Raw genomic sequence first — 55015 nt, forward strand, 5'->3', positions numbered from 1 at the left:
GCTGAAGGACAAACCCCACGGAAAGGGAAGTGGGCAGCCGGAGTGATTCCATAATAGCTACTAGAGGAAGCGTAAATCTGAGCATGTAGTGATAAGGACTGAGCGAATTTTGCTCAGTTTTTCTTATAGTTATAAAATTAGCCCATGTAGATATAAGCGTGTTGGGTCGGCGTCTAGTTACAGCGCCCAGAAACGAGGCGACTTCACGAATCGCCCTATGCTAAGTCAACATTGGCTCGCAAGCTCACCATGATTGCTTGCTCCAGTCGTACATTTCTATTTGAACCCACTCATGAGGACAACAATGTCTACTGGTCATTAATTATAATTGTTTTATCCTACCATATAACTAGCAGCAATACCCCACTTCAAGCAATAAAGAGAAACCAATATGGATAAGTCGGGGATCGATTGGCAGTAAATGTCCGATTGATTCAAAGACCTTTAGGTCATACTCTTGTGGTACCGTGGGGAACAAAATTCTCAGTAGATAGAAGTTTCACATGATCTGTAAGGTATTATTTTTTCTTTTTTACGGTGATTTTTAGAGTAATACCCAGAAACTAAACAGGTGTTATGACATATAAATTGCATTATTTTTCCAATTTATTGTATTTTTTTGCGTCTAATTTAGGAATATATTGGTAATACATTAATTTTATAGAACCTTTAGCCTGTATTTTCAGAATATTTTTTGGGTATAAAGACGTCTGTCTTTATACATATGCATGAGCTATGCTAAGTAGGGATTCTTACTTATTACATAAATCAGGAGGTAAAATTGTATGTTGAAGAAGGTGAAATCACTACTATTTATTTTTATATTTAGCCTTATATTCATAGTCGGATGTGGTGCTAAGGACAGTAGTGATAGTGAAAAAGTTGCCAAAGCTAGTGAAGAACCAAAAGCAGAAGCTACTATTCCAGAAGATGATACCTTAAAGGCAGTTCTAGAAGAAAATATTCAAACAATGATGGATAAGGATTTACAAGGCCATATGAAAACCATTCATCCTGAGTCCCCTGGTTATGATACAACAAAGGAGCTAATAAATAGCCTACAAGCATATACATTAGATATTACATTAACGGATGTACATGTAGAAGAAAAGTCAGCAGCTGAAGCAAGGTTAGCTTATACGCAGACGAATATGAAAGTGGAAGGCCCTGATTACCAAAACAATCAAACAACAGGTGTTCATATATTGAAGCCGGATAATGGGGAATGGAAAATCTATAGCAGTGAAATCGGCGAAACGGTTAATTTGGACGAGAATGGAGAAGTAATTGAGGCTGGGGAAGCAGAGCCTGTGATGGAAGGTAACTATGTAGAAGAAATTAGAAGTTTAGAGATGCCATTTAGTGAAGATAAATGGGAGCTTGGAAACTATGCAGAGGAATCAGGGGAGGCTATTGTTGAATTTTTAGTTTCTGGAGAAACCTTTGAGAATTATACTGAATTACTGACGCTTCATTATTATGAAGATGGAAAAGATTTGATCGGAGTTAAAAACTTCATTACAAACATGGAAGGTAACTTGAGTGATATGATTGATGGAGAGCTTCAATTTGAGCAAATGGATGTAACAAACGAAGAAGGGTTCTATGAATTTGCTATTACTAATGACTCACTGCAATATGATCAAGAGGAACTTGCCCGCGTGTTTGTGAAGGATTCCGATATGTTTGTTATCCGCTATACAACGATGGAACAAAAAATAAAACAAAAAGAAGCTTGGTTGGAGAAGTTAAAGGCGGTTAAATAAAAGCACCCATGAAAAAAGAAGGAAAGCAGCATAATACACTGCTATTCCTTCTTTTTATGTTTAAGGCGAAAATGTAAGGACATTAAACGAATACTAACGCCTATTTCAAGTGTAGCAAATATTGCTAATATAATTGTGGTCACATTCCAGATGGTATCATCTGCACTCAGAATGGCAATGTACGTAAAGAATACTCCCATAATAAAATAAATAATCGCCATGGTCTTCGGTGAAATCTTCATTTATAAAGCCTCCATAATAAATCCTTACTCAACATTTCGTATTAATGTAGCATGAAAATGGTTTGTAGTTCTTCTAACTGTCTTTCTAATTCCTCTGGGTCAATGTTATATTGTATAAGTACGACTAATGAGTTCATAGCCATATGAACAATAATTGGTACAATAATACGCTTTGTCTTTACATAAAGATACGCAAACACTAAGCCCATCGAACCGTATACAAGTATATGCTCAGGCTCACCATGAATAACCGCGAAAATGAGCGCGGATAAAAGTGCTGCAATGAAGAAGTTTGTCCGTAAATACAGTCGTCCGAAAATAATTTTACGGAAGATGATTTCTTCCAGGATTGGAGCGGCAAACATAGGAATTATCATAAACAGTGGTGACATACGAGTCACATCCATAATTGCCTGTGTGTTTTCCGAATCTTGTCCAATACCTAACAGCTTCACTTCAATTGATCCGGCGATTCCCTGTGCGAAATATGCCATGAATACACCGAGAATAGACCAAAGAATCACATTTCCAGTAGAAGCAGCATCTCGTTGATTTACTCCTTGTTTCATGTCTGGTTTCATTAATTGTAAGACAATAATTACTCCTGCTATAAAGCTAATCAGCGACCAGTAAACAAACGCGTCTATCTGATTAATCGGTAACATTGCATATAGAAGTGGGATAAAAATAACTCCTGAGAATTGTACAAGTACATATGTTATGATGACCCACCAATATCGTTTTGGCAAAATACAACGACTCCTTTATCTCTAAGTTAAGAATGTATCCATTTTTGTTTCTTCCAATTAGTTTATGTTTGCTGAAATAAATCTATTAACGATAAAATACATATACGTGATTTTTTAGACATCATGTAAAAGTGAGGTATCAGCAACATAAAAAGGTGTGTTAAGGTGATTCTATGTAAGCTATAGAACCGTATTTATTTATACTTCTCTTATTTTATCATAAAATGAAAAGCTACTTACAATAGAATGAATCATTGGCTTGGTATGACAAATTCATTATCTGTATGTTAATAAGGAAATAAAGTTGTTCTTTTTCGCCATAAGCATTGAAAGTGGGGGATCGACTGTCAGTAAACCCGATTGGCTCAAATGCTTTAGGTCATACCCTTGTGGTACTAACAAAGCGTGGGGGGTAATCAAAACTCCCATGAATTGAAGTTTCACTTTATTGTGTTCAAGGTAAAACATTATCAATGATAATACTTTTCTGTGCAGGCAGTAGACTCATTGAAGTAATTCTTTATGTTATAACAAAGGTTTTGGATATGTTGTGAAGGTAAAGACATACGAATTGATTCGAGTAAGAAAATTTTATAAAAAAATCTATTCTTCATACTTGCATTTTTAACAGGAATTATTTATCATATTAATTGGAATTAGCACTCGGTGATATAGAGTGCTAATAAATAAAATGACATGGAATTAAGGAGGCTTTCTTCATGATTAAACCACTAGGAGAACGCGTTGTTATCGAGCTTGTTGAACAAGAAGAGAAAACTGCAAGCGGTATCGTACTTCCAGACTCTGCAAAAGAAAAACCACAAGAAGGAAATGTGGTAGCTGTTGGTTCTGGAAAAATCGTAAATGGTGAAAAAGTTGCTCTAGAAGTTTCTGAAGGTGACCGCATTATCTTTTCAAAATTTGCTGGTACAGAAGTTAAATACGAAGGCAAAGAGTACTTAATTCTTCGTGAAGATGACATCTTAGCTGTCATAGGCTAATCTTAGATATACAGATACTTAATTAAAGAATTTAAGGAGGGCTTTATCAATGGCTAAAGAAATTAAATTCAGTGAAGACGCACGTCGCGCAATGCTTCGTGGTGTAGATACATTAGCAGACGCAGTTAAAGTAACATTAGGACCAAAAGGCCGTAATGTCGTTTTAGATAAAAAATTTGGTTCCCCATTAATTACAAATGATGGTGTAACCATTGCAAAAGAAATTGAACTAGAAGATCATTTCGAAAACATGGGTGCACAGCTTGTATCAGAAGTTGCATCTAAGACAAATGATGTTGCTGGTGACGGTACAACAACTGCAACTGTATTAGCTCAATCAATGATTCGTGAGGGACTTAAGAACGTTGCTTCAGGTGCTAACCCAGTTGGCGTTCGTCGTGGGATTGAGAAAGCAGTAGAGGTAGCAGTGAATGAACTTAAAACTATTTCAAATCCAATTGAAAGTAAAGAATCTATTGCCCAAGTAGCAGCCGTTTCATCTGGTGACAGTGAAGTTGGAAGCTTGATTTCTGAAGCAATGGAACGCGTTGGAAACGACGGTGTAATCACGATTGAAGAATCTAAAGGCTTTAACACGGAATTAGAAGTTGTTGAAGGTATGCAATTTGATCGTGGATATGCTTCTCCATACATGGTTACTGACCAAGATAAAATGGAAGCAATTCTTGAAGATCCATACATTCTTATTACAGATAAAAAGATTGGTAATATCCAAGAAGTACTACCTGTACTTGAGCAAGTTGTTCAGCAAAGCAAGCCACTATTAATGATCGCTGAAGATGTAGAGGGCGAAGCTCTTGCAACTTTAGTAGTTAACAAGCTTCGTGGTACGTTCAACGCTGTAGCTGTAAAAGCTCCTGGATTCGGTGATCGTCGTAAAGCAATGCTTGAAGATATTGCTACTCTAACAGGTGCAGAAGTAATTACAGAAGATCTTGGCTTAGATCTTAAGAGTGCAACAATTGAGCAATTAGGTCGTGCATCTAAAGTTGTTGTTACAAAAGAAAACACAACGATCGTAGAAGGATCTGGAAATCCTGAAGCAATTTCTTCTCGTGTAGCACAAATTCGTGCACAAGCTGAAGAAACTACTTCTGATTTCGATAAAGAAAAATTACAAGAACGCTTAGCTAAGCTAGCTGGCGGTGTAGCAGTAATTAAAGTCGGTGCTGCAACAGAAACAGAATTAAAAGAACGCAAGCTACGTATTGAAGATGCATTGAACTCTACACGTGCAGCAGTTGAAGAAGGTATTGTTGCTGGTGGAGGTACTGCACTAGTAAATATTTATAACAAAGTAAGCGAACTTAATCTTGAAGGTGACGAAGCAACTGGTGCAAACATTGTACGTCGTGCTATGGAAGAACCAGTACGTCAAATCGCACACAATGCAGGTCTAGAAGGCTCTATCATTGTAGAACGTCTAAAAGGTGAAAAAGTTGGCGTTGGTTACAATGCAGCAACTGGCGAATGGGTAAACATGGTTGAAGCAGGAATTGTTGACCCAACAAAAGTTACTCGTTCTGCACTACAAAACGCAGCATCTGTAGCAGCTATGTTCCTAACTACAGAAGCAGTAGTCGCTGACAAACCAGAAGAAGATGGCGGCGCTGCAGGCGGCGGAATGCCTGACATGGGCGGCATGGGTGGAATGGGCGGCATGATGTAGATCGCCTCCCATAAACGCTGATATAACAGGTTTTTGAAGTGTTTGCTTTGTGATATATGAAGAAAATCTCACAAAAACCTCACATGATTTTTAAAAATTAATTTTTTCAAGGATGTTTCCGTATAAATTTGAAATTTGTTCGGAAGCATCCTTTTTCATTTTATTTGTGACGTGTGTATAAATTCGCATCGTTGTTTCTATGTCCTCATGACCAACTTTTTTCATAACAGTAGCAATATCGATTTTCGCTTCAGCAGCCATACTAATATAGGTGTGTCTAAAAATATGTGGTGTAGCGTGTTTTTTGATTGATGTTTTATCTAAAATGCGATTCATACGGATAAGAATTGTTTTGGTCACAAAAGGATAACCATTCCCGCGACTAAAAACAAAGTCTTTATCGTGAAAATCCTCTATTAACGTTCGATACTGCATTTTGTGTTCATCATTTTCCCTAACAACCTTTTTCAACATATCCATTATAGGTTGTTCCATTTCTATGTCACGAATAGATCCATCTGTTTTTGGTGGTGTTAGTTCATATTCCTTCATATTATTTTTTTCGTTGTAAAGTGTTTTCGTGATCGAGATTATATTATCTTCAAAATTAAGGTCTGATTTTTGTAAAGCGCACAATTCACCTGATCGCATGCCCGAAAAGGCTAGTGTGTAGAATCGTTCTTTATCATATCTAAGCCCATAGTCGAGTACAGCAGCTAGAAATTTTTCTAATTCATCATGTTCAAGATACTTTTCTTCTATATTACTTTCTTTGATCTGTTCAACTGTTTTACGCTCTTTTGGAATAACAACATCAGTTGCAGGGTTATCTTTAATGAGGTTATTCCTTTTTGCGTATTTGAATATCATATTGCCAGTTGTATTAATCCCTTGCACCGTAGTTCTAGCCCGATCTTTAGAAATTACTCTAATCACTTCTTGATATACCGCGTGAGTAATTTTTTCAATAGGCATTTTTGCAATTTGTTCATTTAATACAGATACTTCCTGCTTTCTAATCCGCATTGTATTTTTCTTTTTACCAGTAAGTTCATATACTTCTAACCATTTTGTTGCAACTTCATCAAATGTCATTTTTCTAGTGTATTTTTTATCTACTTGCGTTTCCTCTAAAGAGCGGATCTCTTGAAGAACCTTGTTTTTTGCTTCTTTTTGCGTTTTTCCGCGTCTTGTAATCTGATTTCTCTTTCCGGTAGCTGGATTTCTTGGACCATCTGCAACACATTCCCATCTAGTTTGGCCAGATTTTAAAGTTACCTTTTTTAGTTTCATCATTTACCCCTCCTAGTTTTGTTTATTAATTCTTTTGGCATATCTACATATTCAATGACATTTCCAGTTAATTCACCTTTTTCATCCTTCCATATGCCCTCATATACAGGTATACTTAATATTTCCTCAGCCTTCTTTTGTCTCCTCTTAGCTTCCAACGATATAATGTTCATGATATCCCTCCATAAAATAAAATTTACTACGATACATTTCTAATCTTCTGCAAGCAAAGTCATATTCGACGTTAAATAGCCTCATCACATCATATACTGTATAGTTGTATAGCTTGTCTAACATAAAAGTAGGTACGCATAAATGATAGCTGAAATTATTTGCTTGCCACTCTTGTAATTGCATAAATGGTAATGGTAGATTTTCTTGCCTTCCAGCATGCCAAAAAATATGACATAACTCATGTGTGAAATCTTGCCATTGTTGTTCCTTTGTATCGGTTTCATTTAAAAAAACAATGTACTTTCCTCTATAATGATTAGATTCACTTCCATATTCCCAATAGTGAACTGGAATGTTAATAGCTTTAGAAATAGTATTAACCGTTAGTTCGTATGGGTTGTTAATTTGATGTAACAACAATAACTTTTTTATATATTCTTCTGTATGTGAGTAAACCAGCATTGGATCTCCCCTTTTATAGAACGTACGTTCTATAAATTATAAAAGAATAATTGGAATTTGTACATAGAAATAGAATGTTTGTTCTGATATAATAGATCTATAGAAAAAATATTAGTATTGATGCTCTAGTAAATACGCTGTACAATATCAATAATAAACATTAAAGTAGAAGGGCTGGTGCCTATTATGAAGAAAACGATTTTTCTTGCTATTGGATGGATTCTAGTAGTTTTATTTGTTCTAATAATTGTGATTCAGAATCCAACACCGTTTTTTGTTAATGGCACCATAATATTAGGATGGCTACTTTTTATGCTTCAACTAACTTGGACTCATTCAGAGTATTTCTATATGGTAATAAAAAAGGTTTGGTTTACAATAAAAAATCCCGATTGTATTTGGAAAATGCAAGTAGAATACAGTGGAGACTTTGAAGAAGACATTGTGGAGAAAGTTGACAAAGTTTTCAATATGCAAAACCAAGAGTTAAAGCAGATAAATTTAAGTAGTTCAAGGAGATTATATAAAGTAGGTACTTTATCGTTTGAACTTGTTGTTGAAAATAATAAAAAAATAAGGTTACAACTGGAAGATTTGGAAATTTCTTATCGTAGATCCAAAAAGATTATTGATGAAGAGCTAAGCGTATTACTTGAGCAACTTTCTAGGTCTATAAAAGAAGATCATTGTGAATATTACTTCAATATAAACTTTAAAGAATTTAATCCATATTATGGCTTTTTTATTAGAAGGTTAAATTCAAAAGATATTAACACCTTTAGTATAAAGTTTAATATTGAAAATGATAAAGTCACCATAAATAAAAAGTCAATTGATGTACACACTACAAGTCTTCAAAAACTTAATTCATTTTCCAAGACTTATCTATCTTTATCCCCACGATAACTATACGTGGGGATTAATAAATTTATCATAAATTTCGTAAACTATATCAATTTCTTCTTCAATAGTCGGAAAAGTTTCATATAAAACTATAGACCCTTTTTTAGAAATCGTTACGAAGTGTTCTTCTTTCGTTTTCTGACTAATGTATTTCATTTGTATAGAAGATACGTCTCCCTCTGAAGCTGCCTCTATATACTCTTCACTTTTATGTACATTTGGTCCAAAGAAGCCAGCTGTCTTTAGATGAGCACGTTTTAAATCAGCAATCCAAGCTCCTGCAACTTCAGTAATATGAGGTATCATTTTCCTAAAATCGATATTAACTGGTCCCATTTCATAATTCTTGGTTAAATTTAGTTTGTGAATAAAATCTAAAGATATTTCAGTCTTTGCTTGAATAAAAGCTAAATTAATATTTTCATTATAATAAGTATAAAAATCGATAGGCTCGAAGTAATGAGTGAATGATTTATTAAACACTCTTCCAGATTTATTATGAACAAAGTCATGGTGACACCTATATTGATCAAATTCCATATGATAATCTCTATTAATTAACTTAATAGTAATTTCAGATTCTCCTTCAAAATCTTCATTCTGCTCAAACAAATCTTTTTGAATTGGTATCATGTAATCTCTTTTGTTAAATCTTGTAACATCACACATTAAAAATGATTTAGCCCCCATTTTAAATCCCCCTAATGAAAAAAAGCAGCACGAAATAAACAATTCATGCTGTTACTCTTATAGTTGTAATTGGTTAAATTATTAGTCTTCTTTGTCTTTAAATGCTTCCCAAATCTTTTTTAACCGTTTAAGATCTTCCTCTTTATTTTTTGGAAGTTCTCTATACCATCTTTCTAATGACGGATTGTTGCGGAAAGCTTCGAATGCTTCTTCTTCAGTCATATGCGGTTGGTCGCTATGACCTAATAAGTAGTCTGTGGTGACATTGTATAGTTTAGCTAGATTTCTTATTATATCTGGGTCTGGATTTCTAGTACCGTTTTCATAGCCAGATAATGTATTACTTCTGACACCTATTTTATCTGCAACGAATTTTTGAAGATATCCGTTCTTTTCTCTTAACTCTTTAAGTCTCTTAGCAAGAATCTTATCATTCATATACAACAACCTTTCTTGCATGCATTATATCGCAAATCATGAATTATTAATTAAAAAATCGCAAAAAGTGATAAAAAAAGTTGACTATCTCATTTTGCGATGTTATATTAGGATTAATACATCACGAAATGCGATTTTTTGAAGGGGGTGAATCTCTTGAAAGACACCGAGATCATTACTAGAAACTTAAAAAAAATGAGAGAAAAAAGGGGGCTTAAACAAAAATTTATTGCGGAACAACTAGGTATATCACCTAATTATTACTCTCAAATTGAAAACGGTCATCGCCAACTGCAGATTGAACACATTTTAAAATTGCGCTCTATTTTTGATGTTAGTTTAGATGAAATTTTTTTTAATAATGAAATCGCGATTTGCGAAAATAAACAAAAACAAGCCATATAGGAGGTAATCAAATGAATCAACTTACAAAAATGTTCGAAGGTCAACAATTAAGAATTATTGAGCAAAATAACGAACCTTGGTTTGTTGCAAAAGATGTATGCAACATTTTAGAAATTAAAAACCCTACTGATGCATTAAAAAGACTAGACGAAGATGAGCGGTCTAGATTCAATCTAGGTCGTCAAGGGTACGCAAATGCAGTCAATGAGTTCGGGCTTTATAGCTTGGTTTTAGGAAGTCGCAAAGAAGAAGCAAAGCAATTCAAGCGTTGGATAACACATGAAGTTATTCCTTCCATCAGAAAACATGGTGCATATGCAACACCTCAAACAATCGAAAATATTATAAGTGATCCAGAATTCGGTATTCAACTTCTAACTAATTTGAAAGAAGAACAAGAAAAGCGAATTGCTGCAGAAGAAACTATTCAAAAACAGAAACCACTTGTCACTTTTGCCGAAACATGTATGACATCTGAGAAAAGCTTGTTAGTTAGAGAACTAGCAAAATTGTGTACCAAACAAGGAATTGCAACCGGTGAAAAGAGACTTTGGCAAACACTTAGAGATTGGAAACTAGTTTTCAAAAATAAAAATGAACCTTATCAAGAATATGTTGACCGTGGTTATTTTGAGATTTCTCAAGGTGTAAAAGAAACTCAAAAAGGAGCTTTTACTTGGTTAACAATGCGAGTGAAACCAAAAGGGCAAGCATACATTATCAACCGTTTAAAAAAAGAAAGCGGAGAGATTGAGAATGCGGTAAATGGCTAGCAGAGAGTTTATAACAAGAAAGCTTAACCACTTAATAAAGAACTATGACAGCTTGAATGAACAAGAACAATCTCAGGCAATGCAGTTCGTCCTAAAGCTGAACAATCAATATTTTCGAGAATATTGCGAAATGATAGACCGCATGAATGATATTTGTGACAAGTTGACAGATCGAAACAATCGTTTAACCGAAGATGTAGAGTTCTACCAATCTTTTATCAACGACAACAACCTCAATAGTAGATATGCATTTTACTGCAAACAAAAAGGAGTGATCTAAATGCCAGTAACAACATTTTCAGATGAAGAAATTCAATCATTCGTAAATGAAATCAAAAAGCAATTAGTTCCCATTTTATTGCAAGAATTAGAGCAAAAACAATTACCTCCGTTGCTCACTAGAAAACAATTCATGGAAATCGTAGATATAGGATCTACTAAGTGTAATGAGTTGTTTAATAGAGAGGATTTCCCAGTCAATAGAGAGTTAGGTCACCCGAGGGTAGTGACAAAGTTGTTCTTTGACTGGGTGAATGAAACTACTAATGCAGCGGAGGTTGGTCTTAAATATCCTTACAAAATCATTTAAACAATACCGAGTGGGGGTCGGTAATTACATCATAACGTATTTATTGAAGCATTACTGTGCAACCCCTGCAATTGTGCGAATCCTGCACATTGAAGGAGGTGAAAATGATGGAATATGGAGCGCGATTTCGGAAGATGAGAAAGCGAGCTGGTTTGTCGCAAGAAGATTTGTCGGAAGCAATGCACATGTCTAGGAGCAATGTATCAAGGCTAGAAAGTAATAAGCTTAAGATTTCATTCGATGATGCAATCAAATGGGCGCAAGCAACGAACTCTCAGGACATGCTTATTGCATTGGTTTGCAACATAGATATAGCGAGCGCCGCCCAAATGATAGCTGATACTTTCCAAACGGCAGGAACGATTCTGTTAGGAGGTCTTATATGAAGGAAGCAAAGGATTGTTATGTAGCTATATACGGATTAATCATATTGTTCTTTATCATTATTCATTATTTTTAGGGAGGGGTTCTATGAATCTAGAAAAACACTTTCTGCCAGATGATATTAAACGAGCAAGTGAGGAGTACTGGTGCGTCATGGATTTGCTAAGCATGATTATGAAATTAACTAATGAAGGAAATATCGCAAAAGCCAAGCATCTTTCTACTGATCTAACTAAGTCGTTGCATGCATTAGAGCGCATGAGTAGCAAGAAATATAACCAAGAAAAATTTAGTGAATTGCTATTAGAATTATCGCAACGAGGCGTTGACGTAGAAATAGTTAGGATGCATTTAAATGAGCGATAAACAAATAGATTGGTTTTATAACTGTCTAGGAATCGTGATGTTAATTGTTTGGTTTTTCTTACTTATCAACTATTAGGAGGTAAAACATGCGAGCAATAATAAGTTTTGAAGGTAAGCAATGTCCAGTGAAAGGTATCCGGTGGAATGAAGATGGAAGCATTGCACATTTAAGCTTTTATGATAAAAATGGAGAATTCCGGACTATTTTTAAAGAGGATTACGATCTTAAAAACATGGTCACGTGGGAGGAAGTAGAGTGAATCACCCAGCTGTCGAAAGAACATTGCGTACAGGCTATCCAGCAATGAACTATCGCACAAATGAATATTGCGTGGACATGCTTGGCAAAACAGTATGTACTGGCGACGACATTCTAGTCTATGAAGATTCATTTTTCTTAGTTGAAGCACTGACTGAACAATCAAAAGAAATACTTGAATTACTAGGTGCAACTTATGAAGAAGCGCAATAAAAAAGAACCCATTGCAGTGGGCTCAATAAAAAATGATCGGTGAAAATCATTAAATTATGACTTTATTATACTTCACCGATCCAATTAGGACAAGGGAGGAATAAATAATGGCTAAGAACACAATAGAAATGAGCCATCAGGAATGGCTTCAAGAAAGAACAAAGGGGATTGGTGGAAGCGATGCTTCTATCATTCTTGGATTAAACAAATACCGCACACCATTTGAATTATGGCTAGAGAAAACTGGTCAAACCAATATAGAAGATACCGCTGGAGAAGCTGCTTATTTCGGAAATCTACTAGAAGATATGGTCGCAAAAGAATTTGAAGTTAGATCAGGCAAAAAGGTACGCAGAAATAACTTTATGCTACAGCATCCACAACACTCTTTCATCATGGCAAACATTGATAGAAAGGTAGTTGGTGAAAATGCGCTACTGGAGTGTAAAACAGCAAGCATGTTCCTTGCTAAAGATTGGGATAGTGAAGAAATTCCAGAAGCTTACTTGGTACAAGTTCAACATTATTTAGGGGTTACTGGTTATGAAAAAGCGTATATTGCTGTATTAATCGGTGGTCAAAAGTTCGTCTGGAAAGAAATTGAACGTGACGATGAATTAATTCAAATGATCTTCGATGCAGAGGTTCACTTCTGGAATCATCATGTGTTAGGTAATAATCCACCAGCGTTAGACGGTTCTAGCGCAGCAGAAAGGTTTTTGAAAGAACGATACGCTGAATCGGATCCAGACAAGGTTATTGATCTTTCATTTAGCTATAAAGAAAAGCTGGACAACTTACTGGAATTAAAACAGAACATTAAACAACTTCAGGAACTAGCTAAACAAACCGAGAACCAAATTAAAAATGAGCTCCAGGATGCAGAGACGGGATTCGTTAAAAACTATCAAGTGAATTGGAAGCCTGTGAAGCAAAACAGGGTCGATAGCAAGCTTTTAAAGAGTAAATATCCTGATGTATATAACTCGGTTTTAAAGACCACTACAAACCGCAGACTTAATGTAAAGGAGATTGGTTAATATGCCAAATTGGGCAGAGGGAGTATTAAAAATAAGAGGTACAAGAAAAGATATAAGAAGCTTTTTAACAGGAGCATTAGAACCGATTCCTGATGTTAGTCAACAAATCGCTTCGTTTATGGGAAGGAAGTTCGAACAACCTGAAGTTGAAATCCATGAAGATGAATGGGACTTTAACATGAAGTCACCAAATGGACTTTATATCAAGGGAACTAGAAGGGCGTTTATTGAAAGTGATATTGTTTGGGATTTTGGTGATAGACATGAGGAGATATTGATAATCGATTCGTTCAAACAAGCATGGGGAGTAGATACTGAACCTTTTGCTATATTATCCAAACAATATGGAATAGATATAAAGATTTATGTATTTGAAAGAGGGATGGAATTTAATCAAGATATTGAGATTCGTAAAGGTAAAATCCTCAAGGATAACGAAATTAAGTTCGGCGATTATGAATGGGAATGTTTAATGCCTAACTTAGGCGGATGAACCTAGCTCTATCCAATAGATTAAATTTATAGGAGGAAATGAACAATGGCTACAAATTCAAGTGTTAAGAATCAAATTGCTAATAAAAATCAAGGGAACAACTCGGTAAATCCTAATAGTTTAGGGCTTAAACAGCTACTAGCTACACCAACTATGAAAAAGAAATTTGAAGATGTACTAGACTCAAAAGCTCCACAGTTTATGTCATCACTATTAAACCTATATTCAAACGATTCTTATTTGCAAAAAGCAGAACCAATGTCCGTTGTTACAAGTGCGCTAGTTGCAGCAACATTAGACCTTCCAATTGATAAAAACCTAGGTTATGCGTGGGTCGTTCCATACAGTGGTAAAGCGCAGTTCCAAATGGGATATAAAGGTTTCATTCAATTAGCTCTCAGAACAGGGCAGTATCGCAATATTAATGTCATTGAAGTGTATGAAGGGGAATTACAATCCTTTAATCGACTAACAGAAGAAATAGAATTGGATTTTGAAAAGAAACTATCAGATAAGGTCATTGGTTATACAGGTTTTTTTGAACTACTAAATGGATTCCGTAAAACAGTCTACTGGTCAAAAGAAGACATCGAAAAGCACAAAAAACGGTTCAGCAAATCAGACTTCGGCTGGAAAAAAGATTGGGATGCTATGGCTAAGAAAACAGTCATCCGTAACTTATTAAACAAATGGGGTATTTTGTCCATCGACATGCAAAAGGGTATGTCTGCTGATGGAAGAGATGCTAAAGAAATCAATGTTTCAGAGGATGGAGAAATTATTGATATTGAAGTAAATGAAGTTGATGATCAGAACGAAACAGAAATCAATTTTGATGAAAATGCACAATAAATCCAATGTACGTCTCCCAGAACATCTCTGGGAGACTGCACAAGACCAAGAAGAATTAAAACAACTGATATTGCAGTATATGGAGCGTTATGAGGGTTATACCGTTTTAAAAGTTAAAGGCAGATTCGCTATTTGTCAGATTAATAGGTAAGTAGGGAGAGATTCATTAATGAGTGATGTGAAGTGGATAAAGCTAAGTACAAATATGTTTGAGGACGAAAAGATCAGGCTTATTGAACAGATGCCAGAAGCTGACACCATCCTCATTATTTGGGTCAAGCTTCTATCACAAGCAGGAAAAACAAATGCAAGTGGTTATATCTATTTAAACGAGAATATACCATACACAGATGAAATGCTTGCAACGATATTTAATAGGCCGATTGGAACTGTAAGACTTGCTCTAGAAACTTTTAAGAGTTTCGGGATGATTGAAATTGACGAAAATTCATTTATTAGCATTTCAAACTGGGAGAAACATCAAAATATAGCTGGTATGGAAAGAGTTAAAAAACTTAATGCAGAGCGTAATAGAAGGTATAGAGAACGGAAAAAACAACAGAAATTAGAGCACCAAAATAATGATGACGTTAGCGTGACGTCACGTGACGGTACAGAAGAAGATAGAGAAGAAGAATTAGAAAGAGATATAGATAAAGAAAGAGAAAAAGAACAACAACAAGAAAAAGAAGTAGCTGCCATATCCCAGTTTTGGGATGATAACGGATTTGGTTTCAATAACATGCAAGGGAAAAAACAGTTGTTGTCGTGGTTAGATGATTCTTCTTTCAAAAATCCTAGTGTAATGATACTGAAAGCTCTAGAAATAGCTTGCTCTGTTAATAAACGGAGATTGAATTACGTGGAAGGTATATTAAGAAACTGGCAGAACGAATCATTGTTAACGGTTGAAGAAGTAGAGCAAAGAGATAAAAGTCGTAACAATAAACAACCTGTGCTTGCAGGTTACGATCCAAACAAAGACCGATTCTAGGAGGTAATCATGGAATCTATTAAAAGCTTTATGAAAACCATAGAAGAAGTTGGAGAGGAAGAATGCCAAGATTGCGGTAATGTTTATAAGTTATATCAGACACCAAGAGGTATAACAGGTGCTTGTAAACCATGTGAAGATGCAAAGTTTAAAAAGGAAATGAATCTTCCTACTGTTGAAGAATATCGAACTAGCAAAGAGATTAATTTTATTCATAGCTTTGAACGAGTAACGAGTGATTTAAGAAAAGCAACGGTTAATTCATACAAACCAAACCAAGACGAAACGACACAGAAAATCGCTAAACAAACTGCAATTGATTTTATTACTGGTTTTGATGGATTGAAGTCATTAGTTTTTAGTGGCTCCCCAGGATTAGGGAAAAGCCATCTAGCTTATGCAATTGCTAAAGCAATTAGAAATAAGGGTTATAAGGTTTTATATATCAAGTCAACGGATCTATTAGAGCGCATTCGAGGAACGTATAGCGAACACTCCAATGTAACCGAAGAACGGATATTCAAAATGATCAATGATCTGGATTTATTGGTTTTAGATGACATTGGATCGGAATATGTGAAATCAAACGAATTTGGTTACGAATCATGGGCATCCGATGTGCTGTATAAAGTCTTTGATATGAGATTAGAGAAAGCAACAGTATGTACTACTAACTACTCAGAGAGCGAACTGGAAGCCAAGTATGGAAATAACGGTCCTAGAATTATTGATCGAATGATGGATTTGGCAGCTCCAATCAGATTAGAAGGCGAAAGCTACAGAAGAAAGGAGCGTTTCTAGTGCAACACACAGAATGCGCCACTTGTGGCAGAAAGCTAAAGGATAAAAAGAGCATTGAGCGTGGCTATGGCCCTGTCTGTTATGAAAAGCACCTGAAGGCTGTTGCGGATAAATATAAAAAGAATCAATTGACGATATATGATTTTTTAGAGGAGGAAGCTGTGTGAAAATCTTGAAAGAGCAAACTATATACCAATGCGAGTACTGCGGTAAACGGCTGTTAAGCAAGAACGGAGCAAAGATTCATGAGGAACAATATTGCAACGATTCTCCAATAGTTAAGGCAGAACGCATTAAAATAGTTAAATCTTGTAATCATGAAATGGAAACAGCTTGGGATTATATACTCGGAGAAGCTGTAATGGAACCTGATTACGATTATTGCATTAAGTGTGGTGTAACTGAGATAGAAATAAGAGAAATAGAAGGTGAATCCCATGTGTAAAACCTGCAACAACACAGGAGGAATCGCATATCGGACAAGCTGGGGCATTGAATTTAAACCCTGCCCAGATAGTCACTGTGACTTCGTTAGCGATGATAGCGGTATAGAAAAACTTCAAGCTTGGCTGGATAGCTTGGATAGGAGTAAGACGGCATGAACACCGCAAGCGAATCAAATATTCCTCTACTTCCTAAGGGTGTGAAATATAAATTTATCTTGGAAGATTTGGAACTAGCTTTTTCCGAAAAACAATTAAAAAACATCGTGAGCCAATGGGAATACGGTAGAAGCATTGAAGATATTGCAGAAATCAACTCCAGGAATCCACATGAAATATTCTTAGCTCTGTATGATCAAGCACGAAAAGAAAATATAAAACGTCCGTTTGCTTATCGGATTGGGAGGTCTAGGGATGGATAACAGAAAGCTGGATCGGTTGATTGCAGTAAACAAAATCATTCATGAAATTGCTAATCGAGGACGTAGATTCTTTTATGACCAACGTAGAAATAGATACGCCCAAATGGTAATTGAAAAGCATAAAGTGTTTTTCATTGATGACTACACAGGAGAAAGAGTCTACGCTTATAACACAGGATTAAATGATCATAGAGGTTTCTCTCATGGAGGAACTATGTGGGGATTGATCAATGATTTTAGAGAATTTATAGTAACTGGTAATCAAACGAACGGAAACAATGGCTACGGTGGCTTGTATTGTCCTCATTGGGGTTATCCAGAGGAAGACATGAAATCTATAAGGGCAGTTGCTAAAGAGGTCGGATTTTTGAAAGGAGTAGAGGAATGATACAAGTCACGAAAGCTGTTGACATCTATACTTGCCAGTCTTGTTACAAGAATAAAAAAGACAACAATGTTGATGTATATATGATCTCTATTGGTTTGGATGAAAAGTCAACTACAAGTTTCAAACTATGTAAATCTTGTTTTGACGATGCAGGCAGAAAAGTAAGGGCAATCGATGTCCAAGATAAATCACCTCATGCTGGGTGGTTTTGATTAAAAAAAGAGACTTCTGAGCGAGTCTCTAATAAAATAGAACAAACGTTCCTTTCTTAAGCATATTATCACACTGAGAGGGGAAAAGAAATGACACTAAAAATGAACACACTTTATAACAGTGACTGCATTAAAGGAATGAAGAAGATCGAGGATAGTTCGATTGATATGATCTTGTGTGATCTTCCCTATGGTACAACAAACTGTAGATGGGATGAAATCATTCCATTTGATCAACTGTGGAAGCAGTACAAACGAATTATTAAAGATAACGGAGCAATCGTATTAACTGCTAGTCAACCTTTTACTACTAAACTAATTTCGAGTAATATGAGCTGGTTTAGATATGAATGGATCTGGAAGAAGGGAAGACACACGACTGGTTTTCAGAATGCTAAACGTATGCCATTGAAAAATCACGAGAACATTTGTGTGTTTTATAGAAAGCTTCCTACTTATCATCCGCAAGGGATTATACCTTTAGTGAAGGTAAGAAAATCAAAAAGGAAAAGAACTGGCGGCATATTTAGGGAAAATGATAAAAGTTTGATGAAAGAATATACCACCACTCATACAAATTATCCAAGATCAATTTTAGATTATTCTCGTGATAGTAAAACATTCCACCCAACACAGAAGCCATTAACCTTGTTTGAGTACCTAATTAAGACCTACACGAATAAAGGAGATCTAGTATTAGATAACTGTATGGGTTCTTGTACTACAGCATTAGCTGCAGATAATACAGGGCGTAACTGGATTGGATTCGAACTAGACAAAGATTACTGTAATAAAGGAATAGAGCGAATTAATGTGAATAGAGAACAATTAGGTTTACCGCAAACTTTAATGCATGTAATAAATGATTATTAGAAGGAGGGTATGAGAATGATTCAACTAACCATACCAGGTAAGCCGGTACCAGCTGTAAGGATGACACAAAAGAGTATGTACAAGAACAAATATGCACAGCGTTATCTGGCTTATAAAAAACAGGTTGGATGGATTGCTAAGCAGCACATGAAGGATAAGCCCATTGAAGGGCATGTAGGCGTTAAATTAACTCATTATATACATGGCAATAGAGCTGATATAGATAATCTGTTCAAAGGCGTTACTGATGCTCTCAATAAGATCGTATACAAGGATGATCGGCAAGTTAAACAGATGGAATCAAGAATCATTCCATGTGAAAAGGAAGAACAACGGACCGAGATTGTAATTTATGCATTAGATCGGCTGGGGAATATAGCAAATTAAAACAAATCTGCCGACCTTGAGCGTTTCTATATTAGATTAGTAGTTTTATAGTTACGAATGAAAGAAACGCTCAGATTGGCTCTAAATTAATAATATCGAGTGGGGGCGAAACATATGAGATTAAAGAATATTCCATTCAAAGAAGGAAAGCTCAATGTCGATATAGAAAATGAGAGTAAGCCTTTTGTTGTCGTATATTGTCAAGGAGAGGCGAAAATAACGTATTTACCTGACCATGGTGAGACAAAGGTTATTACGCATCAAGGGAGGGTTAAAAGGGTTAAATTTGATGAGGGGGAAGAGTTTTGAATGATAAATTAAATTTTATAATAGATAACTATCAAAATTTCTATGAAAATCAAAAAAACGGAGAAGACAAGAGTTTAGATAAAGAGATGAAAGAAATTATTAAGTATAAATTACCAAATGATATAGTTAATTTAATGAATCTAGATAAGTTTTCATATATGGTGGAAGGTTCCTACGGTATGGGAAACTATACTGAAACTCCTTGGGTCTCAATTTTTCATAGATCTATAACTGAAACAGCACAAAAAGGATTTTATATTGTTATTATATTTAGAAAAGATATGTCAGGTTTTTATGTATCTTTGAATCAAGGTACTACTTATTTAACTAAAAGATTTAAAGGGAATCCGAGGGACAAGATGAGAGAGGTGGCTAGCAAGTTACGAGAAGAATTAGACATTCCTCATAATGAATTAACAGCTATAGACATAGATTTAATTTCAAAAACAACTAATGCAAAGAATTATGAAGCAGCAAATATTTGCGCTAAATACTTTAGTTATAAAAATATGAATGACAGTAAATTAATAACCACTTTATCCATATTAATGGATTTATTAAATAATATAAAAGAATTGGTAGGTAGAAATAGTATAGATGATTTTGTGGATGAATTATTAATAAAGGAAGAGATTGATGATTTAAAATATCAAGAAGATATTTTATTATCAAAGGCGGCTAATACAAGTGAGAGTCCACAAAAGAGACCTAATCTTAAATCTTACAGCAGAGAATCTTGGAATAGGGATTCGTCAATCGCAAAAGAGGCTATTATAAATGCAAAATTTCTATGTGAAGTTGATAAAACACATCACACTTTTAAATCTTTATTATCCAAAGAAAATTACGTGGAAGCTCATCATTTAATACCAATTAATAAACAGAAAGATTTTAAATACAGTGTTGATGTTCCAGGAAACATAATTGCACTTTGCCCAAATTGTCATAGAGCTATTCATTATGCTGAAAAGACATTCAGAAATAAACTATTGAAAAGTTTATATAGTCAAAGAAAGGAAACTTTAAAGAAGTTTGGTTTAGATATTACCTTAGAAGAACTAATTAATTATTACTAATTTTGGGAGAAAATAAGTAAAAAGGTAGTTGGTATTAGTTATAGTTTGGCTACAATTTTTCATTAAATATGTGTATAGTTTTTAATTTAAACAAGAATAAAATTAAAAGATTAGGTGAAATCTTATATGAATAAAAAAATGGTAATTATTTTATTGATAATATACTCTCTTTTGTTAACTTTATACCTAACTAGTTACAATGAATTTATTTTAGAATTTATCGGGTTTTTAACCGTATTAATTTTTTTTACAATACTTCTAGTCTTGGGGTTAAAATATAATGATAAAGATATGAAAAATGAAAAACCAACTAAAAATCGAACACTATATGGATGGACGGATAACTTAGAGGGGGCACATAATTTAGCTAATTATCTTCTGAAAGATATAAAAACTAGTAGTATCATAGAAAATTTAGAAGTTATTAAGAAAAAATTAGAAAATTATTGTGGTAATGATTTAGAAAAAATAAGGCTTTTAAAAGCTTATTTTGATGCGGCTGCTACCAATAATTATAAATCATTATACTATAAGACGATATTAACTATATTTATAGGTATAGTTATTACTTCTTTACGAATGTTAGGTAATACCAATATAGAATGGATACCTGTTATCTTTGAATTAAACCCAGTTTTACTATTCGTTATTGTTTTATATTCAATACTATTACTTATTGAATATATGAATATGGGTAAAAATAGGAATAACTTAATTTGTAATATACTAGAACAATTAATAGATGAAAAAGAAAATTCTATGACTAATGTTAAAAAAGTAAATGAATATAGGTAGCTTACCAGTTAACTGGGGACACTGAATTACAGCAATATGTTGCAGTTTGTTTTTCCTTTTTGTAATTACTGAGTAGAAGAATTTAAAATTAAATGTCGATATAGAAAATGAGAGTAAGCCTTTTGTTGTCGTATATTGTCAAGGAGAGGCGAAAATAACGTATTTACCTGACCATGGTGAGACAAAGGTTATTACGCATCAAGGGAGGTTTAAAGGGGAGATAGTTTTGAATAATAAGAGATATATGTATCTTTTCGCAAATATATATATGATATTAATAACAGTGCCATATATATTAGAAATGTATTTAGAAGATAAAAGGATAATAAATATTATTTTATTTACGGTATTATGTGTAGTTTCAATTAATTTATTAGTCTTTTTATCCTATTATTTATTAGAAAAAGCCTTCAATAAGTTAGAAAAAAGATCAAAAGAAAAGTATAATTTATATGATTGGTTGGGAAACCCTAAATCGCCTATTAATTTATATGGAAAGTTTTCAAAATGGAAAGGCTTTGACTCGAAGAATTTCAAAGAAAATTGTACTTATTTAAAAGACGAGATTAAAAAGCAAACAAAAACAGTTGAGGGATTAAAAGATTATAAAAAATATTTGGAAATAAAAAATAGTAGCCCTAGACTAACGACTTTGTTGAACTCTTCTCAAACTATTATTATAGCGGTCATCACTTCTTCCTTAATAACATTTTTGAACTTTACAGATAAAAAAACAAGCTCATTATTTTTAAGTTATTTTACGTTTATAATTTTTCTAATTGGCCTAGGTATAGTAATTAACTTTATGAGCAATGAAATAGAAAGAAATAAGTTGTTACTTGTTTTGGTAAATGAATGTATTAGTGAAGAGGAACGAAACAATAATTTAAAAGAGAGAGTTCAAAATGATGAATTGTTTGTAGTTTCACCTAATGATAATAATTAAGCTGATATTCCATATTTTGATATAGTTCTACCAGCTAAACTGGAGGACACTGAATTACAGCAATAAGCTGCCGTTCGGTGTTCTTTTTATTTTTTATAAGATAATAATTCATGAGGGGGGCTCGGATATGAATAAACAAGAAATTAAAAATGCATTAAAGGACTATAGTTGGATGGTCAAAGAAATAAAAAGACAACGAAAAATATTAGAAGATGCAGGGACAAGCTTAGTAGCCCAATCTGGTATTGAGTCTGCTATGCCTAAACCAGAGGGGAACACAAGTGATCCTGTTGCTCGTGAGGTTATTCGTAGGGATAAAAAATATACCTGGATTAATCGACTGGAAAAGAAGGTCTCATTCATTCAAGAAAGGATACCAGTAATTACCGATGAGAGAGAACTAGCGGTATTAGAGTGCTTATTAGATGGAATGAGTGTAAGAGCAATAAGTAATCATATGGGATTAACTACAAGACATATACAGCGAATTAGGAATAGTATTGTGTCGCGAATGTCTCAAATGTCCGATATGTCCGACTTGTTGCCAGAACAAAAACGCTGTGTGTAAACTGGAAGGGAGGTCGGTGAGGCAACAATCTCCCGTTCTAACACTATATATAGTCCGTTCAGGTTAGGTCATAATTACATGACATGAAATAATAATCCTGTCGGATTATACGCTTATTGATTTCCTGGGATCAGTGAGTGATCGGTTACGATATATTGTACTAGGATATGTAAATGGTTTGGGCATCCAAGTTTTGCGAGGGCTTGGGTGCTGTTTTTTCGTTGGAAGATTATTGTATAGACTTTTTTATTATAGATAATAATAATGTTTGAGCTTGTATTAAGGAGGGATTTAAATGTCAGATACTTGGCCAATACTTAAAGAATTACCATATAAGAAACTCTTAATTACAGGTAGTGGAGGTCCAGATAATAACCTTAGTGTATTTGGGAATATGTCCTTTGAATTAATGCTTTCAACAAAACAGGTAGTTCATGTTGAGCTTGAAAAAGATGATACTAATGCAGAAATATGCTTAATAGTTTATGATGAAAATTCTGATAAGATTATAGAGAAAGGGAACTATGTCACTCGAGATATGAAAGGGTTTGATATTGAAAATCCTACAGATGAATATAAATTTTATTATTTTACTTTTTGGAGTAAACCAGGATTTAGTGGTGGAACTCAATGGAAACAAGATAACTTAATTGTAAAACAAAATAAAATTTATACACTTCTATGCTCTGAAAATAGTTATTGGCAAGAAGAAGATTACAATGACTTAAAAGTAAGAATTTATTAATTAAAAATCTTTATCTTAAGGCATCTCACAGAGGTGTCTTTTATATAGGAGGTGAGGTCATTGGCGAGAGGTAAATACCAAGATTGGTTAACAGAAGAAGGATTATTAAAAATTGAAGGTTGGGCGCGTGATGGCCTCACTGATGAACAAATAGCAAAAAACATGGGCATAACACCAAAAACGTTATATAGATGGAGAGATAAATATAGTCAGATTTGTCAGTCCTTAAAAAAAGGAAAAGAAGTAATTGATATTCAAGTCGAGAACGCACTATTGAAACGGGCATTGGGCTATAAATATGATGAGGTTACTTATGAAGAAGGAGTCGAAGTTAAGCGTGTCACTAAAGAAGTACAACCAGACACCACAGCTCAAATATTTTGGCTTAAAAACAGAAAGCCAACTACATGGCGTGACAAACAAGATATTGAACATAGTGGCTCTATAAGCCTATCTGAAAAAGCAAAGGAAATTGATGATTATTTAAACGGTGATATGTCGTGACACCGAAGCAAAAGCAATATTTAAACTTGATAAAAACAGAGCCTGTAAAATTTGGGCACTGGACAGGATTTGAAGACTTAATTGACATTCATAACGAATGGATTAAGTCTTTTTTGTTTGTGAATGAAGACCAGACTTTATTGGCACATAGAGGTAGTTACAAAACAACCTGTTTGGCCATTGCAATAGCCTTTTTAATTGTTCTATTTCCAAATAAGAATATCATCTTTTTCCGCAAGACGGACTCAGATGTGATAGAGATCGTGCTGCAGGTGAAGAAGCTATTGCTTAGCGACTACTTTCAAAAGCTTGTTTTAGTTCTTTATGAAACAGAAATTCAGCTTCATAAAGAATCTAGCTTTGAGATTGATACCAATTTAAAAACTTCATCCCGAGGAACGTCACAACTACTAGGCAGTGGGATTAAAGCATCGATTACTGGTAAGCACGCAGATATCATTATCACAGACGATATTGTTAACGTTAAGGACCGTGTCAGTAAGGCCGAACGGGAATTTATCAAGCTGCAGTATCAGGAGCTCCAGAATATTAAAAACCGTGGTGGACGCTTTATTAATACGGGTACACCTTGGCATAAAGAAGATGCTATTTCCTCGATGCCTAATGTCACTCGATACGATTGCTTTAAGACAGGACTTATTGACAAATCGCAAATGCAGCATTTAAGGGATAGCATGTCACCATCACTATTTGCTGCTAACTATGAGTTAAAGCATATAGCAGATCAAGATGCTATGTTTACTAATCCGAAATATACGAGTGATACAGAGTTAATCTACAATGGGGTGGCTCATATTGATGCTGGGTATGGTGGTGGAGATGGTACAGCATTTACCATTATCAAGGCTCACGGTGATAGATTGATAGGGTTTGGTAAGCGATGGGATAAACATGTAGATGATTGTTTGAATAGCATTGTTGCTTATCATAAAGAGTTTAGAGCTGGAACGATTCATGTGGAGAAAAATGCTGATAAGGGGTACTTGGCCAAAGAATTAAATAAGCGTAAAGCCTTTGCCCAGGAGTATCATGAAAGCCAGAATAAGTTTATTAAAATTACCACTTATCTCCGTAAATATTGGTCTAGTATTGAATGGTTAGAGGATACAGATCCAGATTATATCAACGAAATACTAGATTACACGGAGAACGCAGAGCATGATGATTCTCCAGATAGCGCTGCAAGTTTACTAAGAAAAATAAAAGGCCAATCTGATTGGCTTGTTTAGAGAGGGGTGAACCTATGGACAGTAAATATTTATTAAGCGATAACCCAAATGTAGTTGCTAGAGCTCTATCGAAGGCTATTCAGGATGATAAGCATTCACAAGCTAAAAATAAAGCCAGAGAAGGACAAGACTATTATGATTACAAGCATGATATCTTGAATAACCGCATTTTTTACTTGGATGATAATGATGTGCTGCAGGAAGATACCTTTGCTTCTAACATCAAGATTCCTCATCCATTTTTTACAGAGTTGGTTGATCAGAAGGTACAGTATCTATTATCTAATCCTGTGGAAATTGAAGTAGAAGATGAAAAGTTTCAAGAGCATTTAAACGAATACTATGACGATGATTTGCAGTTGTTTCTACAAGAAGCACTGGAAGGGACATCCGTGAAAGGATTCGAATATGCTTATGCTAGAACAAATAGTCAAGATATTCTCTGTTTCCAAGTCTCTGATAGTCTCCAGACTTTTGAGGTGTATGATAATCAAGGAGAAAGAAAAGCAGTGGTACGTTACTACAACAAAGACATTACAAGAGATGGTAAAAATACCTCTGTAGAGCATGCAGAAATATGGGACGAAGAGAAGGTAACGTTCTTTGTGAAAGATAAGAATGGCCGTTTTGTGTTAGATAGCAAGCGTGAAGAAAATCCACGTGCCCATGTTGTAGCTGTTTCAGAAGATGGGAAAGCATTAGAACGTTCCTATGGTACCATTCCATTTTACAAGCTTGGAAATAATAAGAAAGAGCAACCAGATTTAGCCCCTATCAAAGCGTTAATTGATGATTACGATTTAATGGCATGTTTTATATCCAATAACTTACAAGACTTCACAGAAGCTATCTATGTAGTTAAGGGTTATCCAGGAGATGATCTTAATAAGCTTCGTAAAAATATTAAGGCTAAAAAAACGGTTGGAGTGAGTGAAACAGGTGGATTGGATATTAAGACTTTCAATATCCCTGTTGATGCTAGAAAGACGAAACTAGAAATTAATAAAGATGCAATTTATAAGTTTGGCATGGGCTTTGACAGTACTCAAATTGGTGATGGCAATATAACTAATATTGTTATTAAATCTAGATACGCCTTACTAGACATGAAAGCCAATAAAGCTGAAATAAGACTTCGATCGTTGCTTCAGTGGATGAATGAGTTAATCGTTCAGGACATCAATCGACGACATGGCACTGCATACCAGGCACAAGATATTAAGGTGACAATCACAAGGGAAACAATGGTTAATGAAACGGACCTTGTCACCAATGAGAAAACAAAAGAGGAAACAAGACAAATTATCATTCAATCTATCCTTTCTGTTGCTCCTAGGTTAGATGATGAGACAGTCCTCAGGATGATCTGTGAACAATTTGAATTGGATTGGGAAGAAGTACAAGATCTCTTGGAAGCCCAGGACTATGAACCAGACTTTGAAGCTAATACGGATCCTGTAGAAGAGGGTGATCCGGATGAACCAGATGGACAAGTGGCAGAAGGAGATTAATCAGCTTTCCCAGTTTTCCGAGAATGCAACAAACAAAAAGCTGTTTAAGTATTATCGTGAAGCTTTGATTGATATAAAAAAAGAAATGAAGGTATTCATGGATGATTATGAGAATCTTTCTTTTTCTAAGAAGTTGGAAGCTGAACGCAGGATGGAAGTTGTTAAACAGATCGATGGCATACTTAGAGATACTTACGATAAGGCTAACGGTTCTATATCAGATCATGTGAAAGGTGAAGTAGAACGTGGTTATTATGGTACTTGGTACGCTATGGAGGGTGCCAAAAATATCGAATTAGATATGTCTATGCTACCTGAGAAATATATTAAACAGCTTGTCCATCGTCCTGTTAAAGGACAGGTATTTTCTAAGAGACTGTATAAGCATCGAAATAAACTAGCTAAGCAAGTAAACGCTGCTTTATTAGATGCAGCTGTCAGAGGGAAAGGTTATGCCGTTGCAGCTAAAAATGTTTCTGAATTGACAGAGGCATCTTATAAGCGTGCTTTTCGTATTGCTCGTACGGAAGGTGGCCGGGTGCAATCTACTGCTAAGCAAAAGAGTTATAAGGAAGCTGCTAAAAAGGGCGTTAAACTAAAAAAGAAATGGCTGTCTACGCTTGATGGTAATGCTCGGGATACGCATCAGGATCTGGATGGTCAAACCGTTGAAGTTAACGAACAATTTACCACGAGTGAGGGGAATAGCGCAGATGGTCCACGTTTGTTTGGAGTGGCCGAGGAAGATATTAATTGCAGATGCACGACGATTACAGAGGTTAACGGTATATCTCCAGAATTACGGCGTGATAATGAAGATAAAGAAACTTTTCCTTATAGAGATTTTGATGAGTGGTACACAGCTAAAACTAATGCAAACAGCAAGTCGATAGAGTATAATTATATTGACAGAAAGGCTTACGAAAAAATATTATCGGAAGGCTTTAAATTAACTGATCGGGATAAAGAAAAACTTTATGATTTTGATACAGGGTATATCCAAACAATAAACAGCTTTAGGATCAATAGCATTTTGCGGGAGGGCAAATTTTCTGATTTAGATGTTGATTCTAAACAAACGGTGAAACTTTTGGATAAGAAGATGAAGGAATACGCGTTGAAAGATAATGTTATTGCAAGACGTTATGAAGGAAGCGCAATGCTAGATAATATCTTCGATCAGAATCAATTAGCGGTAAGTAAGTTAAGGAGTAAAGAGTTACTTGATTTATTGAATAGCGGTAGTCTGAAGTATCAAAATAAAGGGTATACTTCAATAAGTATGATACCCGATGACAATGTGATGAAAGATAGGCCTATAGAAGTTTCCATTGGGCTTCCGGTGGGACAGAATGTACTTGTAACAGATAACGTAGTTAAAAGCGAGTTTATATTACCACGAGGGATGGAATTTAAAATAATAAACTTTGAAATCGTTAAGGGTAAAGCCAAATTAGTAATGGAGGTGGTAAATAATGAAAAGTAAAACGTTTCTTAAGTCAATTGGCGTAGAACCTGAACCAGATCTTAACCCCAAAAAAATGACGGACGAAGAAATAGCACGGTTAAGGTTTACATCAGTTTCTGAGGAAGAAGAAAAAGCTATTCTGAAAGAAATAAGAAATAAGAAATAGAAAACATTAAGCACGTAATCATAATAAATGGTTAGGTGCTATTTTTATTGTCTTTTTAAGGGAGGTGAGAGTTAATGAGGCAATCAATTGAAAATAATTTTACCTACCATAAACCAAAAGAAGGGCAACCTGAGAAATATACAGCTATCCGAGAAAAGGCAAAAGAGCTTGCATATTTAATGGATCAAGAATGTCCTAATAATCGTGAAAAATCACTCGCTATAACGAAATTAGAAGAATCAGTAATGTGGGCGAATGCTTCTATTGCTAGAAATTAGGCAATAGGGCTTTTTATTTTGTCCTGAACATGACATAAAACTGTTTGTACTGAGCTGGCAGTATACCCAGTAATCCTAAGCGGAACCGACCGCTATATAAATGGTATAGGAGGAAATGGACAATGGAATGGATTAAAGCAATTATTGAAAAGCATAAAAATGAGGACGGTACTGTTAACATTGATGAAGCTTTGAAGGAGATTAATCAAGAGTTTCCCAAAAATGCGGTGCCTAAAGATCAATATAACAACGTCTCCAACCAACTGAAAGATACTAATAAAACATTAAAAGACCTGCAGGATAAAACAAAAGATAATCCGGATATCCAAAAGCAACTACAGGACGCAGAAGAAGCACGAGAACAGGCAGAAAAGGATCTGCAAAAGCTCCAAACAGATGTGCAATTAAAAGAGAAATTGCGTGATGCTGGTGCGAAAGATGTTGATTATATGATCTTTAAATTGGGTGAGGTAGAACTTAATAAAGATGGTTCTATCAAAGATTTGGATAATAGAATCAAATCTTTAAAAGAGTCAAGCCCCTCTCATTTTGAATCAAAACAGAATGATGAAAAGGACAATAAGTCTAGCAAAGGTTATGAGGTTAAAGATAATAAGCTGGATGAGGGTAAACCAACAAAGACATATACGCAAGAACAGCTAAAAGATCTAACCCCTCAAGAAATTAATGATAATTGGGACGCTGTATCGGCTGCCCTGGAACAAGGAGGAAATGAATAATGGCATTACCAAATTCGAAATTTAAAAATTTTATTCCAACGATTTGGAGCGCAAGACTATTAAATAACTTAGATAAATCCTTAGTAGCTTTACAGTTTGTAAATCGTGACTATGAAGGAGAAATTCAATCGTACGGTGATACGGTTAAAATTAATCAGTTAGGAAACATCACCATAAAAGACTATGATGGGTCAGACATTGATGATCCAGAAGAAATTGATTCAACGCAGCAGTCATTGGTTATTGATCAAGCGAAATATTTCAACTTTGCTGTAAAAGATGTAGACAAAGCTCAATCTAATGTGAATTTACTTGATGGCTCTATGAAGCGTGCAGCATACAACTTGGCTGATGTGATCGACCAAGATGTATTCAATGTCGCATCAACAGGTGCAGGAGTAAAACAAGGTTCTGCATCCAATCCGATTGAGATTGATGTGAAAAATGCCTATGACACTTTAGTTGACCTTGGTGTTCTTCTTGATGAAAAGAATGTGCCTAGTGGAGGACGCAAGATTGCACTTCCACCATGGTTCCTAGGTTTGTTGGCAAAAGACCCACGTTTTACTAAGGATATGAAAGTTCTTGCTAATGGTGTTGTTGAAGGGGCAAATGTAGGGCGTTTCAATCTCCTTCAATCGAACAACCTTAAGAAAGGTACTGGTGGAGCGTTACACGTTCCAGCGGGTACTACTGATGGATTGACCTTTGCTAACCAGATTGTTGAAACGGAGGCATACCGCCCAGAGAAAAACTTTTCAGACGCAGTAAAAGGTCTATCTGTTTGGGGGCGTAAAGTAATTCAGAAAGACGCGTTGGCTGATTTTATTATCAAACCAAAAGATCCGGAAGCTGTAGGAGAAACAGGAAGTTAAGAGGGCGAATAGTTTCGCTCTCTTTTTAGTTGAGGTGAAAAACATGATTATTTCGCTGGAAGAAGCCCAAAAAATTGATTCATCAATTACACAAGATGACTTGGATGCTTTTGAACAATCCGTCCGATCCTTGACAAGCAACAATTTTCAAATGAAGCAAGTACGTTTTATGGTTACTGCCTTAAATGATAGAAGTATAACAGTCAGCAATACTATTAATGGTGTACGGTCAGGAGACACTTTGGAACTAAACTATACGCAATTTAATGATGGATTATATGAGATTGAAGAGATCAAAGGCGATATAGTCATTATAAAGGGGGATCCACTCTATCAGGAAAAGCCTAAACAGGCAATTCTCACACTTATTAAGTACCCTCCTGATATCAAACAGGGTATTAAGAAACTCATCAAGTATGACAAGAAAATGGCTGGAAAAATAGGCGTCAAATCGGAAACCATCAGCCGAATGAGCACTACTTATTATGATGTGAACGCCACTGATAATACGGATGGCTACCCGAAGGCTTTACTCTCATTCTTGAATAAATACAAGAAAATGAGGTGGAGCTAATGCAGTGGTTTACGATTCAGGAGTTAAAAAGTGATCCTAACGGGATTGGCGGTCATAGGCAAACGTGGCCAACAGTTCTGGAAGTAGAAGGCTATCTAGATTTAGTCACAGGTACCGACTTAAATCCTGTTCAAAATGCCTTTGTAGAGGATTCGACGCATATCTTAATTATTCCGGAGTTTACACCAGGTATTACGGATAACATGCGTATTGTTGATAAGGATAATCGCTTTTACTTCATCACGTATGCAGACGATCCTGTAGGAATTGGTCACCATAATGAAATCTATTGCAAGTATGGCGGTGTGTTGGATGGCTAAAAAAGCTTTTGCATTTGAAGATAATTCCAAGAAAATCAAACGTGAAATATTCGACACTTCAGAGGCAGGAATGGAAAGTGCTTTGCTAGCCGTAGAAGGTCAGGCAAAGTTGCTCGCTGCAGTTGGAGCTACAGGAGAAATGCGTGATAAGATTGGCCATTCCATTACTAAAGAAGGAAGCAACCGACTAAGTGGACAGGTTGGAACAAATGTGGAACATGCCATCTACGTAGAGTTTGGTACGGGAGAATTTGCTGAAAATGGCGCTGGACGAAAAGGTGGATGGGCATATCAAGATCCTAGCGGAGAATGGTTTTTCACATATGGGCAAGCGCCACAACCTTTTTTACGCCCAGCATTCCGTATGTCCAAGAAATCAGTCGAGCAAATTCTTGGTCAGAAATTAGCGTCAGCTTTTAAAGGGAAGTGATATTGATTGATCACGTTGTTACAAGAGTTAAATAGACAATTCACCCAGGTTCATAAAGAAAGCTACCACAACTATAATACGGCCAATGAAATAGATTATCCTTATCTAACTTATGATTTTGATGTTGAAGATCTAGCTCCTAATGTGGAGGGCTTCTATATCGACATCGATATCTTTGACAACACGGGTGAATTTATCAATGTCTTTGAAATAGAAGATAAACTGAAAGACTGGTTTAAACAAAAAGTTGTCTTAACAGAAGATCATTTATTGCGATTTAATTTTTTGCGTTCAATGAAAGTACCTACTGGTGACAATTTGTTAAGACGACGTAATATGCAATTTTATTGCAAAGTAGATTGGAGGAATAAAGAATGGCAGGATTAAGAAAAACAGGCTACACAAATAAGACATCTGAACGCTATATCATTAATGCAGCAACCATTTATACGGGTGTTGCGTATGTGCCAGGAGAAGGTTTTACTGGAGATCTTCACGGTGCTACGAGTGGTGGAGTTACGCTAACCATTGAACAAGAATATCGTGACGTGGAAGTAGATGGGACTGGTCATGTAAAAGTAAAAGGCAATAAGGTATTAGAAAGTGCCACTGCAACTGCAACAGCAAACATGAAAGAAATAACGGCTGAGACCATTCGCCGTTCTTTGAATGGATCCATAGAGGATGCAAAACCAGAAGAGGCTCCAGAAGGCTATAAAATAATCAAGTCTAAACGGTATTTAGAGGACAGTGATTATTTAGAAAACATTGCTGTAGTAGGTCGATTAACTGGTACTGATAAGCCTGTGATCGCCATCCTAGACAATGCACTATGTACATCCGGTTTAGAGTTGGGTACAGAAGATAATGGAGAAGCTGTTATCGAGCAAGTATACGAGGCGCATGCTACTGATGATCAATTAAATGCAGACGAAATGCCGTGGCGTATATATTTCCCTAATTTAGACGGAAGTCCTGATAATAGTGAAGAAGGAGGCGTTGAAGGTTAATGGATTTAGAAATGAGAGAGCTAAAAGGTGATGATCTTTTTACACTTCTAGCAATTGTTGGGAAGCTAGGTGTTGAGGAAGAAATGATGCTGCTATTTGAGGAAAATGTAGAAGAAACAACCGGTCCACAAGATCATAAAAAGAAGAAACCAACGAAAGCTGAACTGGCACGATTAGAAACAGAAGCCCAACGCCGTGGTATGAAGGCAGTAGCTGGCCTAACTCAGAAAGCGTTGAGGAACATTAAGGATATAAAGGTGGAAATCAACGACCTTCTTGCCAAACTTACGGGCGAGGATGTCAAAACGGTTGAGAATCTAAGCTTAGTAGATTATACAAAATTAATTACCCAGTTTTTCAAAAAGCCGGAGTTACGTGATTTTTTTACATCTATCGCGTCCTTACTTCAGCAATAGAGGACGGGCAGTTTAAATTCAAAGACATGCTTTATAAGCGTTATGGAAATCCGTTAGACCTTTTACGTACTTTTACGTTAGAAGGATTGACGGATTTTATTTTTTATCTATTTGACCAGGAGAATGAAGATACGCTATTTACGATATGGTTGCATAAAGATCAGGAATCTGATTTTGCGACTTTTAAGAAGAAAAACGGTAAGAAAACCCATAAGCAAAAACCAAAGTCTTTAACCAAAGAAGAAGAAGAGAAGATTATTAAGGCTTCTTTCCAATTCATCACCCCACGTCAGAAAGGCGGTGATTAGATGGGTGAAATATTTAAGTTGTTTGGAACAATTGGTGTCGACACAAGTGAAGCCGAGCAAGGGATTGATAGTGTAACAGGGAAAGCTAAAAAATCTGGGAATAGTATTTTTGGCACCTTCAAAAAAGCATTAGGTGGAGTAGCTAAGCTAATCGGTGTAGCGAGTGTGGCTATCGGTGCAGGAAGTGCAGCTATATTTGGTATGGCCAATAAAGCAGCAGGTGCTACTGACCGTATTGATAAGATGAGTCAGAAGCTAGGATTATCCAGGAAAGCATTCCAGGAATGGGATTTTATTTTATCTCAAAATGGTGCATCCATTGATTCAATGGGGCAAGGAATGAAAACTCTCACTAATCAAGTGGATGAATTATCCAAAGGCGGTAAGGTAGCAACAGATGCTTTTGGAGCTTTAGGTATTTCCTATGATGATTTAGCTGGTTTATCTCAAGAAGAAATATTTGAAAAGACTATAGTTGCTTTACAAAGTGTTGATGATGAAACCAAAAGGGCTGCTTTGGCTAACGATTTATTGGGTCGAAGTGGGCAAGAGTTAGCCCCACTTTTGAATGCAGGTGCCGATAGTGTAGAAGAAATGAAGAAAAAGGCACATGAACTGGGTTTAGTTATTGGCGATGAAGCAATAGACGCTGGTGTAGTTTTTACAGACTCTTTGGACCAGGTTAAGCGATCTTTGCATTCCGTTGTAACACAAATAGGCGTGAAGGTGATGCCGATTGCTCAGAAGTTTTTAGATTGGGTTTTAGCTAACATGCCAACTATACAATCGGTCACTAGTTTTGTATTTAACGCCATATCTAACGTAGTTGAAATAGCGGTAGGTGCTATTCAATCCTTTATAGGATGGATACAGACATTATACGAGAATAATAGCGAGACGTTTAATGGGATTTGGGGAACTATTCAAACGATATTTAACCAGATCGTAGCATTTTTACAAAATGCCTGGACGAATATAAAAACATTTTGGCAACAAAATGGTGAAGAAATCCTCCAGAGCGCTATGGCTATTTTTCAGTCCATATGGGAAACGGTACAGACTGCCTTTGACGCTATAAAGCAGATTATACAAACAGTGCTAGGTTTAGTAGTCCCGTTTATCCAAGAGAAATTAGGTCAAATAAAACAATTCTGGGACCAAAACGGAACGCAGATCATGCAGGCTGTACAAAAAGCATTTTCTTTTATCCAATCAGTGATTGGATTTGTCATGCCAATTGTGCTAGCCATTATCCAATCAGTATGGGGGAATATTAAAGGTGTAATTGATGGTGCGCTTAATATCATTATGGGGATTATTAAGACGTTTTCCAGTTTGTTTACTGGCGACTGGCAAGGAGTATGGGACGGTGTTAAGCAAATACTTCGTGGTGCTGTTCAATTGGTGTGGAATCTCGTCCAATTATGGTTTGTGGGTAAAATCGTAAAATTGTTCAAAGGATTTGGCAAGAGTGTAGGGAACATTTTTAAATCGTTAAGTAAAAGTGTTAAAAATATATGGAATGCCATGAAAAACGCTGTTGTAAAAGTGGCCAACTCTCTTTGGAATAGCGTTAAAAAAGTTTTCACTTCTTTGAAAAATGGTGTATCAAGCATTTTTAAAGGTGTGAAAAACGTAGCTAGCAATGTATGGAATGGAATTAAGTCAACGATTACCAATGTAGCTACGAAAATATGGAGTACCGTTAAAAATAAATTTAACAACGTAAAGTCAAGCGTGACTTCTATTTTTAATTCTCTTAAATCAACCGTTTCTAGTGTATGGAATGGAATTAAAGAGGCGATTTCCAAACCTATTAATAAGGCACGAGATGCAGTTAAAACAGCCATTGATAAAATTAAAGGGCTTTTTAATTTCCAGTTTAAATGGCCGAAGCTTAAAATGCCTAAATTTAAAATTAAAGGATCTATGAACCCGGTTAAATGGTTAGATGAAGGTGTTCCAAAGTTATCTGTATCATGGAATGCTAAAGGTGGTATTTTTTCAAGACCTACCATTTTTAATACAGCTGGTGCAGGCTTGCAAGGAGTTGGAGAGGCAGGTCCAGAAGCAATATTGCCACTCAATAAAGAAACACTTGGCAGTATTGGCCAAGGAATAGCATCTACCATGAACGCATCAACCCAACCTGCAAACAACAATATTACGATTCATAATACATTCACATCAAAGGAACTAACGGCCAGTGAGGTTGCAAGAAAAGAAAAGCAGATGCTACAACGATTGGCACTAGAAGGGGATATTTAAAATGCAAAAAGTGGTTTTTGAGAATAATAGAGGCAGTAGTATTACCTTTTCGAATCAACCTCCATTTGTGTTGTCATCAATTGAAGGTTTGGGAGATTTAGAAGCCAGTATTCAAGACCAAAAAGCGCCTTACCAAGACGGATCTACATTTATTGATTCATCGATGGAAACTAGACCAATCCCTATTGAATTTTCAATATTAGCTAACAATTATAGCGAAATATCGAAATACAGGAATAAGGTATCTTCTATTTTTAATCCTAAACTTGGAGAAGGGCTTTTAACTTATGAAAATAATTCAGGGAAATGGGAAATAAAATGTGTGTCTGAATCATCTCCGTTTTTCCCTAGCGGTGACAACAGGGGGCCTACTTATCAAGTAGGCTCTTTGAATTTAATTGCACACCATCCTTATTGGCGAGAAAAGATTATTAAATCTTCTCAAATGTCTTTTGTCATGGGTGGATTCTCTTTCCCATTACGACTGGGTACGCAATTCTCACAGCGATCGTTTAGACGTATTTTTAAAAATGATGGTGATGTAGAAACGCCTGTGCATATTGAGTTCAGGGGACCAGCCATTAATCCTGTAATAAAAAACAATACGACTGGTGAGTTTATTCAAGTAAACCGCACTTTGTCTGAGACAGATAAACTTATAATTGATACCACTTTCGGACAAAAATCTGTAGAGATAGAGGATGCAGAAGGTAACCGAACCGATGCATTTAATTGGATCAATCCGCAAAGTTGGTTCTTTCAGTTACAAATTGGTGAGAATCAACTCGAATATAACAGTAATAACGACAGCACGAAAACAAGGGTAGTTATATCCTATCGAAATATGTATGTGGGGGTGTAAGGGTGGCTGAGTTATCACGATTTTTTGACTCGACTCCAGATGATGAACGACTGTATACCGCAGATGAATTTGCCGAGTATTTTAGACGATTGCTTACAAATGGTATTTTCAACGGGGGTACCAATTTAAAAGTAGAGGCAGATGGGAACAACATAGAAACATATATTAATCAAGGGTTCGGCTGGATAGAGGGTTATCTCTATAAAATCCAGGACGAACCTTTTTATTTGCAGCACGATTTACCGCATAATGAGCTTGATCGTATTGACCGTATTGTTTTGCGCTTAAATACATCTTTAGAAGTGAGATCCATTAATGCTGTGGTGTTAAAAGGTACACCAGCGACCTCTCCGGAAGCCCCAGCATTGACGAGAGAAAATAATGTCTACGAATTGTCGTTAGCACAGGTGAAGATTGAAGCGGGAAAGTCTTATATTGAAGCCTACCAAGTTACGGATGAACGCTTAAACAATGATGTATGTGGCTTGGTTAACTCATTGATTCAAGCCGATACTACTGAAATATTTAACCAATTCCAGCAGTGGTATGAAGCTAAGACAGCAAGCCATGAAGGGCAATGGGAGGATTGGTATAACGAACATATTTTACAATTTGAGCAGCAATGGAATACCTGGTTTGACAATGCTACCACTGAATTTAACAATAGATGGGACAATTGGTTTAGTAATACACAATCTGACTGGAATGCCTGGTTTCAAGGAACAAAAGATGATTGGAACACATGGTTTGAAGATCAACGTGGTCAAGCATATGTAACAGGGAAGGTATTGGAAGAACGCATACAACCCATTGAGGATGAGTTAAAAGAAGCAAGTACGATCATAAATGGTGGCTTGAAACTATCCGATGGGATTTTTGAAGGTGGGCTTGAGCCATCCTTTGCAACAGCTAATTATATGGGTTTATCAAGTGGAAATGCGATTATAGGGGGTCTCCCTTATTATTACGAAGAAAATAATATTAGTCACGATGTATCAGGAGTAAGAGATGGAAAAATGTATAGATATGTTGTCCAGTTGGATTTAATAACAGGCAATATCGAGGTAGTGAAGAAAGAAGAACATGGCAAATACCCGCCTCTAATTAGGAATACGGAGGTATATGAATTGTCAATAGCTACTGTTGAGCCAGATCCTGATCAACTCATAGCATACAAGCTCACAGACACAAGACAAGATGAAATTGTGTGCGGATTTGTTAAACCGTTAAATAAAGATTTACCAGTAGCAACGTAGGAAAATTGTTTGATGAGGGAGGATAAACATGGCTCAAAATAAGTTAATGCCTATACGAATACTATCACAGGACTTAAATTTGCTAGGAGAAATCGATAACTATGAATCTTTGCAATATCCACGCTCACTTCATTCCATCGGTAACTTTGATTTACGTATTAATCGATACAAACAACATACAGAGAAGTTAGTTAAAAATGCGCTTATTATGCTGGGTAGTCAACTTAATAAAGTTGGAATCATCAAACACCGAGAAATAAAATTAGATGAAAATGGAAAAGGCTCGGAGCAGTGGACTATTAAAGGGTATCAGTTAAAAGGGATTGTTGGACAACGTCTTTCCATTCCTCCAGCACATACGGATTATGATCGTAAAAGCGGACCAGCTGAAACCGTCATGAAACATTATATTAGTCAGCATTTAGTTAATCCTGATGATCCTAATCGCAAAATACCTCATTTAGTCATCGCAGAAGATAAAGGACGTGGGCAACATGTTACCTGGCAAAGCCGTTTTAAAAATATAGCAGAAGAGTTGCAAGATATATCGCTAGCAACTGAGCTGGGTTGGGATATTACGCTTGACCTTGAAAATAAGCAGTTTATCTTTGACGTCGTAGAAGGTATAAATAAAACGACTGATCAGAGCGATGTGCCGCCAATATTATTTAGTCCTGAATTTGAAACGGTGAAAAGCCAATCCTTTTCCGATAGTGATTTGAATATGAAAAATTACGGTTATGTAGCTGGACAAGGTGAAGGAGTTGAACGTGAAGTTATTGAAATAGGTGAATCTACAGGACTTGAACGAGTAGAAACCTTCATCGATGCTCGAGATATAGAAAATTCAAGCGAACTAGCTGCACGTGGTCAACAAAAAATGAAAGAGTTGCAGAATGAATTTTACTTGGAAGCAGAGATACTTAGCAGTTCACCATTTCAGTATGGTAGGGATTATGATTTAGGTGATATTACGACGTTACAAAATAGAAGTTGGGGTTTAACCAGGAATGCTCGTATAACAGAGATCAGCGAGGTCTATGAACCAGGCGCTTATCAAATAGAAGCAACTTTTGGCCAATCAAGACCAACGCTGACTAAGAAGATTAAGGAGCAATTTTCAGAGTATGAAAGATTACTTAAGATGTGAGGATTTACCAACGCTTAATAGGCGTTATTTTTTATGACAATAAAAACGGAGGTAATATAGTGGAAAACGCATTTAAAGTTATGATAGGAGCAGGGGGCGGACTAGCCTCATTTTTATTTGGAGGTTGGTCATTAATGTTGAATATTTTATTAGGATTTGTGGTTATTGATTATATCACTGGATTTATTGCAGCTGGAGTCGACGGTAAATTAAATAGTGGTATCGGTTGGAAGGGGATTGCTAAAAAAGTAGCGATCTTTTTCATTGTGGCTGTAGCTCACATGGTGGATGTTGCTTTGGGTGGAGAAATGCACATGTTTAGGGATGCAGCTATCTTTTTCTACTTAGCGAATGAATTGTTGAGTATTACTGAAAACGCAGGAAAGATTGGTGTTCCTGTACCAAATAAATTATTGAATGCTGTTGAAGTACTCAGAGGAAAAGGAGACGATAAATAATGCCGAAAATAATTACAGATTTTATACCTAAATCTCAAACGAATCAAAGACCTGGTCACTCTATGAAGCCAAAATTTTTAACAGTTCACGGTACTGCTAATGAAAAGAAAGGCGCAGATGCAGAAATGCACAGTCGGTATTTGCATAATGGCGCAGGTGGCCGAGAGGTTGTTTGGCACTACACTGTCGATGACAAAGAAATATACCAACACATTCCAACGAATGAAAACGGTTGGCATGCTGGCGATGGCAACGGAACAGGAAATCGACAATCAATTGGAATTGAAATATGCGAAAACAGCGATGGTGACTTTAACAAAGCAATTAAAAATGCCCAATGGCTTATTAAAAAATTAATGAAAGAACATAATATCCCTATTGATCATGTTGTACCGCATAAGCATTGGTCTGGCAAGAACTGTCCTCGCTTGTTGCTGAATATGTGGAGTACATTTATAGATGGGATAAAAGGAACTAGCGGAACAGTTGAGGCACCTAACCAACAAGTCGGATCTGAAACAGTAACTAATGGCTCTATTGTTGATTACCTTAATAGCATTGGTAAAGATGCTAGCTTTAGCGCACGTAAGAGGTATGCTGCAGATTACGGTATCGATAATTACAAGGGATCAGCTGACCAAAACCTTGAATTGCTTCATAAAATGCGTGAGGGTAAACCATCTAAACCTAGCCAAGCAAAAGGTACCGTTCATTTGCCTGCCTCTGCAAAAACGTGGAGGACATACAAGCTTAATGTTAAACCTGTGAAGAAAAATAGTGATTGGAGCCTTACTCCTGCTAGATATGGTGGATTAACTTATAAAATTTTAGATAAACCATATCCAGATGTAGTCACTATAAAGACTGGAAGAGGTAAGCGTAATATTTATGTTGGTTCTGGTACTAGTGCTGTGATTAAGTAAGTATTATGCCCTGCCTTTTGGTGGGGCATTTTTAATTTTGTAAAATAATTTTTACTTATTAGCAGGACTTTTTACTCTTTCTATAGAAAGGTATATTTAGGAACATATTAATTAGAACTATATGGTGATGAATTTGTTAATCAATAATGACGCTAACCAAAACTTATTACGTGATAACTCAGTTGATCAAGTTCAATATGATATTATTACATTAAATTCATTGATTTTTGATTTAATAAAAATACATAATTCTTTCTCTTATAATATGCGAGAAATAAATAACTTAAATCTTAATAAAAAACTGGTTAAGCATATATTGAACCAAATAGATGAAACTAATACATATTTGATTAGTTATGAGTTTCGCTCAATATTAAATGAATATGTTAGTGAATTAGAATTTTTGACTATTGATATTGACTTAGAATACACTTATAATAAGTTAGATTTCAGATTACGTATCAAACAACTTGAGTCAATAATTTATAAGTTGATCCATTATAATACCGGAAAAAAAGAAAAAGGCGAAATACCTTTAAATAAATGTTTAAATGATTTACTTGGGTTTAGAGTGTGTGTTGAAGGTTTTGATCATGATTGTTCTGTTTTTAAAGAAATGTGTGATTTTATAGCGAAAGATTACAAAATTAGGTATAGAAATTCCTCAAAAGGAGAGTATAGAGCTACACACGTTTATTTTTACGGAGACAGTAACAAAAATTTTCCTTGGGAATTACAAATATGGTTGCCAGAAGATTTCAAAACCAATTATGAATCTCACGAAGAACATAAACAAGAATATAAAAAGTCTGCAAAAATTCACAAAGAGGCTTTTAAATAAAGGAGGTGCCGTTCATGGCATATCACTTTTTAGCAATTATAAGTCATTATAGCAAAGGGTATAGAGTTGGGTGGCATTACTCATCTGAAGAACAACTAGATAAAACTGTAATGAATGGTTTTATGAGTAAAATTAAAAGAAAATGCGGTGATGTTCAACTAGGTTTGCACAAATTGTCTACAGAATCAACTTCAATATCATCTGTAGTTGAGAAGGACAGTTTTTTTGAGGATGTAATTTTCACCGAGGACATGGATACATTTATAAATTATGTAGCTGGTGATCAAAAACTGTCGGCTTTAGACATTTCTAAATTTGTTCTAACGATATGGCCGATGTCTCATATTAAATTGCAGAAAATATTATATTATATTTATTCTGAATTTCTTGTAAGAACTGGGGAAAGATTATTTAATGATCCTATAGTTTCTTATAAATATGGGCCAGTTGTGGAAAGTGTATTCTCAAGATTTACGGAACACGGAGCATCAATAATTGACTATACTGAGGATGAAAACTTTATTATAGCAGCTGATGATATGGCGGCTACTCCATCATTAATAAAAGTAATAACTTCGGAACATGGTTCTAGCGCTGTTGATTGTATATTTGATATTATGCATAAATATGGAGAAGAAAAACCTTTTTCTCTAGTTGATAGAACGCACAGAAAAGGTGGACCATGGCATAGGGTTTATCAGCCAGGCAAAAATAACGTTATAACAGATGAATCAATCTTACAATATCAATACTTGGTAGAATAACCTTCTCTTGTTTAAAGAGGGGGTTTCTTTTTTTACCTTGAATAAGAACGGTAGTTCGTATATAATAAGAACAAATGTTCTAAAGGTGGTCTTATTATGAAAGGATTACTTAATCGTTCTGCAGAAAATAAGCAAAAAATCATTATCTTTTATATGGATAGCAATAACAATGTTACGGAACGTTATATCCGTGTGCTTGAGGTGAATGAAAAGAGTATATTGGCTTATTGTTACTACCGTAAAAAAGTGAGAACATTTAAGTTAGAAAATATCCTTTCAGCTGGATCAGTACGAAAGCGAGTGGGTGCGTAATGAGTGTAAATGATCGAGGTAATATTAAATGGTCATCGATAATGATGCCGGAACATATTGAAATGCTTAATAATATATGGGATGAACAAGATCGTAAACAGAAGCCTATAATAGATGAACAACAACAAGAAGATATTAACTTAAAGCTGCACATGGCTGTAAAGAATGATTTAACTGTCGAATTAAAATATTTCATGAATCACGACTATTATAATGCTAAAGGGAAGATAGATAGTGTAGATAGGCAAAACAAATATATAAAAGTAGCAGGTCAATATTTACCCATAGAAAGTATTATTGATGTATGGATAGATTAAAAAAGAATAGCTCTCACTTTTGGTGAGGGCTATTTAAATATCTTCCTTATTGTTTTACCTGCAGCTTTGCCTGTCACACGTCTGCCTATTCGTTTCCCCGCTTTTCCTTTCCTTACAGCATCAACATCGTTCCATATGCGTAAGAACTTATAAATACTCGATTTAAGGCTCATTTTTTTCACTCCTTAGAGTTTCTTCACGTTCTATTATTAGTTTTTTAAACTCTTCCAAATCCTCTAGCGTAGCTTGATTACGAACAAAACTCCTTGCCCTAGAACGATTACTCAAATACTTTGCTCTTTCTTTATTTTTTTCTTGCCAGCGTTTATTTGCCTCTGTTTGATTGTTCATTACTTAATCGCTCCTTTTCCGCTTGCAGCTTCTTCTTTTTCTGTCTCAAAAAAGCATAGCGGATTGCTAACAATGTTATAATAATCCAAATAGTTACCAGTAATATTTTCATTGTATTTGTGGTATACTTAGGTGAGAGGGAAAGGGGATTATTTCCCCCTTCTCATTCTCTTTAATTCTTGCCTTAGCTTTTCGATTTCTAACTTCGATTTTTGGTTGGTGAGCCAAAGTTTATTTAAAGTTAGAATCGATATCGCTAGGGCTATTATTTTTCCTAAGTCCTCCACATCTTCACCTCCTTTCTATATTTCTATTATACTATGCGTAGTATTAAAATGCAAGGCTTTTTTACCGAAAAAACCATTTTTTTCTTATGAAATAATCTTTATAAAAGCAAAAACAAACGCAAACCTTGAGACGAAAATGATTACATTTAATGTAGGAAACAAACAAACTTTGAACATGATAAGATCGGCGCTAATATTATCGTAGGTGTAGAATGAAGTTTAAGTAATGCTAGGAGCTCGTAACATGTGAGGTTTTTATGAGGTCTCACAGGAATCTCACCAGTAATAATAAAATTTCGAAATAAAGCGAAATCCCATAACTATTTTTAGATGTTTTTTCGCTTGAAATAATTAAAGAGAATGTGGATGAAATCCTGCATATTTATCTGAATTATGGGCGGCATGATGTAATTCATGCTCCAAAACTCTTGATAAATAAGGATTATTGAGTTATTTGCTAACAAAATACTAACATGAAGTAACAGAGATTTCTCAATGGGTTTCAACTCTTGAGAAGTCTCTTTTTGTCTATTCACTGCTTTAAGTAGGTTGGATTTATAATTTTCTTAGAAAAAACAGTGAAAAAATTTAGAATTTAGCCGGGAACGCTCGTGACTTTAGTCGTGGGATGAATTGGTTGCGTATACGGTGTACAGATTAGATACTGAAGGTAGATTTCTGTATATCAAGTATCCGGCATGATAAAAGTTTGCTAAAAAGGTTTCTTTAATGAGGGCAACTTGCTGTTTTGGTGGTGTATTGCTGAAAAGAAAATATCAAAAAAATTGAAGATGAAAGAAAAACGATATAAAAAAGAATACATGACTTTTATAGATGACTCAAACAAAGTAAAATTAATGTGAAGTCTTGTCACTAAAGAGAACAAAATAGAAGAGGGATTCAAGTAAAAAATACACACAATTATACAGGACTTATGGTAATCCTCAGAAATTATAGAATGATAAAAAGGTGTGGATATGGTGATGGCGACAAAAAAGAATTCACAAGCTTGGGAAGGGGCAAAAACACGATGTCGTTTGAATGAGACTGATATACAAATGGCCAAGGAGTTGAGGATGACACCAAAGAGCTTAATTAAAAATATCCCAGTCCCTAATCAAAAAAGGAAAGCAACTGTTAAAGTATGGATTCGTAATCTTTATGGGGAGATGTTTGGAAGGGTCCTAACAGTTAACCCAGCTCTCAGTAAAGCATTAAGAAAATCTATGAAGCAAGAAGATGCGATTGTATCTAAACGCTGGGTGGATGAGGAGGACTTACCGTTTTGAAGAAATCTAAGATTAATCGATTATCTGAGGAAGAGATAAAAGTTATATTGAGAGCATCTGATGAAATTATTGCAAAAGGAGGAAGAACACTTCTTGCTAAAATCTTAAAGGGTTCACGGGAAAAGAAAGTATTGCAACTGGGGTTGGATAGGTGTCCTGTCTATGGTTATTTTAAGTCAGAGAAACTAGATGAAATTATGAAAAAAATTGATTGGATGATTGATTATGATTTTCTAGAAATTGAGTATGACGGAAAATTTCCAATGATTGTTTTCACAGAGCGGGGTTGGTACATAGAGTCCGATCAATATGCTGATGAACTTTTAAATGAATGGAAGGAATGGGCCAAACAGGGAAAACAAAATCCTGATATGAGCTATTTAAAGGATCGGAATAGGAAAATGATTCTATTATTGCTTGAGAAGATTAAAGAGTCCGGAGATCAAGCGTTTATTCCTTATTTAGAATTATGGGAGAAAGTTGATTATAAAAAGGTAAGAGCTGAGATTCGAACAACTATAAATGTAATAAATAGAAATGAGCCGATTGATCATTCAGTTGTAAAAGAAAGGACAGAATCTATAAATGAAGCACTAGAGGGCTTAGAGCCGCATGACCTGCTTTTAAAATGCTGGATATGTGGAGTAAGATTTACTTTTACAACGGGAGAGCAACGATTTTATGAGAAAAAAGGCTTTTCATACCCGAAAAGATGTAAAAAGTGTCGTAATGAAAAGGATATCTAATTCTCTTATTAACAAGTGAGTTTAGTAAGAAATTTTTAAATGAAGAATATTCGGGTGTAATTAAAAAGTTAACATGAATCTGTTACACCTAATTGGACAAGTTAGTTAAGGGCAGATAGACTTGGCTCAAATAAAAGCCGAGGAGATTTTAAAATGCCCAAACGAGCGAGAAAATATTTTTCCAAAAAATTCAGGTGATGTAATAACGCCTGAAACCCTATGTGAAGGAGTTTGTTTGATAACCCCTGAATAACATACCTTTTATTATTTAATAAAAAGGATTTACTTTATATTGTAGAGAGCTTCTGATTAGTTTATTGAACTTTTGAGAAGCTCCTTTTTAATTCTATAATTCTACTTATAGTTAAATGATGGAAAGTCCTAACTGTATTGTTGACATGAGTTATCATATGAAATACTATAATATTAAATGAAAATGATTATCATTATCAAAAAAAGGGGAATACATATGCTAAATAACCAATTACATAAAAAATGGGGATTACTTTTATTTGTTGTACTTATGGTTACACTGCTTGTAGCTTGTGGATCGGAAGAAACTTCTTCAGAAAACGCTTCGTCTGAGGAAGGGGAGAAGTCTTCAAGCGAGAATTCAAAAGAGCGGGAAATTGATCACGCTATGGGGACGACAACTATCAAGGGAACCCCTGAAAAAGTTGTGACGCTGTACCAAGGAGCAACGGATACCGCTATTGTATTTGGGGTGGAGCCAGTAGGAATCGTTGAGTCCTGGGTAGAGAAACCTATTTATAAGTATCTTAGAGATGATCTAGAAGGAACGAAATTAGTGGGGGAAGAGACACAGCCAAATTTAGAGGAGATTGCGAAGTTAAAACCGGATGTTATTTTTGCATCGAAACTCCGACATGAGGAAATCTATGAAAAACTAAATAGAATTGCTCCCACTGTAGCCATTGATCAAGTCTATGAATTTAAGGAAACAGTTAAATTAATGGGAGAAACGTTGAATAAGCAAGATAAATCAGATGAAATCTTGACCAATTGGGATGAACGGATTAAAGATTTCAATAAAAAAGCTGCCGAAAAGTTAGGAGATGAGTGGCCGCTAAATGTTTCTATCTTGAACTTCCGAAGTGATCATGCTCGTATTTATTTTGATAGTTTTGCCGGAATGATTCTTAGAGAAGCAGGCTTCACTAGACCAGAGAATCAACAATCAGATGAATGGGGTATGAAGCTAACCGATAAAGAAAGTATTAATGAAATGAACGCTGATGTTTTCTATGTTTTCATGAGTGATGACCCAGCGATTAAAGATAATTATAAAGAATGGACGAACCACCCTCTTTGGCAGAATCTGGACGCTGTAAACAATGACGAGGTTCATATGGTCGATGAAGTTATATGGAACATGTCAGGTGGAATTCAAGCCGCAAACTTAATGCTGGACGATTTGTATGACAGGTTTGATTTAGAAAAATAAATGACGAAAGATAGGAGGATTTCTCCTATCTTTGTTTCTTTGGGGAGAAAAATAATGAACAAATTTATAAACAATCGACATATAAGGTGGATAACGCTTCTTGTTCTATTGCTTTTATTTGTAATTGCATCTTTTTTAAGCATATTTTTAGGAAAAACCTCTATACCTCTCTCTACAGTTTGGGACGCCTTCTTCCATTATGACCCTTCCGACACAAATCAGGTCATTATTCGTACGTCGCGCTTAACCCGAACATTAATTGCTATTACCATAGGAGCAAGTCTATCCATTGCCGGAGCGCTTATGCAAGCATTGACGCGTAACCCATTAGCAGCACCTGACATCTTTGGGGTGAATGCAGGAGCACTATTTTTTATCGTCGCTTCAGCTACCTTCTTTTCAGTAGAATCCTTAAGCGGGTATATGTGGATTGGCTTTATAGGAGCTGGACTTGCGGGGGCGATCGTATATTTACTAGGTTCAATGGGGGAAGATGGCTTGTCTTCGGTTCGCATTGTCTTAGCGGGTGCCGCAATTAGCGCGCTTTTTATCTCATTCACGCAAGGGATGCTCGTTTTGGATGAACAGCGTATACAAAGCGTGTTGTTTTGGCTAGCTGGTTCTGTGGCGGGTCGGGAATTAAGCCTTCTTCTACCGGTTCTTCCTTTTATCTTAGGAGCCATTATTATTTCGTTATTGGTTGGAAAGCCACTGAACATTCTTATGTCTGGTGATGATGTGGCTAAAAATCTTGGGCTAAACACCAGTTTGGTTAAATTGGTAATCGGAATCATTATTGTGTTTTTAGCTGGAGGCTCTGTAGCTATAGCAGGGTCGATAGGGTTTATTGGCCTGGTTGTACCTCACATTGTTAAAGGAATCACAGGACCAAATTATCAATGGATTTTACCGATCAGTGGTATATTCGGGGCTACTTTGCTATTATGTGCCGATATCGCAGCACGACTCGTCATTGCCCCTCAGGAAATGCCTATAGGAGTTATGACGGCTCTTTTCGGAACGCCATTTTTCATTTATATAGCTAGAAAAGGGGTGAAGAAAAGTGGGTGACTTTTACACAATCAGAAGTAAAAATGATAAAATTTCAATGCAATTTCATAAAAAGTCGTTGTTTATTTTGATTTGCTTATTATTGCTTACGGTAGTTGTCTTTATCATAAGCCTTTCAGCAGGAAGCAGTTATATTCCTGTGGGAGCGGTTTTTCAAGAGCTCTTTAGTGAAAGCGATTATACTTTTATACTTCATGAACTCCGAATGCCCCGTGTAATAATGGGTTTCCTTGTGGGTGCAGGGCTTGGAGTTTCCGGGTTAATTCTACAGGGGATGATTCGTAATCCTCTAGGTTCTCCGGACATTGTAGGAGTAACAGGAGGGGCGTCTGTAGGAGCGGTTTTGTTTATTGTTTTTTTACTGGGTGAGATGAGTGTCAATTGGCTTCCCTTGGCTTCGATTATTGGAGCAGCAGTTACATCAGCTATTATCTATTTATTATCATGGTCAAATGGGGTGACTCCCATGCGATTAATTCTTATTGGAATTGGCATTTCTGCATTGACCAATGCCATAGTGACCATGTTTATGGTATCAAGTGAGTCTGCCATTGCTTCTAAAGTATATCTATGGTTAACCGGAAGTTTATACGGTGCCAATTGGCAGGAAGTAATCATTCTCCTTCCCATTATCCTTACCTTGATCTTTCTCTCGCTATTTTTTACAGGGATTGTGAATGTCAAGCAATTAGGAGACGATATAGCGATCGGTATGGGTGTTCGAGTTCAATTTTTCCGCTTTCTATTACTTGCTTTGAGTGTTGCATTAGCTGGCGCTGCTGTTTCTTTTGCAGGTGGCATAGCTTTTGTTGGGCTAATCGCTCCTCATATCGCTCGGATTATATTGCATAAATCGTTTGCTAATTTAGTAGTTGGTTCTGCGCTTATCGGATCGTTAATAGTGATGGGAGCTGATATCATAGCTCGTACGGCCTTTTTGCCATCGGATATTCCTGCTGGAGTATTTACAGCTGGGATTGGGGCACCATTTTTCATTTATTTACTATACCGCAACAGAAAGGGGTTTCGTTAATGATTCCTGTTCTTGCATTAATGGAAGAGGTAAAATGTATTGAATTTTTAAATCATCAAATGCAGCGAATCTATGCTCCCAACTTAAAGGTTACTGCGTCAATGATGATGAAGAAGTACGCTCAGGTTCTTCCAGCTCAGGTATTGGATTCCATGTTATGGGAAGAACAAGCCAAAATCATTCCCCTTTCCTCTTGCACCATTAGCGAGCAGTTGGATATTAGGGTAGATGCTCTACAGGTCAAATATACTGACTCACGACAGGAGGCTTGGGAGGGGCTTTTTGCTTATCATATCTTGCCATTGTTGCAGGCGTTTCACCAGGTGACAAATATTCCTCTTTTTATTTTATGGGAAAATGTAGCGGTTCGGCTCAACTCTTTCTTTAGAAAAGCAGTGGAGAAATATCCCGATCATCGCCAAAGAATTATTGAACTTGCTAGAGAATTGAATCAATTGGATGGAAGCTATTTTGATTGTATGAATCATCCTATGAGTAGTTATCTGACTAATCCCAATTCTCTTAGTGAACAAAAAATAAGGCGTACGTGCTGCTACTTTCATAAGCTGGAAAAAAAGAAGGAAACACTCACACACTGTCTGGTGTGTCCACTTCATAATAAGAATTGTTCGTCTTAAGAAGAGTGGAGGATCGACGGCAGTAAATGTCCAATTTGTTTAACTACCATCCGTGGAGATAAACAAAAGCCCACGGATTAAAGTTTCATTTTATATAATGTTAGGCTGATTTTCATGTGATTCACCAATAGGCATACAATTTCAGCTTGTTTTTAAAAGCATAGCTAATAGGAATGACAATGGATTATATATCTTATTAATCTAAAAATTTTACAGTGTATTGACTTTGCTTGTAGAGATTACTATAATCGTGAAGTTACATGATGAGGTGTATAAATTAATAGTTGAATTTAGTGGCTTTAGAGGTTAAGAAATAGTTAATTTCTAAAGTCTTTTATTTATCCCGCATATAACTGGCAGTAAGACCCCACATCAAGCAATAAAGAGAACCTAATATTGGTGAGTAGGGATCAACTGCCAGTAAATGTCCGATTGGTTCACCTAACAATCCGTGGGGGATAATACGCCACCCCACGGATTGAAGTTTCACTTTATCCCGCATATAACTGGCAGTAAGACCCCACATCAAGCAATAAAGAGAACCTAATATTGGTGAGTAGGGATCAACTGCCAGTAAATGTCCGATTGGTTCACCTAACAATCCGTGGGGGATAATACGCCACCCCACGGATTGAAGTTTCACTTTATCCCGCATATAACTGGCAGTAAGACCCCACATCAAGCAATTAAGAGAACCTAATATTGGTGAGTAGGGATCAACTGCCAGTAATTGTCCGATTGGTTCTAGGGCCTTTAGGTCATACCCTTGTGGTACTACCAAACCATGGGGATAAACAAAGCTCCCACTGATGGAAGGTTTACATTTAATTTTTTGGCTAGGGAGGTTATTTATATGAAAAACATTATAAAAGATGTGCTTCTAATTATAGTCGGATCTTTTCTGATTGCTGCATCCGTTCAATTTTTTGTTATTCCGAATAGATTAGGTGATGGAAGTACAATTGGTATGTCTCTAATTCTATACTATTTATTTCAGATCCCAACAAGTATAAGTACGTTTATCATCAATCTTATTTTTATAGCGATCGCATATAAGTTCTTAATGAAAAGAACGATACTTTATACCATATTAGGTGTTGCCATGAGTTCTTTATTTCTTGGTATCCTAAGCTTTGTTCCGTTTGGTATTGAAGATATGGTGTTAGGCATTGTATTTGGCGCATTATTACTTGGGACTGGTTTAGGTCTGATTTTCATCGCTGATGGCTCGACCGGTGGAACAACTCTTCTTGCATATTTATTAAATTACACAAAGGGATATAGCTTTTCTAAGAGTCTATTTTATATGGATAGCATCATCATAGCAGCTTTCATATTTATTATTGGAATTAATAATATGTTATATAGCTTTATATTTGTCTATTTGTGTACAAAAATAGCGGATCAAGTAATTGAAGGTTTCCATAATAAGAAAGCGATGACGATTATGTCAGATAAATATGAAGAAATTTCTAACGTAATTACAAACGAATTTGGTAATGCTGCCACGATTTATTATGGGTATGGATACTACGTCAATAAAGATAAAAGAATTATCTATACGGTTATTAAAAAGACGGAGCTTTTAAAAATCAAAAAGAAGGTGCAAACCATTGATCCAAGCTCCTTTGTTGTCATTCATGAGGTGAAAGAAGTTGTTGGTGGGAAGCTAGGATTTGTCACTAGTGGAACTCGTACAAATTAAAATAAAACAAGCTTCCACGAGGGGCTTGTTTTACTTATATAATCCTAATCAATATGGTAGGGTTAGAAACTGTAAAAAGGAATTAAACCAAAAGAGAATTTTTTGTTATTAAATGTACATCTGATTTAGTTTTCATTAACAACTATCATGTATAAAAGGGTGAACGACCCACTATCGGTAGTAAAGAAAAAGACGACGGTCTAAATCGCCTTTACATTAGTTTTTTTCTATAGCATTCCATAAGTCGTTTAATCGGATTAATATTCGTTCTATTTTATGGTCCTCATTAAGATTTGCTTGCCCACCAACAACTTCAACGTCTGATTTTTCACTGCCCTCTTTTTGGTACAGTACCTCAACTGAAAAGTTATAAATAATCTCTTTAGAATCTGTTTTTTCAAATTTGATATCTTTTACTTGCAGCGTGTATTCGTTTCGTATAGGAATGATCATTAAAACTGCACCGTAACTATTTACAAATTCCATATAGGCTATATCATTGGCAAAATATTCTTTAAAACGCTCTTTATCATATTGGATACTGTCTTCTATAGATGTATCACGATTAAATATTTGCTTCAATTCAGCATCTGGACCATTAAGAGCATTCTGTAATACAGTTTCTATTGTCTTTATCTGTTCTTCTTGAGTTGTTACAACGTCACTAGGTGTTGGTTCCGAATTAAAAGGTAATACAGCTAACCCAAGCGGGATTAAGACGGCTACACATGCAAGCGTAGCTATATACAGAAGAACTTTTGAAGGTATTCTTCTCTTCTTACGTACAGGCTGAACCTGTGTCCACATTTCTTCTTTCAATCCTGTTGGCACTCTAATCGAATCTATCTCCTTTGTTACGTGTTCCTTTAACCTTTGTTCATTCTGATTATTCTCCAACACGATTTTCACCTCCTAACGTATACTGTTCGTATAATTTTTGTTTTGCCCGAAATATTCTTGATTTCACAGTTCCTAGTTTAATAGATAGAAGGTTTGCAATTTCTTTCTCTGTTAATTCTTCCATATATTTTAAAATCAATATTTGTTTTTGTTCAGGTGGAATGTTGTCTAAATAATTTTCTAACTCATCAATCTCAACGTTAAACTCATCTGACTTTGATAGATAGTTTTCTTCTTTAAATTCATATGCTATTTGCTTTTTGTTTTTATTATAGATATCAATAGCTGTACGTGTAGCAATAGTAGTTATCCAAGTATTAATTCTTGCATGCTGGTTGATTTTGTTCAAATGTTTGAACGCTTTTATAAAAGTATCGTGTGTGGCATCTTTTGCTAGTTCTTCGTTTTTTAAAATAAAATAAGCTGTTTTGTACACCTTTTCAAAATGGCTTTCATATATTTCCTTTTCATTTGGACGGCTGATTTCAACCACCTCCCTTTATCTCACATATAACTGGCAGTAAGACCCCGATCCCAAGCAATAAAGGGAAACTAATATGGAAGTGGGGAATCGAATGCCGGTAAATGTCCGATTGGTTCCAAAGCCTATAGGTCATACCCTTGAGGTAAGAACAATCAGTGGGGGGATAAATAACTCCCACAATGGATTGAAATTTCCCTTTATATATACAGACTGAATAACATTCCGAAAAGTTCCGCTTTTTAGGAAAAAATAAATTTTAAACTGTCAATATTTCGAGCTTTTCATCCAAAGTCCAGACTAAAACAAGCGATACCTTTGAAGTATCGCTTTAGAAGATGTTCTATAGCTCATCTTCTTATCCCACATATAAGTGGCAGTAAGCCCCCCACTCCAAGCAATAAAGAGTAACCAATATGGAAAAGTGGGGATCAACTGTCAGTAAATGTTCGATTGGTTCCAAAGCCTATAAGTCATACCCTTGAGGTACGAACAATTAGTGGCGAGATAAACCAATCCCCATTCTGATTAAAGTTTCCCTTTATCATATCAATAAAATATTCACTTCAACAGATCTGTTTAAGGGAGGGGTTTAACCATTTTTTTGTTGTAGTAAATTATAAACAGATTGTATAAGCAAAGCATTAGAAAATTTCCTTTTCCCTATTCTGACTAATTCAGAAAGCTCCTTCTTATTCAAGGATAGCTTATCCCTTTAATAGAATCGAAGAATTACCCAACATATTGAAGAATCAATTGATATAAAGCTATGGAAAGCCCTAGAATGCTTGCTTTTATTTTAGAAGGATGGTTTCTTCCTTTGCTGTGAAACAAGTACAGGAAAATTACTATAGACCCTAAGGGAATCCATAGCTCAAAGCTTCCCTGCTCGGTAGTATGAGAATAAAACGGAGCAATGTTTGTACTTATTAGAAAGTAAAAGAAAATCGTAAAACGTCGTGTTTCTAATTGCTTACTCCACCTTACTAAAAAGAAAATAATGATTATTGCCATAATGGTAATGTGTAAAGGGGGTAGAATAATAGCAGCATTCCCAAATTCGAATTCCATTTTGTATTTCCCTCCCTTTGCATATTGTATCACCATTTATCCTAAATATAACTGGCAGTAAGGCAAGAAAAGCATATAAGCGTATAGTCATTTTGAATAATTCCGTCTAATAACCCATTCCGGCAGTAAACTTTATCACCGCACTAAGCACATGTTCCATGCCCATCAGGAGAAACTGTCAAAGCGTTATGATGCATAATAATAGAGATTGCTGAATTACTTAAAAGTATGGAGAAACGATGGAGCGGATTTTATGGAGTTCGTTTTCTGCGAGAATTAATAAAAAGTTAACGTTGATTAACGAATAACTTATGAAGCAATAAATATTAATTATATAAAGAACCCCAATCTAGGTGTAAATCTCACATTGTGAAATCTGAGGTTTAGCTATAATTCAACTATTTTTTTAGGAGGGAGAAACATTAAAAGATCAGTTATAGTTCTGTTTGCAATCGTTTTACTATCGTTGTCTATAGCTATGTTTGGAAGTATGGTGGCAGCGGAGAATTCCTCTTCGGATTTGGGAGAAAAGTCTTTACAAATGAAAGTAATGACGTACAACATTCGCCATGGAGAGGGAATGGATGGTAAATTGGATTTAGAACGAATAGCGGAACAAATTCGTCAGTCTAATGCGGATATCATCGGTCTTCAGGAAGTAGATAATCATTGGTCAGAGAGAAGTGACTTTAAAAATCAGGCTAAAGAGCTCGCTGAAATGTTAGATATGCATTACGTTTTTGGTCCCAATCTTAACTATCCACCTGAAGAAGGACAGGCTCATAATCACCAATATGGAACAGCGATATTAAGCAAATATCCTATTCTTGATTCAAAAAACTACAAGTTAACGAAATTGACAGATGATGAGGAGCAAAGAGGGCTATTGGAAGCACAAGTATACGTTGCTGGGGGAGAAGTATGGTTCTATGTAACACATACCTCACATTTGAGTTCTAATGTACGTGCAAGGCAAGTAGAGGACATAGTGGATATTACTTCTAGGCATAATAATAACGTATTGGTGGGTGATTTAAATGCCACGCCTAATGCAACTGAAATGCAATCACTTTTTCAAATTTATACAGATGTCTGGTCTGTTAATCACGATGGCTTGGGATATACGTATCCGGCGGATTCCCCTACAAAAAGAATCGATTATGTTTTAACATCTCCAAGACTAAATGTCAGTTCCAGTCAGGTAATTCACTCATTGGCATCTGATCATCTTCCTTT

77 protein-coding genes and 1 pseudogene (1 of these 78 cut by a window edge) are annotated in these 55015 nt (G+C 35.7%); 64 read left to right on the top strand and 14 right to left on the bottom strand.

The window, feature by feature from the left end; genetic code table 11:
* The first annotated feature begins 785 nt into the window (after positions 1 to 785).
* Positions 786 to 1766: a hypothetical protein gene (locus tag RVS70_RS09210; RefSeq protein ID WP_026680377.1), complete on the top strand. Its 981-nt coding sequence runs from the start codon at positions 786 to 788 to the stop codon at positions 1764 to 1766.
* Between the two features lie 41 nt (positions 1767 to 1807).
* On the opposite strand, the gene RVS70_RS09215 is transcribed toward RVS70_RS09210, so the two are convergent.
* Together RVS70_RS09215 and RVS70_RS09220 are read right to left on the bottom strand one after the other, a co-directional pair.
* Positions 1808 to 2008: a YdiK family protein gene (locus tag RVS70_RS09215; RefSeq protein ID WP_026680378.1), complete on the bottom strand. Its 201-nt coding sequence runs from the start codon at positions 2006 to 2008 to the stop codon at positions 1808 to 1810.
* A gap of 41 nt (positions 2009 to 2049) precedes the next feature.
* On the bottom strand, positions 2050 to 2757 hold the full coding sequence (locus RVS70_RS09220) for a CPBP family intramembrane glutamic endopeptidase (RefSeq protein WP_166531011.1): 708 nt from the start codon (positions 2755 to 2757) through the stop codon (positions 2050 to 2052).
* Positions 2758 to 3476: 719 nt separating this feature from the next.
* On the opposite strand from RVS70_RS09220, the gene groES reads away from it, so the two are divergent.
* Together groES and groL are read left to right on the top strand one after the other, a co-directional pair.
* On the top strand, positions 3477 to 3758 hold the full coding sequence (gene groES, locus RVS70_RS09225; RefSeq protein WP_026680380.1) for a co-chaperone GroES: 282 nt from the start codon (positions 3477 to 3479) through the stop codon (positions 3756 to 3758).
* A gap of 49 nt (positions 3759 to 3807) precedes the next feature.
* Entirely contained in the window at positions 3808 to 5448 is a 1641-nt protein-coding gene (groL, locus tag RVS70_RS09230) for a chaperonin GroEL (RefSeq protein WP_026680381.1), read from the top strand.
* A gap of 90 nt (positions 5449 to 5538) precedes the next feature.
* Here groL and RVS70_RS09235 read toward each other — a convergent pair whose 3' ends face one another.
* The 3 genes from RVS70_RS09235 to RVS70_RS09245 are packed head-to-tail and all read right to left on the bottom strand — an operon-like array spanning position 5539 to position 7377.
* Positions 5539 to 6741, bottom strand: a complete 1203-nt coding sequence (locus RVS70_RS09235) for a site-specific integrase (protein ID WP_321132956.1) — start codon at positions 6739 to 6741, stop codon at positions 5539 to 5541.
* Positions 6741 to 6914, bottom strand: a complete 174-nt coding sequence (locus tag RVS70_RS09240) for a hypothetical protein (protein WP_321132958.1) — start codon at positions 6912 to 6914, stop codon at positions 6741 to 6743. Before RVS70_RS09240 ends, RVS70_RS09235 begins: the two co-directional genes overlap by 1 nt.
* Positions 6889 to 7377 carry an ImmA/IrrE family metallo-endopeptidase gene (locus RVS70_RS09245; RefSeq protein ID WP_321132960.1) on the bottom strand — a complete coding sequence of 163 codons (489 nt, stop codon included), beginning with the start codon at positions 7375 to 7377 and terminating at the stop codon, positions 6889 to 6891. Before RVS70_RS09245 ends, RVS70_RS09240 begins: the two co-directional genes overlap by 26 nt.
* 186 nt (positions 7378 to 7563) lie before the next feature.
* Between RVS70_RS09245 and RVS70_RS09250 the strand changes: the two genes are divergently transcribed.
* Positions 7564 to 8283: a hypothetical protein gene (locus RVS70_RS09250; protein WP_321132962.1), complete on the top strand. Its 720-nt coding sequence runs from the start codon at positions 7564 to 7566 to the stop codon at positions 8281 to 8283.
* Here the strand turns inward: RVS70_RS09250 and RVS70_RS09255 are convergent, their stop codons facing one another.
* Both RVS70_RS09255 and RVS70_RS09260 read right to left on the bottom strand, forming a co-directional pair.
* The gene (locus tag RVS70_RS09255; RefSeq protein WP_321132963.1) at positions 8284 to 8970 is read right to left on the bottom strand and encodes a hypothetical protein; all 687 of its coding nucleotides are present in this window, start codon (positions 8968 to 8970) and stop codon (positions 8284 to 8286) included. It lies immediately after the preceding gene.
* Between the two features lie 81 nt (positions 8971 to 9051).
* Positions 9052 to 9408, bottom strand: coding sequence for a helix-turn-helix transcriptional regulator (locus RVS70_RS09260; protein ID WP_321132964.1), 357 nt, complete (start codon positions 9406 to 9408; stop codon positions 9052 to 9054).
* A gap of 156 nt (positions 9409 to 9564) precedes the next feature.
* On the opposite strand from RVS70_RS09260, the gene RVS70_RS09265 reads away from it, so the two are divergent.
* The 52 genes and pseudogenes from RVS70_RS09265 (at position 9565) to RVS70_RS09520 (ending at position 42742) form a co-directional block, all read left to right on the top strand.
* On the top strand, positions 9565 to 9813 hold the full coding sequence (locus RVS70_RS09265) for a helix-turn-helix transcriptional regulator (protein ID WP_321132966.1): 249 nt from the start codon (positions 9565 to 9567) through the stop codon (positions 9811 to 9813).
* An 11-nt stretch (positions 9814 to 9824) separates the two neighbouring features.
* On the top strand, positions 9825 to 10586 hold the full coding sequence (locus RVS70_RS09270; RefSeq protein WP_321132968.1) for a BRO family protein: 762 nt from the start codon (positions 9825 to 9827) through the stop codon (positions 10584 to 10586).
* Positions 10579 to 10866 carry a hypothetical protein gene (locus tag RVS70_RS09275; protein WP_321132969.1) on the top strand — a complete coding sequence of 96 codons (288 nt, stop codon included), beginning with the start codon at positions 10579 to 10581 and terminating at the stop codon, positions 10864 to 10866. Before RVS70_RS09270 ends, RVS70_RS09275 begins: the two co-directional genes overlap by 8 nt.
* The gene (locus RVS70_RS09280; protein WP_321132971.1) at positions 10867 to 11175 is read left to right on the top strand and encodes a DNA-binding protein; all 309 of its coding nucleotides are present in this window, start codon (positions 10867 to 10869) and stop codon (positions 11173 to 11175) included.
* Positions 11176 to 11282: 107 nt separating this feature from the next.
* Positions 11283 to 11561, top strand: coding sequence for a helix-turn-helix transcriptional regulator (locus RVS70_RS09285; protein ID WP_321132972.1), 279 nt, complete (start codon positions 11283 to 11285; stop codon positions 11559 to 11561).
* Between the two features lie 85 nt (positions 11562 to 11646).
* Positions 11647 to 11925 carry a hypothetical protein gene (locus RVS70_RS09290; protein WP_321132973.1) on the top strand — a complete coding sequence of 93 codons (279 nt, stop codon included), beginning with the start codon at positions 11647 to 11649 and terminating at the stop codon, positions 11923 to 11925.
* An 86-nt stretch (positions 11926 to 12011) separates the two neighbouring features.
* Complete coding sequence (locus tag RVS70_RS09295; RefSeq protein WP_205388739.1) at positions 12012 to 12185, top strand: hypothetical protein; 174 nt, start codon at positions 12012 to 12014, stop codon at positions 12183 to 12185.
* On the top strand, positions 12182 to 12397 hold the full coding sequence (locus tag RVS70_RS09300) for a hypothetical protein (protein WP_121605420.1): 216 nt from the start codon (positions 12182 to 12184) through the stop codon (positions 12395 to 12397). Before RVS70_RS09295 ends, RVS70_RS09300 begins: the two co-directional genes overlap by 4 nt.
* Before the next feature lie 107 nt (positions 12398 to 12504).
* Positions 12505 to 13437 (top strand): lambda-exonuclease family protein, encoded by a 933-nt coding sequence (locus tag RVS70_RS09305; protein WP_321132975.1) that lies wholly within the window; start codon positions 12505 to 12507, stop codon positions 13435 to 13437.
* Between the two features lies 1 nt (position 13438).
* Complete coding sequence (locus tag RVS70_RS09310) at positions 13439 to 13930, top strand: hypothetical protein (RefSeq protein WP_321132976.1); 492 nt, start codon at positions 13439 to 13441, stop codon at positions 13928 to 13930.
* Between the two features lie 45 nt (positions 13931 to 13975).
* Positions 13976 to 14782 (top strand): recombinase RecT, encoded by an 807-nt coding sequence (locus RVS70_RS09315; protein WP_321132977.1) that lies wholly within the window; start codon positions 13976 to 13978, stop codon positions 14780 to 14782.
* Between the two features lie 169 nt (positions 14783 to 14951).
* A complete protein-coding gene (locus tag RVS70_RS09320; RefSeq protein ID WP_321132979.1) occupies positions 14952 to 15776 on the top strand; it encodes a phage replisome organizer N-terminal domain-containing protein in 825 nt (274 codons plus the stop codon).
* Between the two features lie 9 nt (positions 15777 to 15785).
* The gene (locus tag RVS70_RS09325) at positions 15786 to 16577 is read left to right on the top strand and encodes an ATP-binding protein (protein ID WP_321132981.1); all 792 of its coding nucleotides are present in this window, start codon (positions 15786 to 15788) and stop codon (positions 16575 to 16577) included.
* Entirely contained in the window at positions 16577 to 16744 is a 168-nt protein-coding gene (locus RVS70_RS09330) for a DUF6011 domain-containing protein (protein WP_321132983.1), read from the top strand. Before RVS70_RS09325 ends, RVS70_RS09330 begins: the two co-directional genes overlap by 1 nt.
* Positions 16741 to 17022: a hypothetical protein gene (locus RVS70_RS09335; protein ID WP_321132985.1), complete on the top strand. Its 282-nt coding sequence runs from the start codon at positions 16741 to 16743 to the stop codon at positions 17020 to 17022. The genes RVS70_RS09330 and RVS70_RS09335 overlap by 4 nt, the downstream gene beginning before the upstream one ends.
* 153 nt (positions 17023 to 17175) lie before the next feature.
* Positions 17176 to 17442 carry a hypothetical protein gene (locus RVS70_RS09340; protein WP_321132987.1) on the top strand — a complete coding sequence of 89 codons (267 nt, stop codon included), beginning with the start codon at positions 17176 to 17178 and terminating at the stop codon, positions 17440 to 17442.
* Complete coding sequence (locus RVS70_RS09345) at positions 17435 to 17830, top strand: hypothetical protein (RefSeq protein WP_321132989.1); 396 nt, start codon at positions 17435 to 17437, stop codon at positions 17828 to 17830. Before RVS70_RS09340 ends, RVS70_RS09345 begins: the two co-directional genes overlap by 8 nt.
* Complete coding sequence (locus tag RVS70_RS09350; protein WP_321132990.1) at positions 17827 to 18042, top strand: hypothetical protein; 216 nt, start codon at positions 17827 to 17829, stop codon at positions 18040 to 18042. Before RVS70_RS09345 ends, RVS70_RS09350 begins: the two co-directional genes overlap by 4 nt.
* A gap of 90 nt (positions 18043 to 18132) precedes the next feature.
* A complete protein-coding gene (locus RVS70_RS09355; protein ID WP_321132991.1) occupies positions 18133 to 18915 on the top strand; it encodes a site-specific DNA-methyltransferase in 783 nt (260 codons plus the stop codon).
* A 15-nt stretch (positions 18916 to 18930) separates the two neighbouring features.
* The gene (locus RVS70_RS09360; protein ID WP_321132992.1) at positions 18931 to 19302 is read left to right on the top strand and encodes a RusA family crossover junction endodeoxyribonuclease; all 372 of its coding nucleotides are present in this window, start codon (positions 18931 to 18933) and stop codon (positions 19300 to 19302) included.
* 114 nt (positions 19303 to 19416) lie between these two features.
* Positions 19417 to 19611, top strand: coding sequence for an XtrA/YqaO family protein (locus RVS70_RS09365; protein WP_321132994.1), 195 nt, complete (start codon positions 19417 to 19419; stop codon positions 19609 to 19611).
* The gene (locus RVS70_RS09370) at positions 19608 to 20687 is read left to right on the top strand and encodes an MrcB family domain-containing protein (RefSeq protein WP_321132996.1); all 1080 of its coding nucleotides are present in this window, start codon (positions 19608 to 19610) and stop codon (positions 20685 to 20687) included. The genes RVS70_RS09365 and RVS70_RS09370 overlap by 4 nt, the downstream gene beginning before the upstream one ends.
* A 126-nt stretch (positions 20688 to 20813) precedes the next feature.
* Complete coding sequence (locus RVS70_RS09375) at positions 20814 to 21482, top strand: hypothetical protein (RefSeq protein WP_321132998.1); 669 nt, start codon at positions 20814 to 20816, stop codon at positions 21480 to 21482.
* Positions 21483 to 21567: 85 nt separating this feature from the next.
* Positions 21568 to 21696: pseudogene (locus RVS70_RS09380) on the top strand (XtrA/YqaO family protein); the annotation flags it as partial.
* Positions 21697 to 21708: 12 nt separating this feature from the next.
* The gene (locus RVS70_RS09385) at positions 21709 to 22428 is read left to right on the top strand and encodes a hypothetical protein (protein WP_321133000.1); all 720 of its coding nucleotides are present in this window, start codon (positions 21709 to 21711) and stop codon (positions 22426 to 22428) included.
* A 127-nt stretch (positions 22429 to 22555) separates the two neighbouring features.
* A complete protein-coding gene (locus RVS70_RS09390) occupies positions 22556 to 22996 on the top strand; it encodes a DNA-binding response regulator (protein ID WP_321133001.1) in 441 nt (146 codons plus the stop codon).
* A gap of 295 nt (positions 22997 to 23291) precedes the next feature.
* On the top strand, positions 23292 to 23741 hold the full coding sequence (locus tag RVS70_RS09395) for a hypothetical protein (RefSeq protein WP_321133003.1): 450 nt from the start codon (positions 23292 to 23294) through the stop codon (positions 23739 to 23741).
* 60 nt (positions 23742 to 23801) lie between these two features.
* Positions 23802 to 24245 (top strand): helix-turn-helix domain-containing protein, encoded by a 444-nt coding sequence (locus tag RVS70_RS09400; protein ID WP_321133005.1) that lies wholly within the window; start codon positions 23802 to 23804, stop codon positions 24243 to 24245.
* A complete protein-coding gene (locus RVS70_RS09405; protein WP_321133007.1) occupies positions 24242 to 25495 on the top strand; it encodes a terminase large subunit domain-containing protein in 1254 nt (417 codons plus the stop codon). The genes RVS70_RS09400 and RVS70_RS09405 overlap by 4 nt, the downstream gene beginning before the upstream one ends.
* Positions 25496 to 25509: 14 nt before the next feature.
* A complete protein-coding gene (locus RVS70_RS09410) occupies positions 25510 to 27006 on the top strand; it encodes a phage portal protein (protein ID WP_321133009.1) in 1497 nt (498 codons plus the stop codon).
* A complete protein-coding gene (locus RVS70_RS09415; RefSeq protein ID WP_321133011.1) occupies positions 26972 to 28492 on the top strand; it encodes a phage minor head protein in 1521 nt (506 codons plus the stop codon). Before RVS70_RS09410 ends, RVS70_RS09415 begins: the two co-directional genes overlap by 35 nt.
* Positions 28482 to 28640, top strand: coding sequence for a hypothetical protein (locus RVS70_RS09420; RefSeq protein WP_321133014.1), 159 nt, complete (start codon positions 28482 to 28484; stop codon positions 28638 to 28640). Before RVS70_RS09415 ends, RVS70_RS09420 begins: the two co-directional genes overlap by 11 nt.
* A 74-nt stretch (positions 28641 to 28714) precedes the next feature.
* Entirely contained in the window at positions 28715 to 28918 is a 204-nt protein-coding gene (locus RVS70_RS09425) for a hypothetical protein (protein ID WP_321133016.1), read from the top strand.
* Positions 28919 to 29040: 122 nt separating this feature from the next.
* A complete protein-coding gene (locus tag RVS70_RS09430) occupies positions 29041 to 29658 on the top strand; it encodes a phage scaffolding protein (RefSeq protein WP_321133018.1) in 618 nt (205 codons plus the stop codon).
* Positions 29658 to 30533, top strand: coding sequence for a P22 phage major capsid protein family protein (locus tag RVS70_RS09435; RefSeq protein ID WP_321133020.1), 876 nt, complete (start codon positions 29658 to 29660; stop codon positions 30531 to 30533). The genes RVS70_RS09430 and RVS70_RS09435 overlap by 1 nt, the downstream gene beginning before the upstream one ends.
* Before the next feature lie 43 nt (positions 30534 to 30576).
* A complete protein-coding gene (locus tag RVS70_RS09440; RefSeq protein ID WP_321133021.1) occupies positions 30577 to 31107 on the top strand; it encodes a hypothetical protein in 531 nt (176 codons plus the stop codon).
* A complete protein-coding gene (locus tag RVS70_RS09445; protein WP_321133023.1) occupies positions 31107 to 31427 on the top strand; it encodes a head-tail adaptor protein in 321 nt (106 codons plus the stop codon). The genes RVS70_RS09440 and RVS70_RS09445 overlap by 1 nt, the downstream gene beginning before the upstream one ends.
* Positions 31420 to 31857, top strand: coding sequence for an HK97-gp10 family putative phage morphogenesis protein (locus RVS70_RS09450; RefSeq protein ID WP_321133025.1), 438 nt, complete (start codon positions 31420 to 31422; stop codon positions 31855 to 31857). Before RVS70_RS09445 ends, RVS70_RS09450 begins: the two co-directional genes overlap by 8 nt.
* A gap of 6 nt (positions 31858 to 31863) precedes the next feature.
* Positions 31864 to 32244, top strand: a complete 381-nt coding sequence (locus RVS70_RS09455) for a hypothetical protein (protein ID WP_321133027.1) — start codon at positions 31864 to 31866, stop codon at positions 32242 to 32244.
* Complete coding sequence (locus RVS70_RS09460) at positions 32232 to 32867, top strand: hypothetical protein (RefSeq protein WP_321133029.1); 636 nt, start codon at positions 32232 to 32234, stop codon at positions 32865 to 32867. Before RVS70_RS09455 ends, RVS70_RS09460 begins: the two co-directional genes overlap by 13 nt.
* Positions 32867 to 33283 carry a hypothetical protein gene (locus RVS70_RS09465; RefSeq protein ID WP_321133031.1) on the top strand — a complete coding sequence of 139 codons (417 nt, stop codon included), beginning with the start codon at positions 32867 to 32869 and terminating at the stop codon, positions 33281 to 33283. The genes RVS70_RS09460 and RVS70_RS09465 overlap by 1 nt, the downstream gene beginning before the upstream one ends.
* 26 nt (positions 33284 to 33309) lie before the next feature.
* A complete protein-coding gene (locus tag RVS70_RS09470) occupies positions 33310 to 33591 on the top strand; it encodes a hypothetical protein (RefSeq protein ID WP_321133033.1) in 282 nt (93 codons plus the stop codon).
* Positions 33592 to 35859, top strand: a complete 2268-nt coding sequence (locus tag RVS70_RS09475) for a hypothetical protein (RefSeq protein ID WP_321133035.1) — start codon at positions 33592 to 33594, stop codon at positions 35857 to 35859.
* A gap of 1 nt (position 35860) precedes the next feature.
* Positions 35861 to 36721 carry a phage tail family protein gene (locus RVS70_RS09480; protein WP_321133037.1) on the top strand — a complete coding sequence of 287 codons (861 nt, stop codon included), beginning with the start codon at positions 35861 to 35863 and terminating at the stop codon, positions 36719 to 36721.
* Positions 36722 to 36723: 2 nt separating this feature from the next.
* Complete coding sequence (locus RVS70_RS09485) at positions 36724 to 37977, top strand: hypothetical protein (protein ID WP_321133039.1); 1254 nt, start codon at positions 36724 to 36726, stop codon at positions 37975 to 37977.
* A gap of 28 nt (positions 37978 to 38005) precedes the next feature.
* Positions 38006 to 39127: a siphovirus ReqiPepy6 Gp37-like family protein gene (locus RVS70_RS09490; protein ID WP_321133041.1), complete on the top strand. Its 1122-nt coding sequence runs from the start codon at positions 38006 to 38008 to the stop codon at positions 39125 to 39127.
* A gap of 59 nt (positions 39128 to 39186) precedes the next feature.
* Entirely contained in the window at positions 39187 to 39585 is a 399-nt protein-coding gene (locus tag RVS70_RS09495; protein WP_321133043.1) for a phage holin family protein, read from the top strand.
* Positions 39585 to 40508 (top strand): N-acetylmuramoyl-L-alanine amidase, encoded by a 924-nt coding sequence (locus RVS70_RS09500; RefSeq protein WP_321133045.1) that lies wholly within the window; start codon positions 39585 to 39587, stop codon positions 40506 to 40508. The genes RVS70_RS09495 and RVS70_RS09500 overlap by 1 nt, the downstream gene beginning before the upstream one ends.
* A gap of 133 nt (positions 40509 to 40641) precedes the next feature.
* On the top strand, positions 40642 to 41349 hold the full coding sequence (locus tag RVS70_RS09505; protein WP_321133046.1) for a hypothetical protein: 708 nt from the start codon (positions 40642 to 40644) through the stop codon (positions 41347 to 41349).
* A gap of 14 nt (positions 41350 to 41363) precedes the next feature.
* The gene (locus RVS70_RS09510) at positions 41364 to 42113 is read left to right on the top strand and encodes a Panacea domain-containing protein (RefSeq protein ID WP_321133048.1); all 750 of its coding nucleotides are present in this window, start codon (positions 41364 to 41366) and stop codon (positions 42111 to 42113) included.
* Positions 42114 to 42209: 96 nt separating this feature from the next.
* Positions 42210 to 42425 carry a hypothetical protein gene (locus RVS70_RS09515; protein ID WP_321133050.1) on the top strand — a complete coding sequence of 72 codons (216 nt, stop codon included), beginning with the start codon at positions 42210 to 42212 and terminating at the stop codon, positions 42423 to 42425.
* Positions 42425 to 42742, top strand: a complete 318-nt coding sequence (locus RVS70_RS09520) for a YolD-like family protein (protein ID WP_321133052.1) — start codon at positions 42425 to 42427, stop codon at positions 42740 to 42742. The genes RVS70_RS09515 and RVS70_RS09520 overlap by 1 nt, the downstream gene beginning before the upstream one ends.
* Positions 42743 to 42771: 29 nt before the next feature.
* On the opposite strand, the gene RVS70_RS09525 is transcribed toward RVS70_RS09520, so the two are convergent.
* The 3 genes from RVS70_RS09525 to RVS70_RS09535 form a co-directional block, all read right to left on the bottom strand.
* The gene (locus RVS70_RS09525; RefSeq protein WP_321133054.1) at positions 42772 to 42915 is read right to left on the bottom strand and encodes a hypothetical protein; all 144 of its coding nucleotides are present in this window, start codon (positions 42913 to 42915) and stop codon (positions 42772 to 42774) included.
* Positions 42905 to 43093, bottom strand: coding sequence for a hypothetical protein (locus RVS70_RS09530; RefSeq protein WP_321133056.1), 189 nt, complete (start codon positions 43091 to 43093; stop codon positions 42905 to 42907). Before RVS70_RS09530 ends, RVS70_RS09525 begins: the two co-directional genes overlap by 11 nt.
* A 149-nt stretch (positions 43094 to 43242) precedes the next feature.
* The gene (locus tag RVS70_RS09535; protein ID WP_162986456.1) at positions 43243 to 43380 is read right to left on the bottom strand and encodes a hypothetical protein; all 138 of its coding nucleotides are present in this window, start codon (positions 43378 to 43380) and stop codon (positions 43243 to 43245) included.
* Positions 43381 to 44363: 983 nt separating this feature from the next.
* Here RVS70_RS09535 and RVS70_RS09540 point away from each other — a divergent pair.
* From RVS70_RS09540 to RVS70_RS09565, 6 genes are all read left to right on the top strand, one after another.
* A complete protein-coding gene (locus RVS70_RS09540; protein ID WP_121605855.1) occupies positions 44364 to 44669 on the top strand; it encodes a hypothetical protein in 306 nt (101 codons plus the stop codon).
* Positions 44666 to 45415 carry an RQC-minor-1 family DNA-binding protein gene (locus RVS70_RS09545; RefSeq protein ID WP_121604548.1) on the top strand — a complete coding sequence of 250 codons (750 nt, stop codon included), beginning with the start codon at positions 44666 to 44668 and terminating at the stop codon, positions 45413 to 45415. Before RVS70_RS09540 ends, RVS70_RS09545 begins: the two co-directional genes overlap by 4 nt.
* A gap of 469 nt (positions 45416 to 45884) precedes the next feature.
* On the top strand, positions 45885 to 46880 hold the full coding sequence (locus RVS70_RS09550; RefSeq protein WP_026680383.1) for an ABC transporter substrate-binding protein: 996 nt from the start codon (positions 45885 to 45887) through the stop codon (positions 46878 to 46880).
* A gap of 54 nt (positions 46881 to 46934) precedes the next feature.
* Positions 46935 to 47951, top strand: coding sequence for an iron ABC transporter permease (locus tag RVS70_RS09555; RefSeq protein WP_321133061.1), 1017 nt, complete (start codon positions 46935 to 46937; stop codon positions 47949 to 47951).
* Entirely contained in the window at positions 47944 to 48984 is a 1041-nt protein-coding gene (locus tag RVS70_RS09560; protein ID WP_321133063.1) for an iron ABC transporter permease, read from the top strand. The genes RVS70_RS09555 and RVS70_RS09560 overlap by 8 nt, the downstream gene beginning before the upstream one ends.
* Entirely contained in the window at positions 48984 to 49622 is a 639-nt protein-coding gene (locus RVS70_RS09565) for a hypothetical protein (RefSeq protein WP_026680386.1), read from the top strand. Before RVS70_RS09560 ends, RVS70_RS09565 begins: the two co-directional genes overlap by 1 nt.
* Before the next feature lie 334 nt (positions 49623 to 49956).
* Here the strand turns inward: RVS70_RS09565 and RVS70_RS09570 are convergent, their stop codons facing one another.
* Entirely contained in the window at positions 49957 to 50265 is a 309-nt protein-coding gene (locus RVS70_RS09570; protein ID WP_321133065.1) for a hypothetical protein, read from the bottom strand.
* Positions 50266 to 50475: 210 nt separating this feature from the next.
* Between RVS70_RS09570 and RVS70_RS09575 the strand changes: the two genes are divergently transcribed.
* Positions 50476 to 51327 carry a YitT family protein gene (locus tag RVS70_RS09575; RefSeq protein ID WP_321133067.1) on the top strand — a complete coding sequence of 284 codons (852 nt, stop codon included), beginning with the start codon at positions 50476 to 50478 and terminating at the stop codon, positions 51325 to 51327.
* A 216-nt stretch (positions 51328 to 51543) separates the two neighbouring features.
* Here the strand turns inward: RVS70_RS09575 and RVS70_RS09580 are convergent, their stop codons facing one another.
* The 3 genes from RVS70_RS09580 to RVS70_RS09590 form a co-directional block, all read right to left on the bottom strand.
* Entirely contained in the window at positions 51544 to 52227 is a 684-nt protein-coding gene (locus RVS70_RS09580) for a hypothetical protein (protein WP_321133069.1), read from the bottom strand.
* Positions 52214 to 52720: an RNA polymerase sigma factor gene (locus RVS70_RS09585; RefSeq protein ID WP_321133071.1), complete on the bottom strand. Its 507-nt coding sequence runs from the start codon at positions 52718 to 52720 to the stop codon at positions 52214 to 52216. The genes RVS70_RS09580 and RVS70_RS09585 overlap by 14 nt, the downstream gene beginning before the upstream one ends.
* A gap of 720 nt (positions 52721 to 53440) precedes the next feature.
* On the bottom strand, positions 53441 to 53779 hold the full coding sequence (locus tag RVS70_RS09590) for a hypothetical protein (RefSeq protein ID WP_166530722.1): 339 nt from the start codon (positions 53777 to 53779) through the stop codon (positions 53441 to 53443).
* Between the two features lie 541 nt (positions 53780 to 54320).
* Here RVS70_RS09590 and RVS70_RS09595 point away from each other — a divergent pair.
* A protein-coding gene (locus RVS70_RS09595) for a phosphodiester glycosidase family protein (RefSeq protein WP_321133072.1) crosses the window boundary here: on the top strand, positions 54321 to 55015 show its start. 1507 nt of this gene lie beyond the right edge of the window; only the first 695 of its 2202 coding nucleotides appear in the window; it begins with the start codon at positions 54321 to 54323; its stop codon lies off the right edge, out of view.

Origin of the sequence: Virgibacillus sp. M23, assembly GCF_034190895.1 — a bacterium.
GTDB classification, from domain to species: domain Bacteria; phylum Bacillota; class Bacilli; order Bacillales; family Amphibacillaceae; genus Virgibacillus; species Virgibacillus salarius.

What these genes read in the sequence shown, in the direction of transcription:
- RVS70_RS09240 (WP_321132958.1), bottom strand. Translation starts at nt 6,914, where the DNA reads ATGAACATTATATCGTTGGAAGCTAAGAGGAGACAAAAGAAGGCTGAG.
- RVS70_RS09590 (WP_166530722.1), bottom strand. Translation starts at nt 53,779, where the DNA reads ATGGAATTCGAATTTGGGAATGCTGCTATTATTCTACCCCCTTTACAC.
- RVS70_RS09520 (WP_321133052.1), top strand. Translation starts at nt 42,425, where the DNA reads ATGAGTGTAAATGATCGAGGTAATATTAAATGGTCATCGATAATGATG.
- RVS70_RS09235 (WP_321132956.1), bottom strand. Translation starts at nt 6,741, where the DNA reads ATGAAACTAAAAAAGGTAACTTTAAAATCTGGCCAAACTAGATGGGAA.
- RVS70_RS09260 (WP_321132964.1), bottom strand. Translation starts at nt 9,408, where the DNA reads ATGAATGATAAGATTCTTGCTAAGAGACTTAAAGAGTTAAGAGAAAAG.
- RVS70_RS09415 (WP_321133011.1), top strand. Translation starts at nt 26,972, where the DNA reads ATGAACCAGATGGACAAGTGGCAGAAGGAGATTAATCAGCTTTCCCAG.
- RVS70_RS09460 (WP_321133029.1), top strand. Translation starts at nt 32,232, where the DNA reads ATGGCAGGATTAAGAAAAACAGGCTACACAAATAAGACATCTGAACGC.
- RVS70_RS09470 (WP_321133033.1), top strand. Translation starts at nt 33,310, where the DNA reads ATGCTTTATAAGCGTTATGGAAATCCGTTAGACCTTTTACGTACTTTT.
- RVS70_RS09320 (WP_321132979.1), top strand. Translation starts at nt 14,952, where the DNA reads ATGAGTGATGTGAAGTGGATAAAGCTAAGTACAAATATGTTTGAGGAC.
- RVS70_RS09410 (WP_321133009.1), top strand. Translation starts at nt 25,510, where the DNA reads ATGGACAGTAAATATTTATTAAGCGATAACCCAAATGTAGTTGCTAGA.
- RVS70_RS09450 (WP_321133025.1), top strand. Translation starts at nt 31,420, where the DNA reads ATGGCTAAAAAAGCTTTTGCATTTGAAGATAATTCCAAGAAAATCAAA.
- RVS70_RS09395 (WP_321133003.1), top strand. Translation starts at nt 23,292, where the DNA reads ATGTCAGATACTTGGCCAATACTTAAAGAATTACCATATAAGAAACTC.
- RVS70_RS09360 (WP_321132992.1), top strand. Translation starts at nt 18,931, where the DNA reads ATGATTCAACTAACCATACCAGGTAAGCCGGTACCAGCTGTAAGGATG.
- RVS70_RS09215 (WP_026680378.1), bottom strand. Translation starts at nt 2,008, where the DNA reads ATGAAGATTTCACCGAAGACCATGGCGATTATTTATTTTATTATGGGA.
- RVS70_RS09440 (WP_321133021.1), top strand. Translation starts at nt 30,577, where the DNA reads ATGATTATTTCGCTGGAAGAAGCCCAAAAAATTGATTCATCAATTACA.
- RVS70_RS09290 (WP_321132973.1), top strand. Translation starts at nt 11,647, where the DNA reads ATGAATCTAGAAAAACACTTTCTGCCAGATGATATTAAACGAGCAAGT.
- RVS70_RS09295 (WP_205388739.1), top strand. Translation starts at nt 12,012, where the DNA reads ATGCGAGCAATAATAAGTTTTGAAGGTAAGCAATGTCCAGTGAAAGGT.
- groL (WP_026680381.1), top strand. Translation starts at nt 3,808, where the DNA reads ATGGCTAAAGAAATTAAATTCAGTGAAGACGCACGTCGCGCAATGCTT.
- RVS70_RS09525 (WP_321133054.1), bottom strand. Translation starts at nt 42,915, where the DNA reads ATGAGCCTTAAATCGAGTATTTATAAGTTCTTACGCATATGGAACGAT.
- RVS70_RS09490 (WP_321133041.1), top strand. Translation starts at nt 38,006, where the DNA reads ATGGCTCAAAATAAGTTAATGCCTATACGAATACTATCACAGGACTTA.
- RVS70_RS09280 (WP_321132971.1), top strand. Translation starts at nt 10,867, where the DNA reads ATGCCAGTAACAACATTTTCAGATGAAGAAATTCAATCATTCGTAAAT.
- RVS70_RS09565 (WP_026680386.1), top strand. Translation starts at nt 48,984, where the DNA reads ATGATTCCTGTTCTTGCATTAATGGAAGAGGTAAAATGTATTGAATTT.
- RVS70_RS09515 (WP_321133050.1), top strand. Translation starts at nt 42,210, where the DNA reads ATGAAAGGATTACTTAATCGTTCTGCAGAAAATAAGCAAAAAATCATT.
- RVS70_RS09365 (WP_321132994.1), top strand. Translation starts at nt 19,417, where the DNA reads ATGAGATTAAAGAATATTCCATTCAAAGAAGGAAAGCTCAATGTCGAT.
- RVS70_RS09435 (WP_321133020.1), top strand. Translation starts at nt 29,658, where the DNA reads ATGGCATTACCAAATTCGAAATTTAAAAATTTTATTCCAACGATTTGG.
- RVS70_RS09510 (WP_321133048.1), top strand. Translation starts at nt 41,364, where the DNA reads ATGGCATATCACTTTTTAGCAATTATAAGTCATTATAGCAAAGGGTAT.
- RVS70_RS09250 (WP_321132962.1), top strand. Translation starts at nt 7,564, where the DNA reads ATGAAGAAAACGATTTTTCTTGCTATTGGATGGATTCTAGTAGTTTTA.
- RVS70_RS09270 (WP_321132968.1), top strand. Translation starts at nt 9,825, where the DNA reads ATGAATCAACTTACAAAAATGTTCGAAGGTCAACAATTAAGAATTATT.
- RVS70_RS09305 (WP_321132975.1), top strand. Translation starts at nt 12,505, where the DNA reads ATGGCTAAGAACACAATAGAAATGAGCCATCAGGAATGGCTTCAAGAA.
- RVS70_RS09310 (WP_321132976.1), top strand. Translation starts at nt 13,439, where the DNA reads ATGCCAAATTGGGCAGAGGGAGTATTAAAAATAAGAGGTACAAGAAAA.
- RVS70_RS09465 (WP_321133031.1), top strand. Translation starts at nt 32,867, where the DNA reads ATGGATTTAGAAATGAGAGAGCTAAAAGGTGATGATCTTTTTACACTT.
- RVS70_RS09390 (WP_321133001.1), top strand. Translation starts at nt 22,556, where the DNA reads ATGAATAAACAAGAAATTAAAAATGCATTAAAGGACTATAGTTGGATG.
- RVS70_RS09325 (WP_321132981.1), top strand. Translation starts at nt 15,786, where the DNA reads ATGGAATCTATTAAAAGCTTTATGAAAACCATAGAAGAAGTTGGAGAG.
- RVS70_RS09255 (WP_321132963.1), bottom strand. Translation starts at nt 8,970, where the DNA reads ATGGGGGCTAAATCATTTTTAATGTGTGATGTTACAAGATTTAACAAA.
- RVS70_RS09575 (WP_321133067.1), top strand. Translation starts at nt 50,476, where the DNA reads ATGAAAAACATTATAAAAGATGTGCTTCTAATTATAGTCGGATCTTTT.
- RVS70_RS09245 (WP_321132960.1), bottom strand. Translation starts at nt 7,377, where the DNA reads ATGCTGGTTTACTCACATACAGAAGAATATATAAAAAAGTTATTGTTG.
- RVS70_RS09315 (WP_321132977.1), top strand. Translation starts at nt 13,976, where the DNA reads ATGGCTACAAATTCAAGTGTTAAGAATCAAATTGCTAATAAAAATCAA.
- RVS70_RS09500 (WP_321133045.1), top strand. Translation starts at nt 39,585, where the DNA reads ATGCCGAAAATAATTACAGATTTTATACCTAAATCTCAAACGAATCAA.
- RVS70_RS09350 (WP_321132990.1), top strand. Translation starts at nt 17,827, where the DNA reads ATGATACAAGTCACGAAAGCTGTTGACATCTATACTTGCCAGTCTTGT.
- RVS70_RS09340 (WP_321132987.1), top strand. Translation starts at nt 17,176, where the DNA reads ATGAACACCGCAAGCGAATCAAATATTCCTCTACTTCCTAAGGGTGTG.
- RVS70_RS09355 (WP_321132991.1), top strand. Translation starts at nt 18,133, where the DNA reads ATGACACTAAAAATGAACACACTTTATAACAGTGACTGCATTAAAGGA.
- groES (WP_026680380.1), top strand. Translation starts at nt 3,477, where the DNA reads ATGATTAAACCACTAGGAGAACGCGTTGTTATCGAGCTTGTTGAACAA.
- RVS70_RS09425 (WP_321133016.1), top strand. Translation starts at nt 28,715, where the DNA reads ATGAGGCAATCAATTGAAAATAATTTTACCTACCATAAACCAAAAGAA.
- RVS70_RS09345 (WP_321132989.1), top strand. Translation starts at nt 17,435, where the DNA reads ATGGATAACAGAAAGCTGGATCGGTTGATTGCAGTAAACAAAATCATT.
- RVS70_RS09285 (WP_321132972.1), top strand. Translation starts at nt 11,283, where the DNA reads ATGGAATATGGAGCGCGATTTCGGAAGATGAGAAAGCGAGCTGGTTTG.
- RVS70_RS09480 (WP_321133037.1), top strand. Translation starts at nt 35,861, where the DNA reads ATGCAAAAAGTGGTTTTTGAGAATAATAGAGGCAGTAGTATTACCTTT.
- RVS70_RS09275 (WP_321132969.1), top strand. Translation starts at nt 10,579, where the DNA reads ATGGCTAGCAGAGAGTTTATAACAAGAAAGCTTAACCACTTAATAAAG.
- RVS70_RS09530 (WP_321133056.1), bottom strand. Translation starts at nt 43,093, where the DNA reads ATGAACAATCAAACAGAGGCAAATAAACGCTGGCAAGAAAAAAATAAA.
- RVS70_RS09375 (WP_321132998.1), top strand. Translation starts at nt 20,814, where the DNA reads ATGAATAAAAAAATGGTAATTATTTTATTGATAATATACTCTCTTTTG.
- RVS70_RS09550 (WP_026680383.1), top strand. Translation starts at nt 45,885, where the DNA reads ATGCTAAATAACCAATTACATAAAAAATGGGGATTACTTTTATTTGTT.
- RVS70_RS09445 (WP_321133023.1), top strand. Translation starts at nt 31,107, where the DNA reads ATGCAGTGGTTTACGATTCAGGAGTTAAAAAGTGATCCTAACGGGATT.
- RVS70_RS09430 (WP_321133018.1), top strand. Translation starts at nt 29,041, where the DNA reads ATGGAATGGATTAAAGCAATTATTGAAAAGCATAAAAATGAGGACGGT.
- RVS70_RS09540 (WP_121605855.1), top strand. Translation starts at nt 44,364, where the DNA reads ATGGCGACAAAAAAGAATTCACAAGCTTGGGAAGGGGCAAAAACACGA.
- RVS70_RS09555 (WP_321133061.1), top strand. Translation starts at nt 46,935, where the DNA reads ATGAACAAATTTATAAACAATCGACATATAAGGTGGATAACGCTTCTT.
- RVS70_RS09210 (WP_026680377.1), top strand. Translation starts at nt 786, where the DNA reads ATGTTGAAGAAGGTGAAATCACTACTATTTATTTTTATATTTAGCCTT.
- RVS70_RS09420 (WP_321133014.1), top strand. Translation starts at nt 28,482, where the DNA reads ATGAAAAGTAAAACGTTTCTTAAGTCAATTGGCGTAGAACCTGAACCA.
- RVS70_RS09475 (WP_321133035.1), top strand. Translation starts at nt 33,592, where the DNA reads ATGGGTGAAATATTTAAGTTGTTTGGAACAATTGGTGTCGACACAAGT.